This window comes from Pseudomonas ekonensis, from assembly GCF_019145435.1.
GTDB lineage: Bacteria > Pseudomonadota > Gammaproteobacteria > Pseudomonadales > Pseudomonadaceae > Aquipseudomonas > Aquipseudomonas ekonensis.
Genome location: NZ_JAHSTS010000001.1, coordinates 1193816 through 1248275 on the forward strand (window position 1 = coordinate 1193816; position 54460 = coordinate 1248275).

Here is a 54460-nt window from a genome sequence, read left to right on the forward strand (position 1 = left end):
TTGACCACGCTGGACTGGTGCAAGTACCTGGCGCAGATCGAGTACGCCGCCGACGGTTACGGCCATGTGGCGGCCAAGCTGTGGAGCGCCGAAGGGGAATTGATCGCGATGAGCCGTCAGACGGTGACGATCTTCGCCTGACTCAATGCCGGCGGTGGCGCTCACGCCAGGCGCGCCACCAGCCGCCGCTGAGCAAGAACCGCGGGAACGTCAGGAACTGCTCGACCAACAGGCGCGATACGGCATCCTTGCGGTCACTGAACGGCTCGGAGGCCTGGGCCTCCAGGCTGTGCCCGTGGCGCTGCAGGGCCAGCGCCGCCACGATGCCGATCACGCCGATGGCGACGCTCGCCAGGCTCAGGCTGAACACCCCCGACACGATCAGCAGAAACGCGACGATGAACAGCGGCACGGCGATCAGGTGCAGCACCAGGTTGGTCGGGTGCTGATGATTGTGCGGGTAGGCGCGCCATTGCCAGGCGGGAAGGTTGGGGTGACGTTTGCCCATGTCTGCGGCTCCTTGTGCCATGTTCGGTGCATGGCTGAAGGATAGGCCCGGGCAGGGAGGGCGGCGAATCAAGGTTGGCTATTGAAGCGATAGGCGTCATGGCCGGACTCGATGTCGTCCGGACCGACGCCTTCGCGATGTGTGCGTTACAGCTTCAGTTGCCCGATGGCCTTGCTCAGTTCGCCGGCCAGGGTCGCGAGTTCGTTGCTGGTGGTCGCCGAATCCACGGTCTGCTGCACGGTGTCTTCGGTCACGTCGCGGATGCTCACCACCGCACGGTTCATCTCTTCGGCCACCTGGCTCTGCTGTTCCGCCGCCACCGCGATCTGCGTGTTGCTCTCGCGCATCTGCGCCACGGCGCCGGTGATTTCCGCCAGCGCTTCGCCGGCTTCCTGGGCCTGCTGCACGCAGTCGTCGGCCTTGTACGAACTCTCCTGCATGAAGTCCACCGCATCGCGGGTGCCGGCCTGCAGCGCCGAGACCATGGTGGTGATTTCGTCGGTGGAGGTCTGCACGCGCTTGGCCAGGTTGCGCACCTCGTCGGCGACCACCGCGAACCCGCGCCCCATCTCGCCGGCCCGGGCCGCTTCGATGGCGGCGTTGAGGGCGAGCAGGTTGGTCTGTTCGGCGATGCTGTGGATGACGCTGACCACGCCGTTGATCTTCTGGCTGTCCTCGGCCAGGCGCTGGATCATTTCCGCCGTCTGCTGCACGCCGCTGGACAGCCCGGCGATGGACTGCTGCACCCGGCTCACCACCTGCTGGCCGCTGCCGGCCAGGCCGTCGGCGGTCTGCGACAGGTCGCGGGTGGCGCCGGCGTGCTGGGCGATGTGGTGGACGGTGGCGGTCATTTCGTTGATGGCCGTGGCGGCCTGATCGGTTTCGCTCTGCTGGCCGAGCATGCCGTGGCGCACCTCGTTCATGCTCGACGCCAGGCGCGCCGCACCGACGTCCAGTTGCCGCGCGGTGTTGGCGACCGTGGTCACCACCCGCTGGTAGCCGGCCTGCATGGCGTTGAAGGCGTTGGCCATCTGGCCGACCTCATCCTTGCACGCCAGCGGCACCCGGGCGCTCAGGTCGCCGGTCTTTTCGACGTGCAGCATCACGTCCTTCAAAGTGTTGAGCTGGCTCAGCAGAAAGCGGATCAGCAGTTGCGACGCCCCGAGCATCGCCAGCATCAGGATGAACACCGCCACCGCATAGTTGGCGAAGCGCTCACTGAACACCTGGCTCATGCTCGGGCCGTAGGCGATGACCGCGACTTGCTGGCCGTCGGCGCGGCCGAACACTTCGGCGCCCATCAGCGGGTTTTCGCCGAACAGCGGCAGATGGTTGATCTCGACCCAGCCGTTGCCGTCGGTGATTTCCAGCAAGGGCTGGTCGTTGAGGCGAGGGGCTTCGCCGCGCTTGAACGTCAGCACCTGGTCGGTCTTGGGCAGCGCTTGCCCGGCCGGCCAGGTCTTGAGCAATTGCGCCTGCGCCTGTGCGGACGCCTGGGCGGCATGGCTGCGGGACTGCTGCTCCAACTGCACGGCGTACAGCACCAGCAGCAGGGTGGTGACGAAGGCGACCGCGTTGACCGCCCAGAATTTGTATTTCAGCGAGATATTGCTAAGCCAGGCACCCATGGAGGTCTTCTCTGATAGCGGAAACAGTTTTGGCAAGGTGCCAGCATTGTGCCGGTATCGTGGGCGCGGAATCTTGATGTGCATCAAGGCCTGGTGCTGTGGGAGTCAGCAGGCTGCTCCCGCAGGGTTATCACGGCAGGGCGGGCAGGCCGTAGAACGCCCGGGCGCAGGCGGTGGTGTGGGCCGCCAGGTCAGCCTCGGTTTCGCCGCGGTGGAGGGCGACTTCGCGCAGCACTTCGGTGAGGTAGGCCGGCTCGTTGCGCCCGTTCTTGGGCTTGGGCCGCAGGCTGCGCGGCAGCAGGTACGGCGCATCGCTTTCGAGCATCAGGCGACCGCGCTTGATCTCCTTCACCAGCGGGTGCAGGTGGGTACCGCGGCGCTCGTCGCAGATCCAGCCGGTGATGCCGATGTGCAGATCCAGGTCGAGGTAACTGAACAGCGCCTTCTGTTCACCGGTGAAGCAGTGCACCACGGCGGCGGGCAAGCGGTCGCGGAAGTCGCGCAGGATGTCCAACAGGCGCTGGCTGGCGTCCCGTTCGTGGAGGAACACCGGCAGTTGCAGCTCGGCGGCCAGGGCCAGATGTTCTTCAAGCACCTTTTCCTGCTGCGGACGCGGGGAAAAGTCGCGGTTGAAGTCCAGTCCGCATTCGCCCACGGCCACCACGCCCGGCTCCTTCAGCAGGGCTTGCAGGCGCCGTGCGCTGTCGGCGTTCCAGTCGCTCGCCGAGTGCGGGTGGATGCCGGCGGTGGCGAACAGCCGTTGCCCGCTCTCGTCCAGTTGCCGGCACAGTTCCAGCGCCTGTTCGCTGCCCTCGACGCTGGTGCCGGTCAGCACCAGTTGGCAGACGCCGGCGGCGTAGGCGCGGTCGAGCACGGCCTGGTGTTTGTCGGCGAAACTGGGGTTGGTCAGGTTGACGCCGATGTCGATGAGTTGCATGGTGCTTCCTCGGGCCGAAGGCCGGAAAGCATATCAGAGCCGTAGATTTATAAGAAAAGCCAAGAACTACAACACCTTATGGCTGTCTGTTGAGGCCGCGGGACAGGTTGGGCTGGCAGCAATGCCATCACTGTGCCAGTCTTTCGCACTTTGCCAGCGCGTCAGGCGCTCTGTTTTCGTCGGTGTTCTTTGCCCGTTCCCGGGTGAAGGCGCCCCCTGTTCTTTCCGGAGAGTGGATGGTTCGTCCCTCGGTGTTGCTCCTGCTGTGCGGATCGTTGCTGCTGCCGATGACGGCCGCCGCGCGCCTGCCCGGCCCGCTGCAGGCCGTGCCGGCCGCCAAGGTGCGCGACCTGGCCGAGATCCGCAGCAGCCGCGTGCTGCGGGTGCTGGTCAACCAGAGCCGCAACAGCTCCGGCGAAGTGCAGGGCCAGGCCATCGGCGTCGAGTATCACCGCCTGCGCGCCTTCGAGCAGTACCTCAACGGCCATGCCCGTGACGGTCAGGAAATCAGCCTCAAGATCATTCCCAAGGCCAAGGACCAACTGCTCGGTGCCTTGCAGCGGGGCGAGGGCGATCTGGTGGCGCCGGGGGAACTGCTGGACCTGCAGCCCGGCCATGCGGTCGCCAGCAGCGAGCCGATCGCCAGCAACGTGCCGCTGGTGCTGGTGGGCATCAAGGGCGAGCGGCGCTACACCAAGGTCGAGCAACTGGCCGGCAAGACCCTGGCCCTGCCCACCGGCAGCGCGGCGGGGGAGGCGGTCGACCGGCTCAACCAGAAACTGGCGCTGCACAAGCTGGCGCCGATCAAGATCGAATGGGTCGACCCGACCCTGGCGGTCGAGGATGTGCTGGAAATGGTGCAGGGCGGCATCTTCCACCTGACCATCGTCGAGCAACCCATCGCCGAGCGCTGGGGCAAGATCTTGCCCAAGCTGCGTTTCGACAAGCAGTTGATGATCAGCGAACCGGGCGAGGAATACTGGTTCGTGCGCCGGGACGCGTCGATGCTGCGGGCGAGCATTGACCGGTTCCTGACCGGCTACAAGAAGCCGGCCAACGAAGACGCAGCGTTCCTGCGCATCTACCGCCGTCTCTATCAAGTGCACTATCCGTTGGCCAAAGCCGATCGCCAGCGCCTGGAGAGCCTGCGCCCGACCCTGCAGAAACACGCCGAAGCGCAGAACATGGACTGGCTGAACCTGGCGGCGCTGGCGTTCAAGGAGTCGGCGCTGCAACCCGGCGCGCGGGGCGGCGGCGGGCCCACCGGCCTGATGCAGATCACACCGTCGGCCGCGCAACGGGTCGGCGTGGGCAACATCCAGAATCTCGATGGGAATGTGCAGGCCGGGGCCAAGTACCTGGCGATGATCCGCCGCAAGTTCTTCAACAGCCCCAAGCTCAACGAGCGCGAGCGCATGGCGTTCACCCTGGCCGCCTACAACATCGGCCCCGAGCGCGTGCAGGGCATGCGGGCCGAGGCGCGGCGGCGGGGCCTGAACCCCAACCAGTGGTTCTTCCAGGTCGAGCGCATCGCCATGGAGCAGGTGGGAATGGGGGCCGTCAGCTATGTTAATAGCGTGAACAAGTACTACTTGGCGTTCGACCGGGAGCGAGAGTCGCTGGAGCCCCGGGGACAGAAAGTCGTCTCACGCAAATAATCTAATAAATTGATTGTTATGGCGGAATTTTTGCGCTTTTAACATAAATTTTTCTGATTAATATAGCGGCCAACCACACACACTTTCCCCAAGAAGTTAAGGAACGCAAACATGACCTCTCTGATCAACAAAGTACTGTTCACCCGCGCCGGCTACGGCCTGACCGTTCTGCGCATCGCCGTCGGCGTGATCTTCGCCGCCCACGGCGCGCAGAAACTCTTCGGCCTGTTCGGCGGCTACGGCCTGGCCGGCACCGCGCAGTACATGGAAAGCATCGGCCTGACGCCGGGCTACCTGATGGCGACGCTGGCCGGCGGCACCGAGTTCTTCGCCGGCCTGGCCCTGATCATCGGCCTGCTGGTGCGTCCGGCGGCGCTGGGCCTGACCTTCCTGTCGCTGGTGGCGATCTTCACCGTGCACATCGGCAACGGCCTGTTCATGGCCAACAACGGCTACGAGTTCGCCCTGGCCCTGCTCGGCGGCAGCATCGCGGTCCTGATCGAAGGGGCCGGCAAACTGTCGGTGGATCGCGCCATCGCCGGCTGACCGCTCTGGAACACGGCAAAAGGCCCGCATTGCGCGGGCCTTTTTTGTTGCGGCCGATTCTTGACACTCCACAGCCGCGTTCTCTAGGATGCCGCTCATGCGCCGATTTAAACAGCTACTTGCGGGGCGCCAGGTGACTCATCCAGTCGCCGTCAGAAGCCGGTTCGGGCTTCGAAATACCGCTAAAGCGCTGGTTCGGTGTTGCCTCTCACCTGCCATGCAGACTTTTGAGGCAGAGACACGACACATGAATGCACTTCGCCCTCCAGCACGTCCCGCGCCGATCACGGCACACATCACCCAGCGCAATCCAAAGATCCTGCTTGGCGGCAAGCATCAGCCGACGTTGCTGCGTTACCTCGACGGCTGGCCACGCCGCAGCGGCGGCCCTGCCGCGTTCCTCATCCAGTTTGTCGACGACGGCGAGTCGCTGGCGCGTTTCGCCGACGACAGTTTCGATCTGGCGGTGATTCAGGCTCCGGGCCGCGACGAGGCGCCGCAGATGATCAGGCAACTGACCCGCGTGGCGCGCCAAGGGCTGATCGCCCGGCGCTGAGCCCCTAGGGATACTCGATGGCGACGATGTACACGAACTGCTCGCCGGTCGGCGTCTGCACCCGCACTTCCGCATCCAGCGCCTTGCCGACGAGGGCCCGGGCCAGGGGCGAGTCGATGCTGATCAGGCCCAGCTTCAGATCCAGTTCATCGGGCCCGACGATGCGGTAGCGCGACTGCTTGCCGTCTTCGTCCTCGATGGTGACCCAGGCGCCGAAGTAGACCTTGTTCGGGTCGCTGGGCTTTTCGCTGACGACCCTCAGCGCCTCCAGGCGTTTTGTCAGGAACCGCACCCGGCTGTCGATCTCGCGCAGCATCTTTTTGCCGTAGGTGTACTCGGCGTTTTCCGAGCGGTCGCCCTGGGCCGCCGCCTCGCTCACCGCCTGCGTCACTTGCGGGCGGCGCACGTGCCACAGCTCATGGAATTCGGCGCGCATCCGCGCTTCGCCTTCGGGGGTGATCAGGGCGGTGCCGGCGGTGCGGGGAGGGCGGTAACGGCTCATGTCGAAGTCTTGTGGGGAAGAGGGCTGGAGTCTATCAACCCTCGCGCAGCACTGTCAGCGGGCTTGAGTTGAGGGCCCTGCGCGTGCCGAACACGCCGGCGGCGCCGATCAACGCTGCGCCGATCAGCGGCAGCACCAGCAACCACGGGTGCGGATGCCACGGCAAATCGAACGCGTAGCGGTACAGCACCAGGCTCACCACCTCCGAACCGATGGCCGCCAACAGTCCGCTGACCGCGCCGAGCAGGCCGAACTCGATCCGCCGCGCCTTGACCAGCACCTGCCGCTGCGCGCCGAGCGCACGCAGCAGCGCACCTTGGCGGATGCGCTCATCCAGGGTGGCCTGCAACCCGGAAAACAGCACCGCCATCCCGGCGGCCAGCACAAACAACAGCACATACTCCACCGCCAGGGTGACCTGGGCGAGGATGCTGCGCAGCTGTTCGAGCAGGGCTTCGACCTGCAGGATGGTCACCGCCGGGAAGGCCCGCGACAGTTCGACGATCTGCAGGTCGTGGCCGGGCGCCAGATAGAAACTGGTCAGGTAGGTCGCCGGCAGGTCCTTCAGGGTGCCGGGCTGGAAGATCATGAAGAAGTTCGGCTGGAAGTTGTCCCAGTTGATCTCCCGCAGGCTGGTGACCCTGGCCTCGCGGTTGACCCCGCCGACGCTGAACGCCATGAGGTCGCCGAGCTTGAGCTTCAGGCTTTCGGCGACCTTGCCTTCCACCGAAACGCCCGGGACACCGTCCGCCGGCTGCCCGCTCCACCACGCGCCGGCGGTGATCCGGTTGCCCGCCGGCAGGTCGGCGGCCCAGGTCAGGCTCAGGTCGCGCTGGACCGCCCGGTCGCCGGCCGAATCCTTGCTGACGATCTGCTGCACCGGTTCGCCGTTGATGCTGATCAGCCGCCCCGGCACCACCGGATACAGCGGCGCCGCTTGGGCCGATACGTTGATCAGGTGATCGGCGAAGGCTTGCTTGTCCGCCGGCAGGATGTTCAGGGCGAAGTAGTTCGGTGCGTTCTTCGGCAACTGGTTCTGCCAGGTGTCGAGCAGTTCGCCGCGCAGCAAGGCGATCAGCGCCATGGACAGCAGGATCAGGCCGAAGGCCAGCGCCTGGCCGGCGGCCGCCAGCGGATGGCGCAGCAACTGGCCCAAGCCCAGGCGCCACGGCAGCGGTGCGCGGGCCAGCAGGCGACGCAGGCTCTGCAGCAGCGACAGCAGCAGGCCGCCCAGCACCAGGGCGGCGACCACGCCCCCGCCCAGCAGGGCGAAGGTCAGGAGCAGGTCCAGGCTCAGGCGCCACATGATCAGGCCGAGCGCGCCCAGCGCCGCACCGTAGACCATCCAGGCGCTCGACGGGATCGGCAGCATGTCCCGGCGCAGCACCCGCAGCGGCGGCACGCGGCCCAGCGCGGCGAGCGGCGGCAAGGCGAAGCCGGCCAGCGCCACCAGCCCGGTGCCGATCCCGGCCAGGGCCGGCAGCAAGGTGCCCGCCGGCACATCGGCCGGCAGCAGGTCGTGCAGCAACGCGAACAGCCCCAGTTGCGCCAGCCAGCCGAGCAACGCGCCGCCGAGGCTGGCGAACAGGCCAAGCACCAGCAGTTGCAGGCTGAACAGCACCAGGGTTTCCCGGCGCGACAGACCGAGGCAGCGCAGCAGGGCGCTGGCGTCGAAGCGGCGGCTGGCGAAACGGTTCGCCGACAGCGCCACCGCGACGCCCGCCAGCAGCACCGCCACCAGGCTGGCCATGTTCAGGTAGCGCTCGGCCTTGCCCAGCGCGCCGCCGATCTGCCGGTTGCCGTCGCGGGCGTCCTGAATGCGCTGGTTGGCGGCCAGTCCGGGTTTGATCAATTGCCGGTAGGTCTCCAGCGCCTGGGGCTGGCCGCGCCACAGCTCGCGGTAGCTCACCCGGCTGCCGGGCTGCACCACGCCGGTGGCGGCCAGGTCCTCAAGGTTGATCAGCACCCGTGGCGTCAGGCTGTAGAAGTTGCCGGCGCGGTCGGGCTCGTAGGTCAGCACCCGGGTCAGCTTCAGGGCCTTTTGGCCGACGTCGATGCTGTCGCCGATCTTCAGGTCCAACGCCGTCAGCACGCGTGCCTCGACCCAGGCCTCGCCGGGTTGCGGCTCGCCGCCCGCTTCTTCGGCAGCGAAAGGGGCGGCTGCGCTTTTCAGTTCGCCGCGCAGGGGATAGGCGCGATCAACGGCCTTGATGCTCGACAGTTGAATGCCGTTGTCGGTGGCGATGACGCTGGAGAACTCCACCGCTTGCGCGTGGTCCAGGTGCAGTTCGGCGCCGCTGCGGATCTGTTCCGGGCGTGCCGGCGAGCTGCCTTCGAGCACGAGGTCCGCGCCGAGGAACTCGGTGGCGCGCAGCATCATCGCGCCGTTGAGGCGCGCACCGAAATAGCCGATGGCGGTGCTGGCCGCCACCGCCACCAGCAAGGCGAAGAACAGCACCCGCAACTCGCCGGCGCGGGCATCGCGCAGCAATTGACGAAGGGCAAGGCTGAACAGGCGCAGCAGCGGCAAATGTGCCATCAAGGCTCCAGGGGGGCGACCAGTTCGCCGGCTTCAAGGCGGATCAGGCGCCGGCAGCGATGGGCCAGGCGTTCGTCGTGGGTCACCAGCACCAGGGTGGTGCCGCGCTCCTGGTTCAGTTCGAACAGCAGGTCGCTGATGCGTTGGCCGGTGTGGCTGTCGAGGTTGCCGGTGGGTTCGTCGGCGAACAGCACATCCGGCTCGGCGGCGAAGGCGCGGGCGATGGCTACGCGCTGCTGTTCGCCGCCGGAGAGCTGGCGCGGCGAGTGGGTCAGGCGCTGGCCGAGGCCGACCCGTTGCAGCAGTTCGGTGGCCCGGCTGCGGGCGTCCTTGCGGCCGTCGAGCTCCAGCGGCAGCATGACGTTCTCCAGGGCGTTGAGGCTGTCGAGCAACTGGAACGATTGAAAGACGAACCCCACGTGCTCGGCGCGGATGCGCGCGCGCTGGTCTTCGTCCAGGTTGCTCAGGCCCTGGCCGGCGAGGGTGACTTCGCCGCTGCTGGGCAGGTCGAGCCCGGCGAGCAGGCCGAGCAGGGTGGACTTGCCCGAGCCGGACGCGCCGACGATGGCCAGGCTGTCGCCCTTGGCCAGCTCCAGGCTGAGCGGGTGCAGGATGGTCAGTTCGCCTTCCGCCCCGGAAACCACTTTGCTAAGGTTCTTCGCGGTGAGAATGCTTGCGCCCATGGAGAATCCGATGCGTGTTTGGTTTTTGAGTGCCGGCCTGGCCGTGATGTGCATGGCCCAGAACGCCGTGGCGGGCACCGTCCTGATCGTCGGCGATAGTATCAGCGCCGCTTTCGGGCTGGATACCCGGTCGGGGTGGGTGGCGTTGCTCGAGCAGCGCCTCAGGCACGAGGGTTTTGACGATAAAGTGATCAACGCCTCCATCAGCGGCGACACCAGTGCAGGCGGCCAGGCGCGCCTGCCGGCGCTGCTTTCGGAGCACAAGCCGGACCTGGTGATCCTTGAGCTCGGCGGCAACGACGGCCTGCGCGGAATGCCTCCGGCGCAATTGCAACAAAATCTTGCTTCGATGATCGACAGCGCCCGCCAGAGCGGTGCGAAGGTGCTGTTGCTCGGCATGCAGCTGCCGCCCAATTACGGCAAGCGCTACACCGATGCCTTTGCAAAGGTGTACGGCAACCTGGCCGAGGAAAAAAGCATCCCGCTGGTGCCGTTCTTCCTCGACGGGGTGGGCGGGCATCCTGACCTGATGCAGGCCGACGGCCTGCACCCGGCCGCCGGGGCCCAGGGACGGTTGCTGGAAAATGTGTGGCCGGCGCTGAAACCGCTGCTGTGAGGCTTTTCTAGCGGCAGGCTTTCGGCTAATGTGGCGCCCCCCTAATTGGAGCCCCCGATGCCGCGCCCTGCCTGGTCCCTGTTTGCCTACCAACTGATCGAGCCTGACGAACAGCTGGATCTGTTCGCCTGCCAGGAAGTGCGGGTGCATCTGGTGGCCCGTCAGCTGGAACTCGGCGGCTCGGTGGACCGGACGCTCTGCGGCGGCCTGTTGCCGGCGCAGCCGCGCTGGTCGAGCGTGGATCGCCGGGTGTTTCAGGACCAGCGCCTGTGTTCCCTGTGCCGGGCGATCCTGGAGTCGCAGAAGCGCGGCACCTCGCCGATCTGGCCCGAACTGCGCTTCGAACTTTAGGCCGCCTGTGGCGAGGGCGCTGGCTCCCGCTCGGCGGCCAGGCCTGTGCAAGCCCACGTGAACGCGATTTCATGGTTGCCCCGGCCGCCGCCGGTCAAGGCTTGCCGCGTCGTCCGGCGCGAGCAGGGCCTGTCGCCGCAGGTCTAGCATCTCCCCGAATTCCGCGGGCGCGGTGTACAATCGCGCTCTTGTACCCTTGTCGATCATGCGAAGGATTCTCCGGATGTTGCCGCGTCTTCCTGCCGTCACCCGCTGCCTGTCTCTTGCCGCCCTGTGCGCGGCTGGCCCCGTTGCCGCACTGGAATTTCCCCTGCCACCGCCCGGTGAGGACATCATCGGCCAGGTGCAGGTGATCAAGGCCAAGTACGAGGACACCTTCGCCGACCTGGGCACCACCTACGACCTGGGCTACTCGGAAATGGTCGCGGCCAACCCGGGCATCGATGCCTGGCTGCCGGGCGCCGGCACCGAGGTGATCCTGCCGACCCGCTTCATCCTGCCGCCGGGCCCGCGCGAAGGCATCGTCATCAACCTGGCCGAGTACCGCCTCTACTACTACCCGAAAGGCCGCAACGTGGTGTACACGTTCCCGCTGGGTATCGGCCGTGAGGGCTGGGGTTCGCCGATCGCCCACACCACCATCACCGCCAAGACGCCGAACCCGACCTGGACGCCGCCGGCCTCGATCAAGGCCGAACACGCCGCCGACGGCGACCCGCTGCCGAATGTGGTGCCGGCCGGTCCCGACAACCCGTTGGGCCCGTTCAAGTTCACCCTCGGCACGCCGGGCTACCTGATCCACGGCTCGAACAAGAAGTTCGGTATCGGCATGCGCACCAGCCACGGCTGCTTCCGCATGTTCAACAACAACGTGCTGGAAATGGCCGGCATGGTGCCGGTCGGTACGTCGGTGCGGATCATCAACGACCCGTACAAGTTCGGCCGCAGCGGCGGCAAGGTCTACCTCGAGGCGCACACGCCGCTGGACGACAAGGGCAACCCGTCGGTGGTCGACAAGCACACGGCGGTGATCAACGCGATGCTCAAGCGCGAGGACATCACCAACAACCTGCGCATGAACTGGGATGTGGTGCGTGACGTGGTGGCGGCCGAAGACGGCCTGCCTGTCGAGATCGCCGTGCCGAACACCTCGGCGCCGATGGTCTCCAGCGCCCCGATCGACCTGCAGCAGTAGGCCTGATGACGAAACCCGCCGGCACGTGAAGCGCCGGCGGGTTTTTTGTTGCCGGCAGAAAGCTGCGCGCACAAAAAAGCCGACCCAAAAATGGGTCGGCTTGATAACAATCCCGAAGGACTATTACTTGCGGCTAGCTTTTTCCAGCATGCGCAGAGCACGCTCGTTAGCTTCGTCAGCAGTCTGTTGTGCTTTTTGAGCAGCAGCCAGAGCTTCATCAGCTTTGCGGTAAGCTTCGTCTGCACGAGCTTGGGCGCGAGCAGCTGCGTCTTCAGTAGCGGTCAGACGTGCTTCGGTTTCTTTCGATGCGCTGCTGCAACCGGTAGCCAGAACTGCGGCCAGAGCCAGAGCAGAGAATTTCAGAACGTTGTTCATCGTGTTCCCCTTCAAGGACTTTCAATTAAGTGGCTGTCTCCTCCGATTGAGGAAATAGCCGGCGTACATACTACCCGTTACTTGTAGTAAGTAAACTGACGTAGTGCAAGAAGCAAAAAAAATTGTAGGCGCTGATTCTTTTTCGAGCAACTTTTAACTGGCCTGTATAAAAAATGTCCAGCTGTAAGCCCCGTGATGAGCGAGTCAATGAGAAAAAGTTCCCGTTGGGCAATGCTGTTTTGCCGTCGTTGGCCAATGTCCGTCTATATGGATTCGTCCACACTTTCATTGCGATTTTGTGCGGTGCTTCGCCTATCTTTGGCCGTGTAGAGGTGACTTAAAAAGACGGGGCTCGTCTTACGTCTCAACATCCGGCAATGTTCAGGCGTGCGGGACGGGGGCGAGCGTCTCCCGGACCGCACCCGGCGTCCACCGGAGCCGCCGTCGCCGGCGTGCATGTTGACGAGTGTGCCTTGAGCATTTGGGCCATTGGTGCCTACTATTTGTCACGTGCCAGGTTGCGCGAGATCGGTGCGGCTCTTCTCGGTGTCCATCAGGCACGGGGTGGCGTAGATGTTCCTTCGCCGGGAAAACATCGGTAAGGTAGGGGTCATATTCAAAGACCCGCGAGGAGTAGTGATGAGCGAGGCGTTGTCCATCCACCATGACCAGGCTGGTCATCAGTTCGAGACCAATGTGGACGGTCATCGTGCCTACCTGACCTATATGGATCTGGGGAAACAGACCCTGGACATCTACCGCACCTTCGTGCCAAACGCCTTGCGCGGCCGAGGCATCGCGGCGGCCCTGACCGAACGGGCGCTGCAGTACGCCGACGAAATGGGCTACACGGTCATTCCTTCGTGCTCCTACGTCGAGCGCTACATGGAACGCCATCAGAAGCGCGCCGCCAAGATCTGAACGTCATCCATAAAAAACGCCGGGCTCAGCCCGGCGTTTTTTTATGCCTGCGATAACGCTGTCAGGTGCGCTGACGCTTGGGCAGCACGTCCTTGAGTTTGGCGTGCATGCTGCGCAGGGTGTTTTCGGTGGCGCTCCAGTCGATGCACGCGTCGGTGATCGACACGCCGTACTGCAGGTCGGCGAGGTCTTTCGGAATCGCCTGGCAACCCCAGTTCAGGTGGCTTTCGACCATCAGGCCGATGATCGACTGGTTGCCTTCCAGGATCTGGTTGGCGACGTTCTCCATCACCAGCGGTTGCAGCGCCGGATCCTTGTTGGAGTTGGCGTGGCTGCAGTCGACCATGATGTTCGGCTTGATCTTCGCCTTGGTCAGCGCCTGTTCGCACAGGGCGACGCTGACCGAATCGTAGTTCGGCTTGCCGTTGCCGCCGCGCAGCACCACGTGACCGTAGGCGTTGCCCTTGGTGGTGACGATCGATACGCCGCCTTCCTGGTTGATGCCCAGGAAACGGTGCGGGCTGGAGACCGACTGCAAGGCGTTGATCGCCACGGTCAGGCCGCCGTCGGTGCCGTTCTTGAAGCCGACGGCCGAGGACAGGCCGGAAGCCATTTCGCGGTGGGTCTGGGATTCGGTGGTGCGCGCGCCGATGGCCGACCAGCTGATCAGGTCCTGCAGGTACTGCGGGGAGATCGGGTCCAGCGCTTCGGTCGCGGTCGGCAGGCCTTTCTCGGCCAGGTCCAGCAGCAATTGGCGTCCGATGTGCAGGCCGTCCTGGATCTTGAACGAGTCGTCCAGGTAAGGGTCGTTGATCAGGCCTTTCCAGCCGACGGTGGTGCGTGGCTTCTCGAAGTACACGCGCATGACCAGGTACAGCGTGTCGGAGACTTCCGCCGCCAGCACCTTCAGGCGCTCGGCGTATTCGTGGGCGGCCTTGACGTCATGGATCGAGCACGGGCCGATCACGACGAACAGGCGGTGGTCGGTGCCGTCCAGGATGTTGCGGATGACTTCGCGACCCTTGGTGACGGTGCGCAGGGCAGCGTCGCTCAGGGGGATATCGCGCTTGAGCTGATCGGGAGTGATCAGGGTCTCGTTGGAGGCGACGTTAAGGTCGTTGATCGGTAAATCAGCCATCGTTTACTCGTCAGGTCACGGGTGCCGTCCGCCAGCGATCCCCGCGCGGCGGAGCACAGCGGAATTGAGCGCGTCGGGGAGCGGAACCTTAGCGCGTTAGGCGCCTGCTCGACAATGGGAAAGTAACTGTTCAGGGGGCTTTCGCGCCGGGGCGGCGGGGCCCCGGACGCCTTTCAATCCAGAACGGGGTGGGCAAAGGCCTTGCGGACGGTGTCGTGGGAGAACTCGTCGGCGTGCTGTTCGACCCATTGCAGCGCCAGCGCCTGGATGTCCTGCAGGTCGTCGTGGGCCTCGTTGAGGCGGCAGTAGCGTTCGATCTGGCACACTTGCTCGCCCATCCGCGCGCTGAACAGCGTCTGTTCGTCCGTGAAGGCGATGCCCACCAGATAGCCTTTCTTGCGCCGCAGGCACCAGGCGACGTAGCCCGGATAGCAGATGTCGGCGTTGAGGGTCGGCATGCGCACCTGCAGCGCCGTACCGTGGCGCCATGCGCGATGGTAATTGCAAGCGATGCCGCCGAGGCTGATAGTGTTCAGCCGTTGCCGCGAAATGCATTCAGGTGTGAGCAACGTCAGTTCAACGGGCACATCGTCCGGATGAGGAATGAAACGTCCCATGAGCACAGACTCCCTGTGTCGGCCATTTGACATTGTTTCCCCCAGTATAGTGGTCGAATCGCAACTGACCGATTTCGACGCCGACCAACGGCTGCTGGCGATGAGCGGCGTTTCCCTGGTGATCTTCACCAGCGTGGGCTGTGCCTCGTGCCGCTATGCCCGCCAGATGCTGCCGACGCTGAAGCTTGCGGTCGACCGCCTGTGCTGGATCGACGCCGGCGACAACGGCGGGCTGGTCGAGCGTTATCAGGTCTTTCATTTGCCGGCGCTGTTTGTGGTGCGCGACGGCGAGTTCTTTGGTGCTGTGCACACGCGCCTGAGCGCCGGCGAGCTGAATGCCGCGGTGGCCAAGGCGCTGGAGCGAATTGCAGAGGAGTTGCCATGACGGGGACAGTGAATGACAGGCCGGCGGTGGGGATCATCGGCACCGGCGCGATCGGCGGGTTCTACGGATTGATGCTGGCGAGGGCCGGGTTCGATGTGCACTTTCTGTTGCGCAGCGAGTTCAGCGCCGTGGCCGAGCGCGGCCTGCGGGTGGACAGCGCGGTGCACGGCGCGCTGACGCTCGACCCGGTGCAGGCCTACGCAAAGGCCGACGACATGCCGCCGTGCGACTGGCTGCTGGTCGGGGCCAAGACTACCGGCACCGCCGACCTGGCACCGGCGATCGTGCGGGCGGCGAAGCCCGGCGCCAAGGTGCTGTTGCTGCAGAACGGCCTGGATGTCGAGGACAGCCTGCGGGCGTTGCTGCCCGATTCGCTGCACCTGCTCGGCGGTCTGTGCCAGATCTGCGTCCACCGCGAGGGGCCGGGGCAGATCACCCACCAGGCGCTGGGGGCGGTGAACGTCGGCTACCACAGCGGCCCGGCGGCGGACGGCGCGGCGCGGATGGCGATCGTCGAGGAGGGCGCCGGGCTGTTCCGCGCCGCCGGCATCGATTCCCAGGCGATGCCCGACCTGCGCCAGGCGCGCTGGCAGAAGCTGGTCTGGAACATCCCCTACAACGGCCTGTCCGTGCTGCTGGGGGCGAGCACCACCCCATTGATGGCCGACGCGGACAGCCGCGCGCTGATCCGGGCGCTGATGGCCGAAGTGGTGCAGGGCGCCAAGGCCTGCGGCCATGACCTGCCGCCGGGCTACGCCGACTATCTGTTCATGATGACCGAAAAAATGCCGGACTATTGGCCGAGCATGCATCATGATTTCCTGCACAAGCGGCCGCTGGAGCTCGAGGCGATCTACGCCCGTCCGTTGGCGGCGGCCAAGGCGGCGGGGTGCGAGCTGCCGCGGATCGAGGCGTTGCACCGAACCTTGGGGTTCATCGACCGACGCAACAGGTGAGACCGTTTCCGATGCAAGGCGAGGGAAGGCATGGCAAAGAACATCGATGACAAACTGGTGCTGGCGATTTCGTCCCGCGCCCTGTTCGACCTGAGCGAGAGCCACAAGGTCTATGAGTCGAGCGGCGTCGAAGCCTACCGGCAATACCAGATCGAGCATGAGGACGAAATCCTCGCCCCGGGCGACGCCTTCCCGCTGGTGGAAAAGCTGCTGAGCCTCAATGCCCGTCTTGGGCGGGCGCGGGTCGAGGTGATCCTGGTGTCGCGCAACAGCGCCGACACCGGCCTTCGGGTGTTCAACTCGATCGGCCATTACGGCCTGGCGATCTCACGGGCCGCGTTCGTCGGCGGGCGCAGTCCGTATCCGTACCTCAAGGCGTTCGGCTGCGACCTGTTTCTCTCCACCCACGCCGAGGATGTGCGTGCTGCGCTGGACGCCGGGTTCGCGGCGGCGACCATTCTGTCCGGCGGCGCCGGCCGTGCGGCCAGCGATGAATTGCGCATCGCCTTCGACGGTGATGCGGTGCTGTTTTCCGACGAGTCGGAACGCGTCTATCAGTCCGGCGGGCTGGAGGCGTTCCAGGCCAAGGAGCGCGAGTCGGCGCGCGAGCCGCTGCGGGGCGGGCCGTTCAAGGGTTTTCTGGCGGCGCTCAACGTGCTGCAGCGGGAGTTCCCGGAGGACGATTGCCCGATCCGCACCGCGCTGGTGACGGCCCGTTCGGCGCCGGCCCACGAGCGGGTGATCCGTACCTTGCGCGAGTGGGACATCCGCCTGGACGAGTCGCTGTTCCTCGGCGGCCTGACCAAGGCGGCGTTCCTTGAAGCGTTCGCCGCCGACGTGTTCTTCGACGACCAGGCCGGGCACTGCGAACTGGCGCGGGAAGTGGTCGCCACCGGCCACGTGCCCCATGGCGTGAGCAACGAACCGTCGCTCTGAAGCCCGCGTGGCACAAGACGTTGCACCGCCCGCCGCTGTCGCCAAGGCACTGCTAAGCTGAATCAAATCTCCGCCATGTCGGCACGCTGGGAGGTCACATGATTCGTGCGATGCTGTATGCCACTGACCTCGGTCTGTACGCACCGTTAGTGATGCAGCACGCCTTGGCGCTGGCCCGGACGTTCGACGCCGACCTGTATGTGGTGCACGCGGTGGAACCCATGGGGCTGTTCGCCGAATCGGTGCTGCAAAGCTACCTCGACGAACAGGCGCTGAACGAATTCCACAGCCAGGGACTGAAGACGGTCATCGCCAACATCGAGCAGCGGGTGCTCGACAGTTTCCGTGAAGAGCTGGGGGACGAGGGGGAGCAGGACCTGCAGCGGATCCGGGCCGTGCGGGTGCTGCAAGGGGATCCGTCCCAGGTGATTCTCGAGCAGGTGCAGAAACTCTCGGTCGATTTGCTGATCGTAGGAAGTCACAGCCACGGGGTGGGGGCGGAAACGCCGTTGGGGCGCACGGCGGCCCGGGTGCTGCAATTGTCCAAGGTGCCGGTTTATCTGGTGCCGCTGGTGGAGCGCCGGCGTCGGGAGGATCGCTGAAGCGGAATAATGGCGTTTTGATGAAATAGTTCTAGATTTATTCTTCAAACCATTCATATAGTTATATATCGTCGCTGATGCCCGTGGCGTCTACCTGCTTTGAGGGATTCATATGAAGCTTCAACAATTGCGCTACATCTGGGAAGTGGCGCACCACGACCTCAACGTTTCCGCTACAGCCCAAAGCCTCTACACCTCGCAACCGGGCATCAGTAAACAGATCCGACTGCTGGAAGACGAACTCGGCGTCGAAGTGTTCGCCCGCAGCGGCAAGCACCTGACCCGCGTCACCCCGGCCGGCGAACGCATCATCACCACCGCCGGCGAGATCCTGCGCAAGGTCGAGAGCATCAAGCAGATCGCCCAGGAATTCTCCAACGAGAAGAAAGGCACCCTGTCGATCGCCACCACCCACACCCAGGCCCGCTATGCGCTGCCGCCGGTGATCAGCAATTTCATCAAGCAATACCCGGACGTGGCGCTGCACATGCACCAGGGCTCGCCGATGCAGATCGCCGAAATGGCCGCCGACGGCACCGTGGACTTCGCCATCGCCACCGAAGCGCTGGAGCTGTTCGGCGATCTGGTGATGATGCCGTGCTACCGCTGGAACCGTTGCGTGGTCGTGCCTCAGGGCCACCCGCTGACCAAGCTGCCGAAGCTGACCCTCGAGGCGCTGGCCGAATATCCGATCGTGACCTACGTGTTCGGTTTCACCGGCCGCTCGAAGCTCGACGAGGCCTTCAGCCACCGCGGCCTGACGCCGAAAGTGGTGTTCACCGCCGCCGACGCCGACGTGATCAAGACCTACGTGCGCCTGGGCCTGGGCGTGGGCATCGTGGCGAAAATGGCCGTCGACACCACGCTCGACAAAGACCTGGTGGTGCTCGACGCCAGCGAACTGTTCGAGTCCAGCGTGACCAAGATCGGTTTCCGCCGCGGCACCTTCCTGCGCGGCTTCATGTGCGACTTCATCGAGAAGTTCGCGCCGCACCTGACCCGCGAAGTGATGGCCAAGGCCATCCAGTGCCACAACAAGCAGGAACTGGAAGAGCTGTTCGACGGCGTCGAACTGCCCGTCCACTAAACCCGCTATCCCTGTGGCGAGGGAGCTTGCTCCCGCTGGCCTGCGCAGCAGGCCCATCGCTCAAGGGGCCGCTGCACGCGCCCTCGCCACAATCCCCTAAAGCACCTCGGTGACCGCGAACTGTTGCCGGGTGCCCGCCACCAGAATCTCCACCTCGTCGCCTTCGAACTTGCCCAGCAGGCCTTTGCCCAGCGGCGAGCGAGGGCTGATGACGGTGACCGGTTGCCCCACCACATCGACTTTAAGGCCTGCCGCATCCGGCGCCAGGAACAGCCATTGCTCGCGCCCGCGTTCATCCTCGAGGCCGAGCAGCGCGCCCACCTCGATGCCCCGGGTGTCGTCGTAGGCGCGCAGGATCAGGTTCTGGCACAGCGCCAGCGACTGGCGGATTTCCTCGACGCGCCGGGCCTGCCCGGCGGCCAGGTACGACGCCTCCAGCCCAAGGGTGTCGTACTTGTTTTCGGCGATGTTCTCTTCGTGGGTCGCGGCCTCGTAAGCGGTTTGCGCCGCACGCTCGGCGATGTCGAGGTCGCTGCGCAGTTTGTCGAGGATCAGTTGGTGGACGGTCTGTTTGTTCATGGTCAATCGCAGAACTGCAGTACGTTGGCGCGGCTCTTTTCGCTGGGGGCCGTCTGATCCTGCTGCAGCCAGAACTGGCACTTGGGATTGGACAAGTTGCGGGTGCTGCTGCGGGCCTGGTCCAGGCGCACTTGCTGCTCGTTCTTGCGCAGGTTCTCTTCGTACTGTTCGAACATCCGGTTCTGCGGCTCCGGTTGCGGCTGTGGCTGGGCGACGGCCGGCGGCCTGCCTATTTGCTGGACCGCCTCGGTCACCGGGGCCAACTGATGGCTGAAGAGCCGGGAGGCGAGCCACCAGGTCAAGGCGATGGCAAGAAAACCCAGCCACAGGCCAAGGGCGATGCTGCCGGTCAATTGCAGCGCACTAAGCTGAACAGGCAAAGGGCGACGCGGGGCGGGACGGTAGGGCATGACAGCCTCCTGGCGGACGAGAGCGGGCGAGCACCGATTGTCGCACGAAGATTCGTCGGCGTCGGCTCTTCTCCGAGGGCGCGTTTGCGCGGACAATCGGCGCTTTTGCCAACGGGAGCTTCTGATGGCGGCAACGAACACCCGCTGGGACATCTTTTGCACCGTGGTCGACAACTACGGCGACATCGGCGTGACCTGGCGCCTGGCCCGGCAACTGGTGGCCGAGCACGGCGTGGCGGTGCGCCTGTGGGTCGATGACCTGCGGGCGTTCGAGCGCCTCTGCCCGGAAATCGAACCAGGCCTCGCGCAGCAGCGGCAACAGGGCGTCGAGGTGCGGCATTGGCCCCAGGAGTGGGTCGGGGCGGATGCGGCCGATGTGGTGATCGCCGCGTTTGCCTGTCAGTTGCCGGGCCCGTACATGGACGCCATGGCCGAACGGGAACAGCCGCCGCTGTGGATGAACCTCGACTACCTCAGCGCCGAAGACTGGGTGGTCGGATGCCACGGGTTGCCGTCGGTGAAGTACAGGTCGGTGCAGAAGTTCTTCTTCTTTCCGGGGTTCCAGCCAGGCACCGGCGGGTTGTTGCGCGAGCAGGGGCTGATCGAGCGGCGTCAGGCGTTTCAGCAGGATCCCGCAGCCCAGCGAACATTCCTGCAGGAACTGGGGATTGATCCGGCGCCCGGCTCACAGCTCATTTCACTGTTCGCCTACGAAAACGCCGGCCTGGCCAGTTGGCTCGATGTGCTGGCCGCCGATGCCCGGCCGACCCACTTGCTGGTGCCGGAAGGCCGGATCCTGGGCGACGTCGCCCGGTGGCTCGGGGCGGACGCGCTGACGGCGGGCGCCTTGCAGGTGCGCGGGTCGCTGACCGTGCAGGTCATCCCGTTCGTGCGTCAGGACCAATACGACCGCTTGCTCTGGTGCTGCGACTTCAATGCGGTGCGCGGGGAGGACTCGTTCGTCCGGGCGCAGTGGGCGGGACGGCCGATGCTGTGGCACATTTACCAGCAGGAAGAAGACATTCACCTGGACAAGCTCGACGCGTTCCTGGCGCTCTACACGAAGGGCCTTTCGTCGGGCGCGGCCGAGGCGACAGGCGGTCTTTGGCGGGCGTGGAGCGCCGGACTCCCCATCGGACAGCACTGGCTCGCGGCCCGCAAACACTGGGCGGAACTGCAGCGGCACGCCCAATCCTGGTCTCTGGAACAGGCCTTGCAGGCCGATCTTGCCACGGCGCTGGTACAGTTTTACCGAAATTGGCTATGATACGCGGCCTAGATTTTTGTACATCCCATCCAAATTCGGATATTCGCAATGAAAACTGGTAAAGAACTCAAACCCGGTACCGTGCTCCGTATCGACAACGATCCTTGGCTGGTTCAGAAAACTGAATTCACCAAGTCGGGCCGTAACAGCGCGATCATGAAGACCAAGCTGAAGAACCTGCTGACCGGTTACAAGACCGAAACCGTTTACGGTGCGGACGACAAACTGGACGACGTGATCCTGGACCGCAAAGAAGCCACCCTGTCCTTCATCAGCGGTGACTCCTACACGTTCATGGACACCACCGACTACACCATGTACGAGCTGAACGCCGAAGACATCGAAAGCGTGCTGCCGTACATCGAAGAAGGCATGGAAGACGTCTGCGAAGCCGTGTTCTTCGAAGGCCGCCTGGTATCGGTAGAACTGCCGACCACCATCAGCCGTCAGGTCGTCTACACCGAGAACGCCGCTCGTGGCGACACCTCGGGCAAGGTGATGAAGCCTGCCAAACTGAAGAACGGCACCGAGATCCAGGTTGCTGACTTCATCGAAATCGACGAGTGGATCGATATCGACACCCGCGACAACTCCTTCAAGGGTCGCAGCAAGAAGTAATTCTGCTGTCGTGTCGCACAAAAAAACCCGACCATCGAGTCGGGTTTTTTTGTGCCTGCCCATTGTGGAAGCGGGCTTGTTCCTACAGCTTCACTTCAGGTGTTGCTTGAGTTCCTCCGAAGCCTGAAGCATCGCCGAGCGAACCGCCGGCACCTGGCTGACCACGTTGAGCAAACCGTAGTCGTGGATCAGGCCGTTGTAGCGCACGGCCGTCACCGGCACGCCGGCCTCGTCCAGCTTGCGGGCGTAGGCTTCGCCTTCGTCGCGCAGCACGTCGGCGCTGGCGGTCTGCACTAACGCCGGCGGCAGGCCTTTGAGTTGCGCAGTGGTGGCCCGCAGCGGAGAGGCGTAGATCTCGTTGCGCTGCTTGGCGTCGGTGGTGTAGTTGTCCCAGAACCACTTCATCATGTTGCGGGTGAGGAAGTGCCCCTCGGCGTACTGGTTGTAGGAACCGGTGTCGAAGCCGGCGTCGGTCACCGGCCACAGCAGCGCCTGGAAGCGGATGGCCGGGGTGCCCTTGTCCTTGGCCATCAGCGCGACCACGGCCGCCATGTTGCCGCCGACGCTGTTGCCGGCCACGGCCAGGCGCTTGCCGTCGACGTTGATCTCTTTCCCGTGCTCGGCCACCCATTTGGTGGCGGCGTAGGCCTGGTTGATCGCCACCGGGTAATGCGCTTCCGGCGAAGGGGTGTAGTTGACGAACACCGCCACCGCCCCCGACCCGGCCACCAGGTCGCGCACCAGGCGTTCGTGGGTCGGGAAGTCCCCCAGCACCCAGCCGCCGCCGTGGAAGAACATGAACACCGGCAGCTCACCCTTGACTCCGGCTGGCCGGACGATGGTCAGGCTCAGCGGCTGGCCGTCGACCTGGATGGTCTTCTGGCTCACATCGGCCGCCGGCAGCGTCAGCTTGACGCCGGCCTGGGCACCCACCAGCACGGCGCGGGCCTCTTTCGGCGTCATCTGTTCCATCGGCTTGCCGTTGCCGGCGTTCAGCGCATCGAGGAACGCCTGGGTGTTGTGTTCGACATCACCGGCGAACGCGCTGTGGACGGACAGGGCGAGAAGGGTGCCGGTCAAGACTTTGCTGAAAGCGTTCATGTTCGTTTCCTGTGTTCGGGCCTTGGGTGTCTGGGGTTAGACGGTGACGTGCAGGCGTACGTCGACGTTGCCGCGGGTGGCGTTGGAGTACGGGCAGACCTGGTGTGCGGCGTCGACCAGGCTCTGCGCGTCGGCCTGTTCCAGGCCCGGCAGGCTGATGTGCAGGTCGATGTCCAGACCGAAGCCGCCGGGGATCTGGCCGATGCCGACATGGGCGGTGATCGAGGCGTTGTCCGGGATCTTGCGTTTGGTCTGGCCGGCGACGAATTTCAGGGCGCCGATGAAGCAGGCCGAGTAGCCGGCGGCGAACAGTTGCTCAGGGTTGGTGGCCGCGCCGCCGGCACCGCCGAGTTCTTTCGGGGTGGCCAGCTTGACGTCGAGGATGTTGTCGCTGGAGATCGCACGACCGTCACGGCCGCCGGTGGAGGTTGCGATTGCGGTGTAGAGAGTTTGCATGGTGTGAGCCTCTTCGAGTGTGGTTTGTTGCGCTAATTGTTTGCGCGTTAACTAAGTGCGAGGTGAATGTATCGCTCAAATATTTAGTGCGCAAGATAATTTTTTCGAAAAGGCCCGCGCGAATCATGGAAACACCCCGTTGATGGAGCGGAAGCTTTTGATGTGAAAGGATTTTTATGGTGAGGCAGGAGGCAAAAATATTTTTCGCAGCCGGGCGAAACGCAGCCCCTGTAGGAGCGAGCCTGCTCGCAATGGCGGTGGTTCAGTCACGGAAAGGCTGAATGTCTGACCGCAATCGCGAGCAGGCTCGCTCCGACAGGAGGGAAGGGGGGATTCAGCTCAGGCTGCCTTGCAGGTGGCTGCGCAGCGCCTGCAGTTCGGCCTGCAGGTGTTGCAGGCGCTCCAGCGAAAAGCCGCTGGCGCCGAGGATGCACTGCGGAATGGTGCGGGCCTGTTCGCGCAGGGCGCGGCCCTGCGCGGTCAGTTCGACGATCACCACCCGCTCGTCTTCCCGGCTGCGGGTGCGGCTGAGCAGGCCTTCGCCTTCCAGGCGCTTGAGCAGCGGGGTCAGCGAGCCCGGATCGGTCAGCAGGCGTGCGCTGATTTCCCCGACGGTCAGACCGTCCTTTTCCCACAGCACCATCATCGCCAGGTATTGCGGGTAGGTCAGGCCGAGCGCTTGCAGCAAGGGCTTGTAGACCTTGGTCATCATCAGCGAGGTGGAATGCAGGGCGAAGCAGGCCTGGTTGTCCAGCAGCAGGTCTTCGCAGAGGTCGGTGGTGCGGTCGGTGTTCATGTCAAAGCCTTGATCGGTGATCGGATGAATCTAGCGCCCGAACCTTTAATGCGCCACACAAATCTGGCCGGGCGCGGCATCGTTCAGTGCCGGCCCAGCTCCCGTTGCAGCGCCAGGTCCCAGGGCGGCACGGGGCTGAAGCGGGTCTTGAGGTACTCCAGCAGCAGGCGGCTGCGTGAACTGGCCTGCTGCGCCAGGCGCAAGGCATAGATCACGGCGGGTTCCGGTTTGGGCAAACCGTGTTCGCAGAACAGCGGCAGCAACTCGCCGCGCAGCAGGTATTCGCTGGCCAGCCAGGTCGGCAGGTGAGCGATGCCGAGGCCGGCCAGGGCGCCGCACACCAGCGCCTCGGCGTTGTTGGCGCTCATGCGGATCCGGCCGGGCCGGTGCAGCTGCATTTTCCCCTCATGCTCGAAGCGCCAGGCGAAGGGCGGGGCGAGGCCGTCCCAGTCCAGACCGTCGTGTTCGCTCAGTTGCGCGGGCTCGCTCGGCATGCCCCGGCGTTTCAGGTAGGCGGGGCTGGCGCAGGCGATGCGCATCATGCTCGCCAGGGGCGTGGCGACCAGCCGGGTGTCGGCCAGTTGCCCGGCGCGCAGCACCAGATCGACCTTGCCCAGGTTCGAGCCGTGCATGTCGACGAAGCTGTCGATCAGGTGCAGTTGAACGTCCAGGCCCGGGTACAGCACCAGGAAATCGGCGATCACCGGCGCCAGGTGCCGGCGGCCGAACGCCGCCGGGGCATCGACCCGGATCAGGCCTTCCGGCGCGCTGCTCAGGGACACTGCCTCGGCCCGGGCCAGGCGCAGTTCGGCGACGATCCGCCGCGCCCGTTCGGCAAACGCCAGCCCGGCCGGCGTGGCGCGCACGGCGTGGGTGCTGCGGATGAACAATTGGCTGCCCACCGCTGCTTCGAGGCTGTCGATGCGTCGCGCCACGGCAGAGGGGGTCAGCGGATGGCGCCGGGACGCCGCCGAAAAACTGCCGCTTTCCAGCACATCGAGAAACAGGCCGAGTTGTTCGGTCAATTGATTGGGGTTCATGGGGGGCGTTGCCTTTGCGAATTTGGCACAGCCATTGTGCGTTGCTGTGCGTTTCCGAGCCAGCACCGACTGCGTAGGATGAGCCCCATGACGTAAGAGGAGTACTGCTGTGATCGAGTTTCTGCTGTACCTGCTGTTTGGCGCCGCCCTGGGCACATTGGGCGGAGTGTTCGGGATCGGCGGTGGCCTGATCGCCATTCCTTTGCTCGGCGCCTGGTTCGGGCTCGATCAGCAACTGGCCCAAGGCACGGCGCTGGTGATGGTGGTGCCCAACGTGATGCTGGCGCTGTGGCGCTACCATCAGCGCAACCGCATCGAACTGCATCACGCGTTGCCGCTGGCGGTGATGGGATTTTGCTTTGCCTGGATCGGATCGGTCTGGGCGGTGCGGATCGACGCGCAGACCATGCGCATCGGCTTTGTGGCGTTCCTGGTGGCGCTGTCGGCCTACAATGTGCTGCGGATGTTCGGCGGCAAAGCGGCGACGACGTCCGGGATGCGCTATTCATGGCCGTGGTTGGGTGTGCTCGGCGCGGCCTCCGGCACCATGGGCGGCCTGTTCGGCGTCGGCGGGGCGGTGGTGGCGACCCCCGTGCTGACCAGCCTGTTCGGCACCACCCAGGTGGTCGCCCAGGGCCTGTCGCTGGCGTTGGCGCTGCCGAGCACCGGGGTCACGCTAGTGACCTACGCGGCGCACCGGGAAGTGGACTGGATGATCGGCCTGCCGCTGGCGGCGGGCGGGCTGTTGAGCATCAGCTGGGGCGTGCGCATCGCCCACGCGATGCCGGAAAAGCTGCTGCGCGGGCTGTTCTGCGGTTTCCTGGTGCTGAGCGCGGTGATGCTCGCCCTTAAAGTTTGAAGCCTTCGACGATGTGCTCGGCCAGGCACTCGGTGATCGGCGACGGGTGGTTGAGGTTGCGGATCAGCATGATGCTGGCCTCCGGCAGCAGCGGCAGGTCTTCGTCGGCGCCGAGGATGCGCATGTCCGGGGTGATCAGGCTTTCCAGCTGTGCGGTGATGGCCAGCCCGGCGCTCACCACCGCCATCAGCGCCGACAGGCTGGTGCTGTTGTAGGCGATGCGGTATTCGCGGCCCATGGCGTCCAGCGCGTTGCAGGCCCACAGGCGGCAGAAGCAGTCGCTGTTGAACATCGCCAGCGGCAGGGGCGTCTGTTCGTGGGCGCTGAAGTTCTGCGCCTCGGCCCAGACGAAGCGCTCCTTGCGCAGCAACTGGCCGATCTCGCTGCCCGGCTCGCGGGTGACGATCGACAGGTCCAGGTCGGTGCGCTGCAGCAGTTGCCTGGTCGATTCGCAATGCACCTCGATCTGGATCAGCGGATAGAACTGGGCGAAGCGCGACAGGATCCCCGGCAGGAAGCGCATCACGTAGTCATCCGGGGTGCCGATGCGCACGGTGCCGACCATGTGCGGTTCGCGCAGGGTGTTGAACACTTCGCTGTGCAGCTTGAGGATGCGCCGGGCGTAGCCCAGCAGCACCTGGCCCTCGGCGGTCAGGCGCACCTGCCGGCCGTCGCGCTCGAACAGCTGGCGCTGCAGCACGTCTTCCTCCAGGCGCTTCATCTGCATGCTCACCGCCGACTGGGTGCGGTTGACCATTTCGCCGGCGCGGGTGAAGCCGCCCTGATCGGCAATCGCGACGAAGGTGCGCAGGACATCGGTATCGATACTGGGGTAGGCGGACATTCATCAATCTCCGAGATGCATGCCATCAGAAACATTCGTTGGATTGATCGTAGACCCGGGGCGAGACTGAAGCCATCCCTAAAGGAGGGCAACACGATGAAAGGTCAAAGCGAATATGTAAGCGACGAAAAAGTGTCCGGCCATCTCGTTTCCGATCTGCTGCACAAGTTCAGCCGCTGGTACGAGCTGCACCGCGAGCGCGAGCTGCTCGCCGGCCTGAGCGACGAAGCGCTGAAGGACATCGGCGTCAGCCGTGCCGATGTCGAACACGAAGCGGTGCGGCCGTTCTGGGACGATCCGATGCACAAATGATGACGGGGATTCGGGGGACGCTACACAAACCACTTTCAGGTGAGGTAGGTTGCGAGCAGACAAGGAGACGTTCATGCCCGCGACACTGTCCTTTTCCCTCAAACAGGCCCGACGCCTGGCGCTGGCCGCCCAAGGATTCCACGGGCGCCAGCCGCCGGCCGTCAAGGCGCAGCACCTCAACCGGCTGATCGAACGGCTGGGCCTGCTGCAGATCGATTCCGTCAACGCGGTGGTGCGCTCGCACTACTTGCCGCTGTTTTCCCGCCTGGGTTCCTATTCCGCCGATTTGCTCGACCAGGCCGCCTGGAGTTCGGGGCGTCGCCGCACGCTGTTCGAGTACTGGGGGCATGAGGCCTCGTTGCTGCCGCTGTCGATGTACCCGTTGATGGGCTGGCGCATGCAGCGGGCGCGGCGCGGCGAGGATATCTATCAGCAGCTGGCGCGCTTCGGGCGTGAGCAGCAGGACACTATCCGTCGGGTGCTGGCCTCGGTGCAAGAGCAGGGCGCCCTGGGGGCGGGCAGCCTGTCGACCCGCCAGGAAAAGGCCGGCCCGTGGTGGGACTGGAGCGCCGAAAAGCAAGCGCTGGAGTGGCTGTTCGCGGCGGGTGAAGTCACCGTCGCCGGCCGGCGTGGCTTCGAGCGCTTGTACGACTTGCCGGAGCGGGTGATTCCGGGCTCGGTGCTGCAGCAGCCGCTGCCCGATGAGGCCGAGGCGCAACGGGGCTTGCTGCTGCACGCCGCCCAGGCACTGGGGGTCGCGACGGAAAAGGATCTGCGCGACTACTTCCGCCTGAACCCGGCGGACGCCCGGCCGCGTCTGGCGGAACTGGTCGAGGCCGGCCAGTTGCTCTCCTGCGCAGTCGAGGGCTGGCGGCAAACCGCCTATTGCCTGCCCGAGCCCCGTATTCCGCGCAAGGTCGGCGCCGCTGCACTGCTGTCGCCGTTCGATTCGCTGATCTGGGAACGCAGCCGCACCGAGCGCCTGTTCGGTTTCCGCTATCGGCTGGAGATCTACACGCCGCAGCACAAGCGGGTCTATGGCTACTACGTGCTGCCGTTCCTGCATGACGAGCGGATCGCGGCGCGGGTGGACCTGCGGGCGGAGCGGGCGCTGGGGCAGTTGGCGGTGCATGCGGTGCACGAAGAGGAAAGCGGTCTGGATGAGGCGGGGATGCAGGCCTTGGCGCTGAACCTGAAGGCGCTGGCGGGTTGGCTGGGGCTTGAGCGGGTGCAGCTCAATTGCCGGCGGGAGAGTGCCGGCAGGTTGCGGCAGGCACTGTCCGTATTGGATGGCGGTTGATCCGACGAAGGGGGCGGCCCGGTCAAAGACGGCCCGAGGCCTCAGCGACGCACCTGCTTCAGCGTCTCGGCGATCAGGAACGCCAGCTCCAGCGATTGATCGGCATTCATCCGCGGATCGCAATGGGTGTGGTAGCGGTCCGACAGTCCGTCCTCGGTGATCGGCCGCGCGCCGCCGATGCATTCGGTCACGTTCTGCCCGGTCATCTCGATGTGGATGCCGCCGGCATAGCTGCCTTCGGCCTGGTGCACCTGGAAGAACTGCTTCACCTCGCCGAGGATCTGCGCGAAGTCGCGGGTCTTGTAGCCGCTGCTGGCCTTGATCGTGTTGCCGTGCATCGGATCGGAGCTCCACAGCACCTGCTTGCCTTCACGCTGCACGGCGCGGATCAGCGCCGGCAGGTGGTCGCCGACCTTGTTGGCGCCCATGCGGGCGATCAGGTTCAGGCGGCCCGGATCGTTGTCCGGGTTGAGCACGTCGATCAGGCGGATCAGGTCGTCCGGATCCATGCTCGGGCCGACCTTGACCCCGATCGGGTTGTTCACCCCGCGCAGGAACTCGACGTGGGCACCGTCGAGCTGACGGGTGCGGTCGCCGATCCACAGCATGTGCGCCGAGCAGTCGTAGTAGTCGTTGGTCAGGCTGTCGCGGCGCACGAAGGCTTCTTCGTAGTTCAGCAGCAGCGCCTCGTGGGCGGTGAAGAAACTGGTTTCGCGCAGTTGCGGCGAACTGTCCATGCCGCAGGCGCGCATGAAGGCCAGGGTTTCGTCGATGCGGTCGGCCAGGTGGCTGTACTTTTCGGTCAGCGCCGAGTTGGCGATGAAGTCCAGGTTCCACTTGTGCACCTGGTGCAGGTCGGCGAAACCGCCCTGGGCGAAGGCGCGCAGCAGGTTGAGGGTCGCGGTGGACTGGTGATAGGACTGCAGCAGGCGCTCGGGGTCCGGCACGCGGCTGGCGGCGTCGAAGCCGATGCCGTTGACGATGTCGCCGCGGTAGGCCGGCAGGGTCACGCCGTCGAGGGTTTCGTCGTTGGACGAGCGGGGCTTGGCGAACTGGCCGGCCATGCGCCCGACCTTCACCACCGGGCAGCCGGCGGCGAAGGTCATCACCACCGCCATCTGCAGCAGCACCTTGAAGGTGTCGCGGATCTTCGCAGCCGAGAACTCGGCGAAGCTTTCGGCGCAGTCGCCGCCCTGGAGCAGGAACGCCCGGCCCTGGGTGACCTCGGCGAACTGGCGGCGCAATTCGCGGGCCTCGCCGGCGAACACCAGCGGCGGATAGCTGGCCAGGGTCTGCTCGACCTGGCGCAGGTGCGCGGCGTCGGGGTAGCGGGGTTGTTGCTGGATCGGCAGGGCGCGCCAGCTGTCAGGGCTCCAGGGTTGGCTCATCACGGTCTCTAGGGGTCTACGCACGGACGCCCATGGTAGCAGCAATTAGTGCGTGACCTGCTCCTGCCGATTGGCCGACAATCGCCGCTTTGCCACGGCGCCGCACGGGTGCCATCGCGTCACCGCGCCCGGTGACCGCCAGGAGATGAAATGACTGAGGAGCGCGTCGAGCGGTTGCTCGCCGAAGTGCAGGACGAATTTGGCGTGATCCGCGTGCTGGAAGTGGCCGACTACCGCTTTCTGGAGTTCGGCGATGCCATCGAGCAGAGCTGCGTGTTCACCGCCGACCCGAGCTGGCTGGAGTACGACTACACCCGGGCGATGCTGATCGGCGCGTTGTGCCACGAACAGCCGGAGAGTGCGCTGTTCCTGGGGCTGGGCGCGGGCACGCTGACCCAGGCCTGCCTGAAGTTCTTGCCGCTTGAAGACGTCGAGGCCATCGAGCTGCGCCCGGACGTGCCGCGCCTGGCCATCGAATACCTGGGGCTGGATGACGATCCGCGCCTGTACATCCGCGTGGGCGATGCCCTGGAACTGTTGCCCACCGCCGAACCGGCGGATCTGATCTTCGTCGACCTGTACACCGACGTCGGCCCGGGCGCCGGGCACCTGGCCTGGAATTTCCTCGGCGACTGCCAGAAACGCCTCAACCCCGGCGGCTGGCTGGTGATCAACCAGTGGGCCACCGATGACGGCAAGCCGTTGGGCGCGGCGTTGCTGCGCGGCCTCTACCACCGGCATTACTGGGAGCTGCCGGTGAAGGAGGGCAACGTGATCCTGATCGTCCCGGCGGACCTTGAGCAGGAACTGAACCTGCCGGCGCTGACCGCACGGGCCGAAGCGCTGTTGCCGAAGCTGGGTTATTCGTTGCAGTCGTTGATCAACGCGATTCGTCCGGCGACTTAGCCCTGCGGGATGCCGCGGCCCCCTGCGGGAGCCTGCTGGCGATGACGGATCTACAGGCGCCGCACCATCAGACCCCTTTGAAGACCCCGGCCCGCCGCTCCACCAAAGACCGCACGCCCTCCCGGGCATCCTCGCTGGCCAGCAGCTTCTTCACCAGCGGCGGCAACCCTTGGGCCGCCGCCGTCTCGCCATCATAACGGGCCTGGCGCGCCGACATCAGCGTTGCCTGTACCCCCAAAGGCGCCTGTCGGGCAATCCGCTCGGCCAGTTCGATGGCCCGGGGCAACAGGTCTTCGCTGGCCATGACCTCCTGCACCAGGCCCAGGCGCAGCGCCTCATGGGCATCGAACTCGTCGCCGGTCAGCAGCCAGCGCATCGCGTTGCCCCAGCCGGCCACCTGATGAAAGCGCAACGTCGCACCGTCGAACGGAAAGATCCCGCGCTGGACTTCCATCTGCGCGAACCGGGTGTTGCTGGCGCACAGGTTGATGTCGGCGGCGAGCATCAGCTCGATGCCGATGGTCAGGCAGTAGCCCTGGGCCGCGACGATCACCGGTTTGCTGACCCTGGGGCCGGCGAACACGCCCCACGGGTCGCAACCGCCGCCGGGCACCTGCCAGCCCTGGGCGAGGGCGGCGCTGGCATTGGCCAGGTCGAGCCCGGCAGTGAAGTGCTCGCCATGGCCGAACACCACCGCCACCCTGGCGTCTGCGTCGGCCTCGAATTCGCCGTAGGCCAGGCTCAGGTCATTGAGCAGATCCAGGTCGAAGGCATTGCGCTTGGCGGCGCGGTCCAGGCCGATCAGGTACACGTGTCCGAGTCGTTCACGGCTGACGCGACCGGCGGCGGGCTGATTCATGGGAATTTCCTCGGACGGGAAAGAGAGGGGGGCAGCGACCACGTGCCGCAGGTAGGTGAATCGTTTAAGCGTCATCGCCCGCAGGGCCGGGCCTTTGGAAAAATAGACCTTCGCCGGATTATCCGCAAAACCCCGTTACATCGCGGTGACAAACCTGTCGGGCCGACAAAAAAAGCTCCACTTTTGGGCAAATTCCGGTATAGTGCGCGCCGGCCTTTAACAGGGCCTCGTCCAGGTAGCGCATTCCCGAAGTCAGATTCGGGTGCTCGTCCGCATTGCGGGCTCTTCCTGACGACTCTTTTTTCCATCCATTCGTTTTCGCAAATCCCCGCCGACAAAGCTGCCAGGGCGACTCTTGAGTCTCAACACGGCATGTGCAGCTTTGGAGCATGGGTCTTTGCGGATGCACTTTGAGGCAGACCCATGACCCAGGAAATCGGCGGCTTCGCCGCTCTTGAACTTCATCCCAATATTGTCGCTGCAGTAGTCGCCACCGGCTATGAAGAGCCTTCGGCCATTCAGCAGCAGTCGATCCCGATCATCCTCGCCGGTCACGATATGATTGGCCAGGCGCAAACCGGTACCGGTAAGACCGCTGCCTTTGCCCTGCCTATCCTGCACCGCATCGATCCGTCCAAGCGCGAGCCGCAAGCTCTGATCCTGGCCCCAACCCGCGAGTTGGCGCTGCAAGTTGCAACCGCTTTCGAAACCTACGCCAAGCAAATGCCGGGCGTGACTGTTGTGGCCGTCTACGGCGGTGCGCCGATGGGCCCGCAACTGAAAGCCATCCGGAACGGCGCACAGATCGTTGTCGCCACCCCGGGCCGTCTGTGCGACCACCTGCGTCGCGACGAAAAAGTCCTCGCCACCGTGAACCACCTGGTTCTCGACGAAGCGGACGAAATGCTCAAACTGGGCTTCATGGACGACCTCGAAGTCATCTTCAAGGCCATGCCTGAATCCCGCCAGACCGTACTGTTCTCGGCCACCTTGCCGCAGTCGATCCGTGCGATCGCCGAGCGTCACCTCAAGGATCCGAAGCACGTCAAGATCCAGAGCAAGACCCAGACCGTCACCGCGATCGAGCAGGCTCACCTGCTGGTTCACGCCGACCAGAAGACTTCCGCCGTTCTCAGCCTGCTGGAAGTGGAAGACTTCGATGCCCTGATCATGTTCGTGCGCACCAAGCAAGCGACCCTGGACCTGGCCAGCGCCCTCGACGCCAAAGGCTACAAGGCCGCGGCGCTGAACGGCGACATCGCCCAGAACCAGCGTGAGCGCGTGATCGACTCGCTCAAGGACGGCCGCCTGGACATCGTCGTCGCCACCGACGTCGCCGCCCGTGGCCTGGACGTGCCGCGCATCACCCACGTGTTCAACGTGGACATGCCGTACGATCCGGAATCCTACGTGCACCGTATCGGCCGTACCGGCCGTGCCGGTCGCGAAGGTCGTGCGCTGCTGCTGGTGACGCCGCGCGAGCGCCGCATGCTGCAGGTGATCGAGCGTGTGACCGGCCAGAAAGTGGCCGAAGTGCGCCTGCCGGACGCCCCGGCGATTCTCGATGCCCGCATCAAGAAGCTGACCAACAGCCTGGCGCCGCTGGTGGCCGATGCCGAAGCGACTCATGGCGATCTGCTGGATCGTCTGACCGCCGACATCGGTTGCAGCCCGCGTGCCCTCGCTGCCGCCCTGCTGCGCAAGGCCACCAACGGTCAGGCGCTGAACCTGGCGGCCATCGAGAAGGAGCGTCCGCTGGTGCCGAACAGCGCACCGCGCGGCGAGCGCCCTGACCGTGGCGAGCGTCCGGACCGCGGCGACCGCGAGCGTCGTGCGCCGATGCCGCTGGGCGAAGGCCGTGCCCGTTGCCGTACCGCGCTGGGCGCGCGTGACGGTATCGCGGCCAAGAACCTGCTGGGCGCCATCCTCAACGAAGGTGGCCTGGCGCGTGACGCCATCGGTCGCATCCAGGTGCGTGACAGCTTCAGCCTCGTCGAGCTGCCGGAAGAAGGCCTGGATCGTCTCCTGGCCAAGCTGAAGGACACTCGCGTTGCAGGCAAGCAGCTGAAACTGCGTCGCTACCGCGAAGATTGATCGGCCTGCGGGCTGATTGATCGCACAAAAAAATCCCCGACCGGTTCGGGGATTTTTTTGCCTGCGGTTCGGGTCTGCGTGCATGCCGAACCGCTGTGGGAGCAAGCCGGTTCGCGAACGCCGCGACGCGGTCCTGCGGTCAGCCGAAGCGATAGATGTCCATGCCCAGCGCACCCATGGTGAAGCCCTGATGGGCAACGCTGAACTTGCCTCCGGCGCCACGGGCGAAATACAGCGGCAGCAAGTGTTCGTCGCTGGGGTGGCTGCGCACCGCATTCGGCGCCTGCCGGCGGTAATCGTGCAGCGCGGCCTCGTCGTCCGCCGCCAGCTGGTCGATCATCCAGTCGCGGAAGTCCCGGGCCCAGGGTTCGACGCTGTCCGGGCCGGCATGCCAGTCCAGTTCGCGCAGGTTGTGGGTGATGCTGCCGGAGCCGATCAGCAGGATGCCTTCTGCGCGCAGGCCGGCCAGCGCCTGGCCGACCCGGGTCTGCAGCGCCGGGCCGCCGCGGGTGGGCAAAGACACCTGCACGATCGGTATGTCTGCCTGCGGATACATCAGCGACAACGGCACCCACACGCCATGGTCGAACGGACGTTGCGGGTCGAGGCGGGCGGGCAGGCCGTTGGCGATCAGCCGTTCGGCGACTTCGCCGGCCAGTTGCGGATGGCCCGGTGCCGGGTACTGCACCTCGAACAGGGCGCGGGGGAAGCCGCCGAAGTCATGCCAGGTTTCCGGCTGCGGATGGCTGGCGACCAGCAAATCATGGCTTTCCCAATGGGCGGAAACGATGACGATGGCCTTGGGCCGGGGCATGTCGGCGGCCAGTCGCGCGAGGGCGGGGCCGCTGGCGCCGGGCTCGAGCGCGAGCATCGGCGAGCCGTGCGAAATGAACAGGCTTGGAAGCATGAAGGGGTTCCTGAGCGTTAAGATGGGCTCATCTTCATTCAGATCATTGATCTAAATCTAATATAAGTTTTAACGCGTTCTTATCGATTTTTTGGGAGTGATCCATGCAGCCCGAGTTTTGGCACAAGAAGTGGGAGTCCAATCAGATCGGTTTTCATCTGTCGCAGGTGAACCCGTATCTGCAGCGGCACTGGCCGGATTTGCCCGTGCCGCCGCAGGGGCGTGTGCTGGTGCCCTTGTGCGGCAAGAGCCTCGATTTGCTGTGGCTGGCCGGGCGTGGTCATCGGGTCTTGGGTGTGGAGTTGTCGCAGAAGGCCGTCGAGGACTTTTTCAGCGAGCAACGGTTGCAGCCCCAGGTCAGCGAGGAGGGCGCCTTCAAGGTCTACCGGGCCGGTGCGATCGAGTTGATGTGCGGGGATTTCTTTGCCTTGACGGCGCAGGACGTGGCGGACTGCGCCGCACTGTATGACCGGGCGGCGCTGATCGCCTTGCCTGCGCCGATGCGTGAGCGCTATGCGGCGCATCTGCAGGCCATTCTGCCGGCGGGGCTGCAAGGGCTGCTGATCACGCTGGATTACGACCAGGCGCAGATGCCCGGGCCGCCGTTTGCGGTGGCGGACGCGCAAGTGCAGCGCCTTTTGGGTGACGCATGGCAGGTGCGGATGCTGGAGGAGCAGGACGTGCTGGGGGACAGCTGGAAGTTTGTGCAGGCCGGGGTGACGCGGCTTGAGGAAAGGGTGTATCGGGTTTCCGGCCGGTAGGGGGGCGTTGCCTGACCCGACGAACAGCTCGCCTCAGCCGAAGGGGAAACCGGATCAAAAAAAGGCCCGCATCGCTGCGGGCCTTTCTGTTGTCGCGTGGGAATCAACCGCGACGACGCAGGGCGTCGATGCGTTCTTCCAGCGGCGGGTGGCTCATGAACATGCGGGCCAGGCCCTGCTTGATGCCGCCGTTGATGCCGAACGCGTTCAGGGTGTCGGGCATGTGCACCGGCAGGCCTTGTTCGGCGCGCAGGCGTTGCAGGGCGCCGATCATCGCGCTGGTGCCGGCCAGGCGTGCGCCGGCTTCGTCGGCGCGGTATTCGCGCTTGCGCGAGAACCACATCACGATCGCGCTGGCCAGGATGCCCAGCACCAGTTCGGCGAAGATGGTCGCCACGTAGTAGGCGATGCCCTGGCCTTCTTCGTTCTTGAAGATGACCTTGTCGACGAAGTTGCCGATGATCCGGGCGAAGAACATCACGAAGGTGTTCACCACGCCCTGGATCAGCGCCAGGGTGACCATGTCGCCGTTGGCGACGTGGCCGATCTCGTGGGCCAGCACGGCCTTCACTTCATCGGGCGAAAAACGCTCCAGCAGGCCCTGGCTGACGGCCACCAACGCGTCGTTCTTGTTCCAGCCTGTGGCGAAGGCGTTGGCCTCGTAGGCCGGGAAGATCCCGACTTCGGGCATCTTGATCCCGGCTTCCCGGGACAGTTGCTCGACGGTTTGCAGCAGCCACTGCTCGTGCCGGGTGCGCGGCTGGCTGATGATCTGGGTGCCGGTGCTCATCTTCGCCATCCACTTGGAGATGAACAGCGAGAACAGGGAGCCGGCGAAACCAAAGACGGCACAGAAGACCAGCAGCTGATTGAGGTTGAGGTCAACCCCGTTGGCCGCCATGAACCCGTTGAAGCCGAACAGGCTCAGGGTGATGCTGGCTATCAGCACGACCGCCAGGTTAGTGGCCAAGAACAGCAGGATGCGCATCATGGTTGTAGAAATCTCCTCAAGCTAAAGATGTAGCGTACTGCGGGGTATATAAGGTGCGGCACCTGGCGATTCAACCGGGTGACTATTTCAAACTGTGTCCTACAGCGGATTCCGCGACGTTCGCCGCGTTTTCCGTCATCCGTCATCGCTTGGGCGTCGGACGACGGCCACCCGCCGACGCGGCACCGGCCGTGCATGGCCGGTGCGCATCGCAAGTCTAGAAGCTGTTTGGGGGCGGGTGACGCAGAAGTGTTGCTGAATCCGTCAATGCGCAACGTTCGGGGCGTTGCGCAGCGGAGCGCCGGTCATTGCCGGTAGGATTTGAGGAAGTTGCCGATCCGGCCGATGGCCATGTCCAGGTCATCGACCCGCGGCAGGGTGACGACGCGGAAATGGTCAGGCCACGGCCAGTTGAACGCCGTGCCTTGCACCACCAGCAGCTTTTCGGACAGCAGCAGGTCGAGGACGAACTTTTCGTCGTTGTGGATCGGGCAGACCTTCGGGTCGATCTTGGGGAACGCGTACAGCGCGCCCATCGGCTTGACGCAGCTGACGCCCGGAATGTCGTTGAGCAGTTCCCAGGTGCGGTTGCGCTGCTCCAGCAGGCGGCCTTGCGGCAGCACCAGGTCGTTGATGCTCTGGTAGCCGCCCAGGGCGGTCTGGATGGCGTGCTGGCTCGGCACGTTGGCGCACAGGCGCATGTTGGCCAGCATGTCGATGCCTTCGATGTAGCTCTGGGCGTGGTGCTTGGGCCCGGAGATGGCGATCCAGCCGGAGCGGAAACCGGCCACGCGGTACGACTTGGACAGGCCGTTGAAGGTCAGGCACAAAAGGTCCGGCGCCAGCGATGCGGTGCAGATGTGCACGGCGTCGTCGTAGAGGATCTTGTCGTAGATCTCGTCGGAGAACACCACCAGGTTGTGCTGGCGCGCCAGTTCCAGCATGCCCAGCAGCACTTCCCTGGAGTACACCGCGCCGGTGGGGTTGTTCGGGTTGATGATCACCAGGGCCTTGGTGTTCGGGGTGATCTTGGCCTTGATGTCGGCCAGGTCAGGGAACCAGTCGGCGCCTTCGTCGCACAGGTAGTGCACCGGATTGCCGCCGGCCAGGCTCACGGCGGCGGTCCACAGCGGGTAGTCCGGGGCCGGCACCAGCACTTCGTCGCCGTTGTTGAGCAGCGCCTGCATCGACATCACGATCAGTTCGGAAACGCCGTTGCCCAGGTAGATGTCTTCGATGCCGACGCCTTCGACCTGCTTCTGCTGGTAGTACTGCATGACGGCCTTGCGCGCGCTGAACAGGCCTTTGGAGTCGCTGTAGCCCTGGGCGGTCGGCAGGTTGCGGATCACATCCTGGAGAATTTCGTCCGGCGCTTCGAAACCAAAGGGCGCCGGGTTGCCGATGTTCAGCTTGAGGATGCGGTGGCCTTCCTCTTCCAGGCGTTTGGCGTGCTTGAGCACCGGGCCGCGAATGTCGTAGCAGACGTTGGCGAGCTTGTTCGATTTGCTGAACTGCATGGCGATGTGATCCCGAAAATGAACGATCCAGGCGGCGGGTGGACAACCGGACTGGGATTCCTGCGTCTTCGCACAGGAAGGCATTCTGGGCGGCGGTTTCCGGATTTCGTTTGAATGCGCAGGAACCCGCTGCCAGACTGGCGTGTGACGAGGCGCAATCATACGTGCCGCCCGATCCGTGGAAAAGGTACAGATCGGGCTTTTTCAGCCGCTGAGGTGTGATGATGGAAAAGATCGAAAAAAACCTGGAGGAATGGCGTGCGATGCTCGATCCCGAGCAGTTCAATGTGTGCCGCCTGAGCGCCACCGAGCGACCGTTTTCCGGAAAGTACAACGCCACCAAGACCGCTGGCGTCTACCAATGCGTCTGCTGCAAGGAGCCGCTGTTCGATTCGACGACCAAGTTCGACTCCGGCTGCGGCTGGCCCAGCTTCTACACGCCGATCGGCGAAAGCGCCATGGTCGAGATCCGCGACACGAGCCACGGCATGATCCGCACCGAAGTGAAGTGTGCCCGCTGCGACGCGCATCTGGGCCATGTGTTCCCCGACGGTCCGCCGCCTACCGGGCTGCGTTACTGCATCAACTCGGTGTGCCTGGATCTGGTGCCGCGCGGGTAGGTGTCGTCGGCGATCCGCGGGTCGCCGTTCGGCAAATTAAATTGCACGCAATTCAATTGATCGCTACTTTTACCGCTCCTCAACTTTCAAGAGTGCGCACCATGAGCGACAGCCTGCTGAACATCCCGTGCACCACCATCAAGGGCGAGCAGAAGACCCTCGCCGATTTCGCCGGCAAGGCGGTGCTGGTGGTGAACACCGCCAGCAAGTGCGGGTTCACCCCGCAGTACAAAGGGCTGGAGGAACTGTGGCAGAGCTACAGGGACCGCGGCCTGGTGGTGCTGGGGTTCCCGTGCAACCAGTTCGGCAAGCAGGAGCCGGGCAACGAAGGCGCGATCAGTGAGTTCTGCGAGCTGAACTACGGCGTCAGTTTCCCGCTGTTCAAGAAGATCGACGTCAACGGCGCCGCTGCGCACCCGTTGTTCGTGCAGCTCAAGAAGCGTGCGCCGGGGGTGCTGGGCTCCCAGGGCATCAAATGGAACTTCACCAAGTTCCTGATCGGCAAGGACGGCAGCCTGGTCAAGCGCTTCGCCCCGGCCACCAAGCCGCAGGATCTGCGCCGCGAGATCGAAGACCTGCTCAAATGACCGACCTGCCCGCCGACGCGCTGAAGCTCGACACCCAGTTGTGCTTCAAGCTGTACGCCGCCTCCCGGGCGGTGATCCGCGCCTACCGGCCGATGCTCGATGAACTCGGCCTGACCTACCCGCAGTACCTGGTGATGCTGGTGCTGTGGGAGTGGCAGGACCAGGCGCCCGAACAGCCGACCGTCAAGGCGCTGGGCGAGCGCCTGGCGCTGGACTCCGGCACGCTGACCCCGCTGCTCAAGCGTCTGGAGCAATTGCAGTGGGTGCAGCGCCGGCGTTCGGCGCGGGACGAGCGCGAGGTGCACCTGAGCCTGACGCCGTCCGGACAGGCGCTGCGCGAGCAGGTCGGGCCGCTCAAGGCGCGGCTGCTGTGCGACAGCGGGGTCGACCTGGACCGGCTCGGCGAACTGCGCGACGGCCTCGATCAGCTGCTGGGCCTGATCAAATCGGCGTCATAGTCGGTATCCACTGGTCCAGCAGCGCCGCCAGCTCCTCGCGGCGGAACGGTTTGGCCAGATAGTCGCTCATCCCCGCCGCCCGGCAGCGCTCGCGCTCCTCGGACATGGCGTTGGCGGTCAGGGCCACGATCGGCAGATGGGGCCAGCGACCGCTGCGGCGGATCTGCCGGCTCGCCTCGTAGCCGTCCATCACCGGCATGTTGCAGTCCATCAGCACCAGGTCGAACGCATCGTTCTCCAGTTGGTCCAGCGCTTCGGCGCCATGGGCGGCCACCACGACATCGCAGCCGAGCTTGCCGAGCATGCCTTTGGCCACCAATTGGTTGACCGGGTTGTCCTCCACCAGCAGCACGCGGCCGCGTCGCTGGGTCGGCAGGGTCTCCAGGCGGGCCTCGTCGAGGGTGGCGACGTTCGGCTGCAGGATCCGCCGCAGGGTCTGATACAGCGCGTTGCGGGCCAACGGGCGGCCTTGCTGCTGCAGCGGCGCGAGGGCGGCGGCCTCTTCGGAGGGCATGAAGCTGCCGTAGGCGGTCACCAGCAGGATCGGGGCGTTGAGGGTGGGACGCAGGCCGAACAGGCACTCCGGACAGTCCGTGATCAGCACGTCGGGCGACAGGCCCAGCAGCGAATCCTCGATCGAGCGCCGCTCGTACGCCAGGCCCCAGGTCGGCAGCAGGTTGTTCAGCAGTTCCGCCAGACCGCTGCTGGCGGCCGTGATGGCGAGCACCTTGCCGTGCAGCGGCGCCGGCGCCACGGCGCGGGTGTGGCAGGGCAGCGGCAGTTCGGCGCAGAACTGGCTGCCGAAACCGACTTCGGAACTGATCGTCAGGCGGCCTTGCATGGCTTCGCACAGGTTGTGCGTCAGCGCCAGGCCCAGGCCGGTGCCGCCGAACTGCCGGGTGATGCCGGCGCCGGCCTGGGTGAACGGCTGGAAGATCTTCACCTGGGCTTCCCGGGCGATGCCGATGCCGGTGTCGCAGACTTCGATGCGCACGCCGTCCTTGTGGGTGGTCAGGCGCACATCGACCCGGCCGAAGCGGGTGAACTTGAGGGCGTTGGACAGCAGGTTGCTGACGATCTGCCGCACCCGGGTCGGGTCGCCCAGCACCAGCGCGGGGAAGTGCGGGTCGATCAGGCAGGTCAGCTCGACGCTCGGCGCCGCGTTCTGCGACAGCAGGTTGGCGGTGTCCTCGATCAGCGAGCCGAGGTCGAACGGGATGTTCTCCAGCTCCAGTTGGCCGGCGTCGAACTTCGACAGGTCGAGGATATCGTTGAGCAGTTCCACCAGCACCTTGCCCGAGTCGTGGGCGATCGACAGCTGTTGCTGCTGTTCGGCGCTCAGGGGGCCGTCGAGGGACAAGGCGATCATGCCCAGCAAACCGTTGAGCGGCGTGCGGATCTCGTGGCTCATGTTGGCGAGGAACGCCGAGCGCGCTTCGGCCATGTCCAGCGCGGTGCTGCGGGCCACTTCCAGTTCCTGGTTGGACTGGCTGAGCCGGTTGTTGATCGCCTTGAGCTCGGCGGTGCGGGCCGAGACGATGTCTTCCAGCTGGGCGAGGTAGTCGGTCAGGCGGTTTTCCGCGTTGCGCCGCTGCTGGATCTCCGTGGCGATGTTCTCGAACTGTTGGTTGGCGACCCCGACCAGCACGCCGATCTCGTCGTTGCCGTGCCCGTTCGGGCACTCCAGCGGTTTGGGCTGGGCGCTGCGCGGGTCGCGGCCGCTGAGCTCGCGGATCACCCGCACCAGCGGTTTGGTCAGCATCACGTAGAACAGCGCCAGCAGGATGCCGGTCAGGATCAGGCTGCGGGCGAAGCCGTTGAGCAGGGTGACTTCGGCCCGGCGCAGGAAGCGGCTGCCGAACGCGTAGGTGTCCACTTCCAGGCTCAGGGTGCCGAGGGACTCGTTGGGCAAGTGGTCGAGGTAGAGACGGTCTTCGAAGCGGCGCTTGGCGCCGAACAGGAAGTCGCTGACCATCCGGTAGCCGCTCTGGAACTCCGGGCGCTTGACGCTGGCCAGCACGTTGGCGTTGTTGTCGGTCAACTGCGCGGAAATGATGGCCGGCGAGCGCAGCAGGCCGAGGGTGAGCTCCTGGGCCAGTTCGGCGTCGATGTTGTAGGCGATGCGCGACGCCGGGTTGTGGCTGATTTCCAGCAGCGACAGGATTTCGCGGTTGATGGAGGCGTCTTCGCTGGCATAATCGATGCCGATCTGCAGCAGGCTGAGCAGCGTGCCCAGAATGAACCCGACCAGCACGGTGAGCCTGGCTTGCTTGTATGACAGCCGGTGGGTGAATTTGATATCCATGGGGTGTTGAATCACTTCCGTTTCCCTTCGCTGCTCAAGCATAGTCGATCATGTATGGATACCAGGGTTCCCGAGTCGCCTTGTGACAAGGCCAGGAGCGGGGCTCGAACGTTGTAGGACGCGCATCGCTGCATCGCCATCATCTCTGTGAACGAGCCCGAGGAAAAGACGTGGATTCCCGATTGAATGCCTTTCTTGAGCGTGCCGAGTCGGTTCTGGCGCGGATCGAGCCGCTGTTGCCGGCGCCGCGCCCCGTCATCGACTGGAACGCCTGCCTGGCGGCGCGCTGGCAACGCGACGGCCGCAGCGGTTTTCTGCTGCCGCTGGAGGTCAGCCTCGACATGCGCCTGTCCGACCTGATCGGGGTCGAGCGGCAACTGGAGCAACTGGGGCAGAACACCCGTCAGTTCCTCGACGGCATGCCCGCCAACCATGCGTTGCTCTGGGGTTCGCGCGGCACCGGCAAGTCGTCCCTGGTGCGGGCGCTGCTGGCCGAGTATGCCGGGGCCGGGTTGCGGCTGATCGAGATCGAGCGCGATCACCTGGCGGACCTGCCGCGGGTGGTGGAGCAGATCGCAAAACTGCCGCAGCGCTTCGTGCTGTTCTGCGATGACCTGTCGTTCGAGGCCGGCGAAGGCGACTACCGGGTGCTCAAGAGCGTGCTGGACGGCTCCCTGGAGCAGGCACCGGACAACGTGCTGCTGTACGCCACCTCCAACCGTCGCCATCTGGTGCCGGAAAAGGAAAGCGACAACGAAAACTGGAAGCGCGTCGAAGGCGAGCTTCACCCCAGCGAAGCGGTTGAGGACAAGATCGCCCTGTCGGACCGTTTCGGCCTGTGGCTGTCGTTCTATCCGTTCACCCAGGAACACTTTCTCGACGTCGTCGAGCACTGGATCGGCCAACTGGCCGCCAAGGCCGGGCTGGCCTGGCAGCGCGACGAAGCGCTGGACATCCTCGCCGTGCGCTGGGCCACCGGCCGCGGCAACCGCAACGGACGTTGCGCGTACCAATTCGCCCGTTACTGGGTGGGACTGAAATTGTTGGAGCACAAGGCATGATTGATTTGCAGCAGAGCGGCCAGGGTCTTGAAGGCTACGGCCTGTTGGCCGCGCAACTGGAGTCGCTGCTGGCGGACGAGCGCGATTTCATCGCCAACGCCGCGCAGTTCTCGGCGTTCCTGTTCACCCAGCTCGATGACCTGAACTGGGCCGGCTTCTACCTCAACCGCAACGAAGAGCTGGTGCTCGGCCCGTTCCAGGGCCAGATCGCTTGCGTGCGCATCCCGTTCGGCCGGGGCGTGTGCGGCACGGCGGCGGCCAGCCGGCAGACGCAGCGCGTCGAGGACGTCCATGCGTTCCCCGGCCACATCGCCTGCGACAGCGCGTCGAACAGCGAACTGGTGGTGCCGCTGGTCAAGGACGGGCGCCTGATCGGCGTATTGGACCTGGACAGCCCGAAACTTTCGCGTTTCGGCGTCGCGGATCAGGCAGGCATCGAGCGTCTGGCCGATATTTTCCTGCGCCTGACCGACTGCTGATCAGGCCGCCAGGCCTGCCTTGCGCAGCAGGCCGGCAGGATCCACCGCGTCGATCTGCCGGGGATCGAGGAAGCGCCGGGCGTATTGCAGGTAGATGCCTTCGCCGATGAACAGCCCGAACAGGTCGGCGTCGATGTGCGCCTCCCGGCACATGGTGGCCATGATGCCCAGCGCTTCGCTGAGGCTCTTGGCCTTTTTGTAGGGGCGGTCGGCGGCCGTGAGCGCCTCGAAGATGTCGGCGATCGCCATCATCCGGGCCGGCAGGCTCATTTCCTCGCGCTTGAGGCGTTTCGGGTAACCGGTGCCGTCCATCTTCTCGTGGTGGCCGCCGGCGATCTCCGCGATATTGCTCAGGTGCCCGGGGAAGGGCAGGTGGCTGAGCATCAGGATGGTCTGCACCATGTGGTGATTGATCACGTAGCGTTCCTCGCGGGTCAGGGTGCCCCGGGGGATGCTCAGGTTGTAGAGTTCGCCGCGGTTGTACTTGTGGCGCGGCACTTCCATCTTGAACCCCCAGGGATTGTCTTCGGCGATCAGCTCGCTGTCGGCCCGTTCGAGCAAGTGCTCGGGCTTGTCCGCCAGCAGCGGCTCGCTGACTGGCAGCGTCGGCGCGGGCGTGCGCTCCTGGCGCCGGTTCTCTTCCCACGACACGCCCTGGCGGTCATCCAGCGTGCGCGTCCAGGTGCGCCGGGCGATGCTTGCCAGGCGCGCCAGGTCTTCTTCGGCCATGGCCTCGGCGCCGAGGTTGCAGCGGGCGACGAACGCAAACTCGTCATCCAGCCCGGCCAGTGCGGCATCGCGCAGGCCGGCCAGCTGCGCTTCGTCGCCGCCCTGGGCCAAGGCCTGCCAATAGGCGATCCAGGCATCGCGCTTGAGCACCTCGAAGCGGGTGCGGACTTCGTGGATGCGGTCGTTGAGGGTCTCCAGTTTGGTGGCCTTGTCCACCACGTATTCGGGCGTGGTGACCTTGCCGCAATCGTGCAGCCAGGCAGCGATGTGCAGTGCTTCCCACTCGTCTTCGTTCGGCCGGTAGCCGCTGAACGCCGGCGCCTGGCTCGCCGCGGCGGCGTGGGCGAGCATCAGGGTCAGTTCCGGCACCCGCTGGCAGTGCCCGCCGGTGTAGGGGCTCTTGGCGTCGATCGCGCTGGCGAGCAACTGGATGAAGGCGTCGAGCAGTTGTTTCTGCCTGGCTTGCAGGCGCTGGCTTTCGATGCTCACGGCCGCGGCGCCAGACACCGCCTGCAGAAAGGCGATGCGGTCGGGCCGCAGTTTTTCCCGGTCGGCGGCGGTGCCGCTGTCGTTCACCAGCAGGACCAGCAGGCCGACCGTCTCGTTGTGCCGGTTGCGCAGGCGGATGCCGATCAGGTGCACCCGCGGTGCCGACATGGCCAGCAGCACTTTCTGCAGGTCTTCGGCCTGCTCGAAACCGAGGTCGCTCACCACATTGTCGGCTTGGGCCAGTTGCGCAAACCAGGCCGGGTTGTGGGCCGAGTCCAACTGGCGGCCGAGGATGCCGAACCTGGCCAGCGTCTGGGTGACCCCGTCGAGCACCAGCCCGGCAGGCTCTACCCGGTTGCCGTCGTTTTCGCGCAGATAGATCAAGCCGCCCTGGGCCTGGGCGATCTGCACCGTCTCGAACAGCACCCGTTGCAGCAGCGGCGCGAAGCGGGTTTCGGCGGTCAGGCTGTCGGTGATGCGGAAGAAGCTGGCCAGCGTATCTTTCATGCGCGCCATCGACAGGCTCAGTTGGTCGACCTCCAGCACCGGAGAGCGGCGGGTCAGCGGGAAACCGAAATCGAAGCTGCGGATCGCATCGGCCTCCCTGACCAGCGCATGCAGCGGCTTGACCAGAATCCGCGACGTCAGCCAACCCAGCGGCAGGCACAGCAGCAGAGTGGCGAGGGTGATCAGCGCACCTTGCCAGCGCATGCGGTAGGCATCGGCCAACAGTTCGTCCTCCGGCACCAGCAACGCCAGTTGCAGGCCCTTGGGGCCGCCTTCGGCCAGGTTGCTGCGAGCGACGATCCATTGCCGGCCGTCGGCCTCCAGGCGGTTGCCCCGTTGTCCGCCGTTCAGCAGCGCGTGCAGGCCCGGGCTCAGGTCGGCGGCCTTGGCCAGGCGCGCGCTGCGGTCGTCGACGATCAGGCGGGCGCTGTCCGGGTAGGCCACGGCGTTGCCGGCGGCGTCGAACAGGACGACCTGGGTGGCAGGCGTCACGACGTGCTTGCTCAAGGTCGCCGAGAGCGCCGCCAGCGTGAGGTCGGCGGCGATCACGGCGTTCACGCCGCTGCGCCGCGCCAGGGTGGTGCCGACGTGGCGGGTGGAGAAAAACACGTAGGGCTCAGTGGTGATCTGCCCGGTCTGCTGCGTGGCGCTGACGTACCAGGCCCGTTCGCGGGGGTCGTAGGGATCGTCGGGGTTGTCCTGGCGGCCGACCGGTTTCAGGGCGCGATCGAAGAACAGCGATTGCGAGCGGGCCTTGCCGGCGCTGTCGCGCTCGATGCTCCAGACCTGGTAGGCGGCCGCCTCCGGCGCCTTGAGCAAGGCCTTCAGCCCGTCGGTGCGCAGGGGGCGCACCATGAAGAAATCGCCGTTGCCGTAACCCAGGTACAGCGAGGCCAGGTCCGGGTTGTCCGTGAGCGCCTGGCTGAACGGCCTGAGCAGCGCCATGCGCGCTTCGAGGCTGGCGGCGCGGGTTGCGGGGCTGTCCGCCAAAAGGCTCAGGAGATGGCGGATCGGCTCATAGGTGTTCTGCAGGTCCAGGCGCACATCCTGCTCGATGCGATTGAACAGTTTCTCGCTGCTGGCGAGGATGATCTGGGTGGTCTGGCGATAGTTGAAGAGACCGAGCACCACGCCCGTGAGCAACAGCAGAAAGGTGAACATCACGCTGATGTGCACATGCAGGGGGAACCGGCGGCGTTCCGGGCGCAGTGGGCTGGGCATTGCGGTCACTCCGTGATGGGAAACACACTGCTCAGCGCTCAAGCATAGTTAAGGCTCGACCGTTCTGCCGCACGCGAGCCGATCCAGTTGCTGCTGCAGCGCCCGGTCCAGTTCGAGCAGGGCACGGTCGCTGCGCCGGCAGCAAAGGCGGATCTCCGTGGCCGGCAACGCTTGCGCGCAGGCCTGCTCCAACGCCTCGCAGCAGTCGATCACGCAGCCGGCCTGGACGATGCGTGCAGCGCCCTTGATCTTGTGGGCGAGCACGGCCAGCGCTTCGCGGTCGGCGGTTGCGGCCAACGCCTGCATCTGCTCGCGATCCAGACGGTTGCTGTTGAGCAGCTCTGCGAGCAAGCGTTGCGTCTGGGACGGATTGCCGCCCGTCAACGGCTTGAGCCCTTGAAGGCTGAGCGCCGGCGCCGTGACCGCAGCAGGCGCGGCAGGCGTGATGCCGTCCACCCATTGGCTGAGGACGCTCAGGCTCAGGGGCTTGAACAGGCAATCGTCCATGCCTGCCTGCCGGCAGCGTTGCAGCTCTTCGGGCTGGGCGTTGGCGGTGAACCCCAGCACCTTGCAGGGCGGGCGCCGGGTCTGGCGCTCAAGCCGACGGATGGCCTGCGTCAATTCGTAGCCGTTCATGACCGGCATGTTGCAGTCGGCGATCACCAGATCGAAACGGCCGGCCTTCCAGAGCTCCAGGGCGCTTTGGCCTTCCTCGGCAACGCTGTAGGCATGGCCGAGGAATTCCAGTTGCTGGCACATCAGCAGGCGGTTGGCGGGATGGTCATCCACCACCAGCACGTTCAGGGGCGCACCGGCGCGCCGTACCGGTTCATCGCAGCGCTGGGCGACGGGGCTGGCGGGGCGGGCCTCCAGCGGCAGGGAGACGCTGACCTGCGTGCCGACACCGGGCTGGCTGTTGAGCTGCAGCCGGCCTTCCATCATTTCGCACAGGCTGCGGCTGATCACCAGCCCCAGCCCGGCGCCGCCGTGGCTCTGCAGGCCGTGGTCGGCCTGGGCGAACGGCGTGAACAGCCGCTGCTGGTCTGCGGCGCTGATGCCGACGCCGCTGTCCTGAACGGTCAATTGCATGATCGGCCGTTCGGGCCCGTCGGCATCCGGCAGGTCGAGGGTGACGTGGATCTGCCCGGCGTCGGTGAACTTGATGGCGTTGCTGATCAGGTTGGACAGGATCTGCTTGAAACGCAGCGGATCCAGGTACACATCCACCGCCAGTCCGGGCGGATTGACCGTCAGTTGCAGGGCGAGCTTCTTCTGGCGGGCCAGGCCATCGAAGATCCTCGTCACCGAACTGACCGTCTCCACCAGGCCGACCCATTCGGGGCTCAGGCTCAGGCGCCCGGACTCGATCCGGGCGATGTCGAGAATGTCGCCGATCAGGCCCAGCAGATCCCGGGCCGAGCGGTAGGCCGTCTCGATGGACGAGCGGTCCGGGTGATGCGCGTCCAGGCGTTCGAGCGTCAGTTCGAGCATGCCGATCACCGCGTTCATCGGGGTGCGGATCTCGTGGCTCATGGTCGCCAGAAAGGTGCTTTTGGCCCGGTTGGCGTTGTCGGCCTGTTCCTTGGCCGTGCGCAGTTCGTCCAGCAGGCGACGCCGCTCGCTGATGTCGATCCAGCCGCCGATGATGCCCCGGACATCACCGCTGGAATCGCGGTAGGGCAGGATCCAGTGGTAGATGGTCAGGCGCCGCCCGCCGATGTGCAGCGGACGGTCCTGGATCAGCGGCTTGCCTTCCGCCAGCACCCGGCGGTAGTCCGCCTGATAGGCCTGGGCCTCGAAGGCGTTGCCCTGGGCGCTGTGCATGACGCTTTTGCCGATCACGTCTTCGCGCCTGGCGTTGAATGCCTTGAGGTAGCTGTCGTTGCAGCTTTGCAGCAACCCGTTGCGGTCGCGCACGTAGATCGGATGGGGGGTGCCGTCGACCAGCGAGCGCATGAACTCGTATTGGTCGTTCAGGGCCCGTTCGGCGGCCTGGCGCTGTTTGATCTGGCGCCGCATGTAGGCATTCCAGGCCAGCGACAGCAGCAGGAGCAGGCAGGCGCCGGTCGCCACCTGGTAGAACAGGCGCCGGTAGTCGCGCCAGGCGCCCTGGGAGGCTTCCGAATAGCCGCGCCAGCGGCTGTTGATGATGCCGAGCTCCTCGGGCGAGATGCTCAGCAGCGCCTTGTCGAGGATCGCCACCAGTTCCGGGTTGGCGTGGGTGGTGGCCAGGGAGAACGCGGCCTGGCGCGTGCCGAGGGTCGTGGTGATCTGCAGCCGGTGCTCGAAGATCCGCGACGAGATGAAGTAGTTGGCGATCATCAGCGAGGTCACCGCGCCGTCGACCTGCCCGCCGGCCAGCATCGCCACGGCGCTGAAAGTGTCCGGCGTCTCGACGAGATTGATGCGCGGGAACTCGCGGCGCAGGTAGTCGATCATCGGATTGCCCTGGGCGATCGACACCGAGCGGCCCTTCAGTTGCCCCGGGTGGGTGGGGCTGTCGGCGGCCTTGCGGGTCAGCAGGACGTGGGAGTTCTCCAGGTACGGGCGGCTGAAGCTCAGGTGCCGTTCGCGTTTGGCGCTGGGCAGCAGCGCGGCGATCAGGTCGGCCTGATCGTTCTCGAGCTGGCCGATCATGTCGCTGTCGCTGCGGCCGCGGCGGATGTCGAAGCGCAGGCCGGTACGCAGGCGGATGAGTTCGAGCAGGTCGGCGGAGATCCCGCGCAGGTTGCCGTCGCTGTCGAAGAACGTCAGCGGGGCGAAGGCTTCGTTGACCACCACGCGCACCACCGGGTGGCGCTTGAGCCAGTCCTCTTCACGCCGGGTCAGTTGCAGTTTGCGGTCGGTGAGCAGGATGTCGCTGCCGGCGCTCCAGCGCTTGGCGATGTTCGTCCGTTCGCTGCCGGGCACGGCCTTGAGCACCGTATCGACGATGCTCAGCAGCTGTGGGTTGTTGCGGTGGACGGCAAAGCTGAACCCGTGGGCTTCGTGCTTGCCGAAGTTGGCCATGCGGATGTTGTTCAGGTAGCCCTTGTTGATCATGTAATGGGTGGAGACCGTGTCGCCGAGAAACACGTCGGCCTGGTCGAACGCCACGGCGTTGAGGGCATTCTGGTACGACGGGTAGACCGTGAGGATGGCCTTGGGGTAGAGCGCCTTGACCTCGTCGAGCGGCAGGTAGTGATAGACCATGCTCAGCCGCAGCCCGGCAAGTCCGTCGGCCAGCGATCGGGTTTCGCCCTCGCGGGTGACCAGCACCGGCTGGTCGATGGCGTAGGGCGTGGAGAGCACCACGTCGGGGTTGGCGGCTTCGAAACCGTTGGCGGTGCCCAGCAGGTCGACCTCGCCGTCGACCAGTGCCTGCACCGCCTCGTCCCGCGAGGCGTAATGGCGGATCTGCACCGGCAGGCCGGTGGCCTGGCCCAGCAGGCCTGCGTAGTCGGCGGAGAGCCCTTCGTAGTCGCGGCCGCTGGAGGTCATGTCGAACGGCGGGTAGTCCGGGGCGGAAGTGCCCAGGACCAGGGCTTTGCGGGTCTGCAGCCATTGCCGCTGCATGGCGTCCAGGGCGGTCGGCGGCGCCATGTGCGTCGCGCGGCTGAGCAGGACGTAGTGCGGCGGCGAGGCGAACGCGACGAACGCGAGCGCGGCCAGGCACAGGCCGGCGCACCAGGTCGTCAGTGTGTACAGGAGTCGGCTGGGCATGCGGGCTCTCATACTAGTGCGTTGCGTTTGGCCATTTCGATAAGTTCCACCAGAGACCGGGCCTTGAGTTTTTGCATCAGGCGTTTTTTATAGGTGCTGACGGTCTTGTTGCTCAGAAACATGCCCTTGGCGATTTCCTTGTTTGTCCGGCCTTGGGCAAACAACTGCAATACCATCAGTTCGCGGTCGTTGACGGACTTGAACAGTTCCAGTTCGGCATAACGGACATCGTCATTGCGCACCGGATTCAACGCTTGGCTGGGAAAGTAGTTGTAACCCGACAGCACGGCCTTGATCGCACTCACCAGTTCACTCAGGTCTTCCTGTTTGCAGACGTAGCCCGAGGCCCCCGACTGCATGCAGCGGATGCCGAAGAGGGTCGGGCATTGGGCCGTCAGCACCAGTGTCTTCAGGGGCGAACCCATGGCGTTGAAGCGTGCGAGGACCTCCAGCCCGTCCAGCTTGGGAATGCTGATGTCGAGAATGATCAGGTCGGGCATGCATTCACGCACCATCTGCATGGCATCGACCCCGTTATCGGTTTCACCGACGACTTTGTAGCCTTCATGTTCCAGCAACATGCGAACGGCAAGACGGATGACCGGGTGATCGTCGACAATAAAAACGGAGTTCATATTCAAGTCCCATGCAAGCACGAATAAAGCGCGCACATTAGCTCAGATGAATAAGCGCCCGCAGGGACTGACTTGGCTCTAACGGCAATATAGGAATATTCCTACATTTAAAAGGGAATGCGACTACTGTTGGGCTGGGTGTGGAGTAAGGAAGAGTAAATCGCCCTCCACTGTTTACTCTAAGTTTTAACGGCCTGCGCCCATTTGTTTTTCCCCGCTCCAGAGCGCGCGGTTCGGGCCGGGGCGGCGGTGGGGACGGTTGTTTAAATGTCCTTCATCTCTCGGCAACCCCGCCAGGGTGCCGGTTTGCCAGAACGGTCGGCGGGGCGGCCGTTCTGGCGTCCGGGTCAATGGCTGGAGCGACCGGTCATCTCCAGCGCCATGTCGCTGGCGTAGCTGTCGGTCATGCCGGCGATGAAGTCGATCATGCGCAGGAACGAGGTGTGCAGCGGGCCGCGCGGATCCGGCGCGTTGTTGCCCAGCAGGTCGAGGATGCGCCGGCTCTTGAAGGACGGGGTGCGGCCGTTGTGCTGTTCCAGCGCCGCCCCGCAGAACGCGTTGAGCAGAATCTCCAGCGTGGTGTAGGCGCCGATCTCGTGCAGGGTCTTGCGCTTGTCCTGAAAGATCTTCTTGCGGGCGATGTCCTTGGCGTTCAGCACGCAGCGTTTGGCCGGGCCGTGCATGTGCTCCACCAGATCCCCGTGCAGGGTGCCGGCGAGCAGGGCGTCCTGCTGTTCGACGAAGGCCCGGGCCGCGGCGTTGGTCAAGTGTTCGATGGCCTTGCCGCGCAGGATCGCCAGCTTGCGCCGCCGCGAATCCTGGGGGCCGAGCAGGCGATAGGTTTCCGGCAGGTCGTCGCCCACCAGGCCCAGCAGCAGGGACTCGACTTCGGCGTAGTCCAGCAGATCCATCTCCAGGCCGTCTTCCAGATCGATCAGCGCATAGCAGATGTCGTCCGCGGCCTCCATCAGGTACACCAGCGGGTGGCGGGCCCAACGCTGTTCCTCGAGCTGCGGCAGGCCGAGCTTGTGGGCGATCTGCTCCAGCAGGGGCAGTTCGCTCTGATAGCAGCCGAACTTGTGCTTCTTGTAGCCCAGGGAGTCCGCGTGCCGGGCGGTCCACGGGTACTTCAGGTAAGTGCCGAGGGTGGCGTAGGTCAGTCGGGTGCCGCCGTCGAACTGGTGGTACTCCAGTTGCGTCAACACGCGGAAACCCTGGGCGTTGCCCTCGAAGTTGAGGAAGTCGCCCCGTTCGGCCTCGCTCATCGCATCCAGCCAGCCGCGTCCGGCGGCCTGCTGGAACCAGTGGCGGATGGCGTCCTCGCCGGAGTGGCCGAACGGCGGGTTGCCGATGTCGTGGGCCAGGCAAGCCGATTGCACCACCATGCCCAGGTCGCTCGGTTCGCACCATTCGGGCAGGGCGCCGCGCAGGGTTTCGCCCACGCGCATGCCCAGCGAGCGCCCGACGCAGCTGACTTCCAGCGAATGGGTCAGGCGCGTGTGGATGTGGTCGTTGCTCGACACCGGGTGCACCTGCGTCTTGCGCCCCAGGCGGCGGAAGGCGCCGGAGAAGATGATGCGGTCGTGATCCTTGTGGAACGGGCTGCGGCCCAGTTCCTGCGGACTGTGCAGCGGTTTGCCGAGGCGTTCGCGGTTGAGCAGGGTGTGCCAATCCAAGGCGGGGGCTCTCCATCGGATGAGTGATGGCCTAGCTTCCCGGTTCGGGCAGGCCTGCGCAAGCCCGGCTAGAGTCCGGCAGCGTCGATGTCGATCAGCAGCAGGCGTTCGCCGTCGTCGAAGAACTGCCCGGCGGTGAGGCAATACTGGTTGCTTGTGGCGTCGCGGTAGGTGTCGGACAGGATCAGGCGCCGCTCTTCCCGGCCCTCGGCCAGCAAGTGATGGAAGTACGGCCGCCACGACCAGTTGTGGCCCACGTAGCGGTCGTCGGCCGTCCAGGCGCCGTGGCGCCATTCCAGGTTCGGCGTCAGTTGCGTGCCTTGGCGGTCGCATTGGTAGAACCGCAGCAGCCAGGGAAAGGCCTGCGGCTGCGGCAGGGCGCTGACCGGTGCGCCGGCCCCGGCCCAGGCTTGCAGGGTCGCCATCCATTCGGCCAGTTGCCGGCGCATCTCCATCAACCGGCTGCGCTCGTCCAGCTTCTGCCGCACATAACACTGACGCAGCGCCGCGAAGCGCTGGACGAAGGCGTCCGCCTCGAAAAACGCTTCCTGCGCCTTGGCGAACAGGTAGCCCTGCACATAGCGCGAACCGCACTCCAACGCGTAGTTGAGCTGGGCCTCGGTCTCCACCCCTTCGGCGATGATCCGGCAACCGGTCTTCTCGGCCATCTGGGCCAGGGCCTTGACCACATCGCTGCTGGGCCCGCCGAGCGCAGCGGCCTGGAACAGGCGCATGTCGAGCTTGAGGATGTCCGGCTGCAGGGCCAGCACCCGGTCGAGCTGCGAATGGCCGGCGCCGAAATCGTCGATGGCGATGCGTGCCCCGGCGTCGCGATAGCGGGCGACGACTTGCGCCAGACGCTGGCTGTTGCCGCCCAGCTCCGTGATCTCGAAGACGATGCGCTGCGCATCGACGCCGTGCCGGGCCAGTTGCTTGAGGCTGGGCAAGGCTTGCTCGGGGCGCAGGCGGCTGATCCAGCGCGGCGACATGTTCAGGCTCAGGAACCAGTCCGCCGGCGCTTCGTGCAGGCGGCTCAGGGCGTTGTCGCGGATCTGCCGGTCGAGGCGCCGCAGGGCGATGGCGGGAGTGCGCGGGTCGGCGAACAGCGGCCCGACCGAGGTCAGTCGGCCATCGGCCTGGCGCAGACGCCCCAGTGCCTCAACGCCTGCGATGCGTCCGGTGGCGGTATCGATGAAAGGCTGAAAGCAGGCGAGCGGTTGCCCGTCGATCACGGGGCCTCCTTAGTCATTCTTGTTCGGGTTCGGATGCCCGCCGGGGAGGCGGGCAGGGCCGGAGCTCCAGGCTGCGGAGTCCGGTCCCGGCGCCGTTGCAAGAATGCAGCCAGACAGCGGGTCAGCGCTTGTTGGCGCTCTGCATCACCAGCCGGATCAGCGGCCCGAGCGCGGTGCCCAGACGGACCAGGCGGCTCAATCCGCCGACGCCGCCGCCCTTGGCGCCTTTGCCGGTGAGGAAGCCGAGCAGCGTGACGGCGGCGATGCCCCAAAGCGGCGCATGCTTGATGCCGAAACCGTCCTGCAGGTTTTGCGTCATCCCGCGCATGCGCTGCAGCGGCTGCAGCACCTGGCCGGCTTCGTGGCGGATCTCCTGGCGATGCATCTCCATGCGCAGGCGGATGAGGGCCTTGCGCATTTCCTGGCGCGAGCTGTTGCGCGGAAGTTCAGGCAGGCTCATGGCAGCAGGCGCTCCCGGTCGTTGGCCAGTTCTTCCAGGGTGCCGTGGAAGGGCGAGGATTCATCGAAGACGGCCGCCTTCAGACGCAACGCGCAGAAGATCGCCGCCAGGGCATAGAACACGCACAGGCCGATGATCGCGGCCAGGCGATAGGTGTCCCAGAGCACGATCAGCACCAGCGCCGACAGGCCCACCAGCAACAGCAGCGCGAACACCAGGGCCAGGCCGGCGAACAGCAGCAGGCTGACGGTGCGCGCCTTCTGCTCTTGCAGTTCGATGCCGAACAGCTCGACGTGACTGTGCAGCAGGCCAAGGAAGGCGGCGCCCAGACGCCGCGTGGAGGAGCTTGTTCCCGTGGAGGACGGGCCGGATTCACCGATCGACATGATCAGCGCCGCGTGGCCAGCAGGCCAAGCAGGAAGCCGACGCCGGCGGCGATGCCCACCGATTGCCAAGGGTTGGCCGACACGTATTCCTCGGTGGCGGCGACCGCTGCCTGACCGCGTTCGCGCAGGGTGTCTTCGGTGAGTCGGAGGGTCTCCCGGGCACGCAGCAGGC

The 54460-nt window shown here is 65.3% G+C and carries 56 protein-coding genes (2 of these 56 cut by a window edge); 26 read left to right on the plus strand and 30 right to left on the minus strand.

What is annotated here, in order from left to right; genetic code table 11:
- On the plus strand, nt 1-141 hold the 3' portion of the coding sequence (locus tag KVG96_RS05475) for an acyl-CoA thioesterase (protein WP_217891128.1). Its footprint begins 654 nt before the window's first position; 141 of the gene's 795 nt are visible here — the last part of the coding sequence; its start codon lies beyond the left edge, outside the window; its stop codon occupies nt 139-141.
- Between the two features lies 1 nt (nt 142).
- Here KVG96_RS05475 and KVG96_RS05480 read toward each other — a convergent pair whose 3' ends face one another.
- The 3 genes from KVG96_RS05480 to KVG96_RS05490 form a co-directional block, all read right to left on the minus strand.
- Nucleotides 143-508, minus strand: coding sequence for an Mpo1-like protein (locus tag KVG96_RS05480; protein ID WP_217891129.1), 366 nt, complete (start codon nt 506-508; stop codon nt 143-145).
- Between the two features lie 146 nt (nt 509-654).
- Complete coding sequence (locus KVG96_RS05485; protein WP_217891130.1) at nt 655-2136, minus strand: methyl-accepting chemotaxis protein; 1482 nt, start codon at nt 2134-2136, stop codon at nt 655-657.
- A gap of 130 nt (nt 2137-2266) precedes the next feature.
- The gene (locus tag KVG96_RS05490) at nt 2267-3073 is read right to left on the minus strand and encodes a TatD family hydrolase (protein WP_217891131.1); all 807 of its coding nucleotides are present in this window, start codon (nt 3071-3073) and stop codon (nt 2267-2269) included.
- Between the two features lie 236 nt (nt 3074-3309).
- Between KVG96_RS05490 and KVG96_RS05495 the strand changes: the two genes are divergently transcribed.
- From KVG96_RS05495 to KVG96_RS05505, 3 genes are all read left to right on the plus strand, one after another.
- The gene (locus tag KVG96_RS05495) at nt 3310-4731 is read left to right on the plus strand and encodes an MltF family protein (protein ID WP_217891132.1); all 1422 of its coding nucleotides are present in this window, start codon (nt 3310-3312) and stop codon (nt 4729-4731) included.
- A gap of 111 nt (nt 4732-4842) precedes the next feature.
- Nucleotides 4843-5277 carry a DoxX family protein gene (locus KVG96_RS05500; RefSeq protein ID WP_217891133.1) on the plus strand — a complete coding sequence of 145 codons (435 nt, stop codon included), beginning with the start codon at nt 4843-4845 and terminating at the stop codon, nt 5275-5277.
- A 247-nt stretch (nt 5278-5524) separates the two neighbouring features.
- Nucleotides 5525-5833, plus strand: a complete 309-nt coding sequence (locus tag KVG96_RS05505; protein ID WP_217891134.1) for a class I SAM-dependent methyltransferase — start codon at nt 5525-5527, stop codon at nt 5831-5833.
- 4 nt (nt 5834-5837) lie between these two features.
- On the opposite strand, the gene greB is transcribed toward KVG96_RS05505, so the two are convergent.
- From greB to KVG96_RS05520, 3 genes are read right to left on the minus strand one after another with little or no spacing between them, the layout of a single operon-like run.
- Nucleotides 5838-6335 carry a transcription elongation factor GreB gene (gene greB / locus KVG96_RS05510; protein WP_217891135.1) on the minus strand — a complete coding sequence of 166 codons (498 nt, stop codon included), beginning with the start codon at nt 6333-6335 and terminating at the stop codon, nt 5838-5840.
- Nucleotides 6336-6369: 34 nt separating this feature from the next.
- The gene (locus tag KVG96_RS05515; protein WP_217891136.1) at nt 6370-8874 is read right to left on the minus strand and encodes an ABC transporter permease; all 2505 of its coding nucleotides are present in this window, start codon (nt 8872-8874) and stop codon (nt 6370-6372) included.
- Nucleotides 8874-9557: an ABC transporter ATP-binding protein gene (locus tag KVG96_RS05520; RefSeq protein ID WP_217891137.1), complete on the minus strand. Its 684-nt coding sequence runs from the start codon at nt 9555-9557 to the stop codon at nt 8874-8876. The genes KVG96_RS05515 and KVG96_RS05520 overlap by 1 nt, the downstream gene beginning before the upstream one ends.
- A gap of 10 nt (nt 9558-9567) precedes the next feature.
- Between KVG96_RS05520 and KVG96_RS05525 the strand changes: the two genes are divergently transcribed.
- The 3 genes from KVG96_RS05525 to KVG96_RS05535 all read left to right on the plus strand — a co-directional run bounded on the left by KVG96_RS05525 (nt 9568) and on the right by KVG96_RS05535 (nt 11719).
- A complete protein-coding gene (locus KVG96_RS05525; RefSeq protein ID WP_217891138.1) occupies nt 9568-10173 on the plus strand; it encodes an arylesterase in 606 nt (201 codons plus the stop codon).
- A gap of 57 nt (nt 10174-10230) precedes the next feature.
- Nucleotides 10231-10524 carry a hypothetical protein gene (locus KVG96_RS05530; RefSeq protein ID WP_085577994.1) on the plus strand — a complete coding sequence of 98 codons (294 nt, stop codon included), beginning with the start codon at nt 10231-10233 and terminating at the stop codon, nt 10522-10524.
- Nucleotides 10525-10747: 223 nt separating this feature from the next.
- Nucleotides 10748-11719: a L,D-transpeptidase family protein gene (locus KVG96_RS05535; RefSeq protein ID WP_085577993.1), complete on the plus strand. Its 972-nt coding sequence runs from the start codon at nt 10748-10750 to the stop codon at nt 11717-11719.
- Between the two features lie 123 nt (nt 11720-11842).
- Here the strand turns inward: KVG96_RS05535 and oprI are convergent, their stop codons facing one another.
- A complete protein-coding gene (gene oprI / locus KVG96_RS05540) occupies nt 11843-12094 on the minus strand; it encodes an outer membrane lipoprotei OprI (RefSeq protein ID WP_011335311.1) in 252 nt (83 codons plus the stop codon).
- Nucleotides 12095-12733: 639 nt separating this feature from the next.
- On the opposite strand from oprI, the gene KVG96_RS05545 reads away from it, so the two are divergent.
- Nucleotides 12734-13015 (plus strand): GNAT family N-acetyltransferase, encoded by a 282-nt coding sequence (locus KVG96_RS05545; RefSeq protein WP_217891139.1) that lies wholly within the window; start codon nt 12734-12736, stop codon nt 13013-13015.
- Between the two features lie 61 nt (nt 13016-13076).
- Here KVG96_RS05545 and KVG96_RS05550 read toward each other — a convergent pair whose 3' ends face one another.
- Entirely contained in the window at nt 13077-14153 is a 1077-nt protein-coding gene (locus tag KVG96_RS05550) for a 3-deoxy-7-phosphoheptulonate synthase (protein ID WP_217891140.1), read from the minus strand.
- Nucleotides 14154-14326: 173 nt separating this feature from the next.
- Nucleotides 14327-14770, minus strand: coding sequence for a PilZ domain-containing protein (locus KVG96_RS05555; RefSeq protein ID WP_217891141.1), 444 nt, complete (start codon nt 14768-14770; stop codon nt 14327-14329).
- On the opposite strand from KVG96_RS05555, the gene KVG96_RS05560 reads away from it, so the two are divergent.
- The 5 genes from KVG96_RS05560 (at nt 14769) to cysB (ending at nt 18736) form a co-directional block, all read left to right on the plus strand.
- On the plus strand, nt 14769-15155 hold the full coding sequence (locus KVG96_RS05560) for a thioredoxin family protein (protein ID WP_217891142.1): 387 nt from the start codon (nt 14769-14771) through the stop codon (nt 15153-15155). The two genes, KVG96_RS05555 and KVG96_RS05560, sit on opposite strands and share 2 nt — an antisense overlap.
- Nucleotides 15152-16111: a putative 2-dehydropantoate 2-reductase gene (locus KVG96_RS05565; protein WP_217891143.1), complete on the plus strand. Its 960-nt coding sequence runs from the start codon at nt 15152-15154 to the stop codon at nt 16109-16111. The genes KVG96_RS05560 and KVG96_RS05565 overlap by 4 nt, the downstream gene beginning before the upstream one ends.
- Before the next feature lie 30 nt (nt 16112-16141).
- Entirely contained in the window at nt 16142-17047 is a 906-nt protein-coding gene (locus KVG96_RS05570; RefSeq protein ID WP_217891144.1) for a 5'-nucleotidase, read from the plus strand.
- 98 nt (nt 17048-17145) lie between these two features.
- On the plus strand, nt 17146-17649 hold the full coding sequence (locus tag KVG96_RS05575; RefSeq protein WP_085577986.1) for a universal stress protein: 504 nt from the start codon (nt 17146-17148) through the stop codon (nt 17647-17649).
- A 112-nt stretch (nt 17650-17761) separates the two neighbouring features.
- Nucleotides 17762-18736 (plus strand): HTH-type transcriptional regulator CysB, encoded by a 975-nt coding sequence (gene cysB / locus KVG96_RS05580; protein ID WP_085577985.1) that lies wholly within the window; start codon nt 17762-17764, stop codon nt 18734-18736.
- A 96-nt stretch (nt 18737-18832) separates the two neighbouring features.
- On the opposite strand, the gene KVG96_RS05585 is transcribed toward cysB, so the two are convergent.
- Nucleotides 18833-19315 (minus strand): GreA/GreB family elongation factor, encoded by a 483-nt coding sequence (locus KVG96_RS05585; protein WP_217891145.1) that lies wholly within the window; start codon nt 19313-19315, stop codon nt 18833-18835.
- 2 nt (nt 19316-19317) lie between these two features.
- Nucleotides 19318-19725, minus strand: coding sequence for a hypothetical protein (locus KVG96_RS05590; protein ID WP_217891146.1), 408 nt, complete (start codon nt 19723-19725; stop codon nt 19318-19320).
- A 124-nt stretch (nt 19726-19849) separates the two neighbouring features.
- Here KVG96_RS05590 and earP point away from each other — a divergent pair, with 124 nt between their 5' ends.
- Nucleotides 19850-20992 (plus strand): elongation factor P maturation arginine rhamnosyltransferase EarP, encoded by a 1143-nt coding sequence (gene earP, locus KVG96_RS05595; protein ID WP_217891147.1) that lies wholly within the window; start codon nt 19850-19852, stop codon nt 20990-20992.
- A gap of 48 nt (nt 20993-21040) precedes the next feature.
- A complete protein-coding gene (gene efp, locus KVG96_RS05600; RefSeq protein ID WP_085577981.1) occupies nt 21041-21610 on the plus strand; it encodes an elongation factor P in 570 nt (189 codons plus the stop codon).
- A 90-nt stretch (nt 21611-21700) separates the two neighbouring features.
- Here the strand turns inward: efp and KVG96_RS05605 are convergent, their stop codons facing one another.
- The 4 genes from KVG96_RS05605 to KVG96_RS05620 all read right to left on the minus strand — a co-directional run bounded on the left by KVG96_RS05605 (nt 21701) and on the right by KVG96_RS05620 (nt 25003).
- Nucleotides 21701-22711, minus strand: a complete 1011-nt coding sequence (locus KVG96_RS05605) for an alpha/beta hydrolase (RefSeq protein ID WP_217891148.1) — start codon at nt 22709-22711, stop codon at nt 21701-21703.
- Between the two features lie 36 nt (nt 22712-22747).
- Nucleotides 22748-23167, minus strand: a complete 420-nt coding sequence (locus tag KVG96_RS05610; protein WP_085577979.1) for an organic hydroperoxide resistance protein — start codon at nt 23165-23167, stop codon at nt 22748-22750.
- A 334-nt stretch (nt 23168-23501) separates the two neighbouring features.
- On the minus strand, nt 23502-23963 hold the full coding sequence (locus KVG96_RS05615) for a MarR family winged helix-turn-helix transcriptional regulator (RefSeq protein WP_217891149.1): 462 nt from the start codon (nt 23961-23963) through the stop codon (nt 23502-23504).
- A gap of 83 nt (nt 23964-24046) precedes the next feature.
- The gene (locus tag KVG96_RS05620) at nt 24047-25003 is read right to left on the minus strand and encodes a LysR family transcriptional regulator (RefSeq protein ID WP_217891150.1); all 957 of its coding nucleotides are present in this window, start codon (nt 25001-25003) and stop codon (nt 24047-24049) included.
- A gap of 109 nt (nt 25004-25112) precedes the next feature.
- Here KVG96_RS05620 and KVG96_RS05625 point away from each other — a divergent pair, with 109 nt between their 5' ends.
- Complete coding sequence (locus KVG96_RS05625) at nt 25113-25862, plus strand: sulfite exporter TauE/SafE family protein (RefSeq protein ID WP_217891151.1); 750 nt, start codon at nt 25113-25115, stop codon at nt 25860-25862.
- Here the strand turns inward: KVG96_RS05625 and KVG96_RS05630 are convergent.
- Entirely contained in the window at nt 25852-26706 is an 855-nt protein-coding gene (locus KVG96_RS05630; RefSeq protein ID WP_217891152.1) for a LysR substrate-binding domain-containing protein, read from the minus strand. The two genes, KVG96_RS05625 and KVG96_RS05630, sit on opposite strands and share 11 nt — an antisense overlap.
- A gap of 96 nt (nt 26707-26802) precedes the next feature.
- Here KVG96_RS05630 and KVG96_RS05635 point away from each other — a divergent pair, with 96 nt between their 5' ends.
- Nucleotides 26803-27018 (plus strand): DUF1127 domain-containing protein, encoded by a 216-nt coding sequence (locus KVG96_RS05635; protein WP_217891153.1) that lies wholly within the window; start codon nt 26803-26805, stop codon nt 27016-27018.
- A gap of 73 nt (nt 27019-27091) precedes the next feature.
- A complete protein-coding gene (locus tag KVG96_RS05640; RefSeq protein ID WP_217891154.1) occupies nt 27092-28318 on the plus strand; it encodes a winged helix-turn-helix domain-containing protein in 1227 nt (408 codons plus the stop codon).
- Nucleotides 28319-28359: 41 nt separating this feature from the next.
- Here KVG96_RS05640 and KVG96_RS05645 read toward each other — a convergent pair whose 3' ends face one another.
- Entirely contained in the window at nt 28360-29706 is a 1347-nt protein-coding gene (locus tag KVG96_RS05645; RefSeq protein ID WP_217891155.1) for a class II 3-deoxy-7-phosphoheptulonate synthase, read from the minus strand.
- A gap of 150 nt (nt 29707-29856) precedes the next feature.
- Here KVG96_RS05645 and KVG96_RS05650 point away from each other — a divergent pair, with 150 nt between their 5' ends.
- Nucleotides 29857-30612: a spermidine synthase gene (locus KVG96_RS05650; RefSeq protein ID WP_217891156.1), complete on the plus strand. Its 756-nt coding sequence runs from the start codon at nt 29857-29859 to the stop codon at nt 30610-30612.
- A gap of 67 nt (nt 30613-30679) precedes the next feature.
- Here KVG96_RS05650 and KVG96_RS05655 read toward each other — a convergent pair whose 3' ends face one another.
- Nucleotides 30680-31471 carry a crotonase/enoyl-CoA hydratase family protein gene (locus tag KVG96_RS05655; protein ID WP_217891157.1) on the minus strand — a complete coding sequence of 264 codons (792 nt, stop codon included), beginning with the start codon at nt 31469-31471 and terminating at the stop codon, nt 30680-30682.
- Between the two features lie 423 nt (nt 31472-31894).
- Between KVG96_RS05655 and KVG96_RS05660 the strand changes: the two genes are divergently transcribed.
- Complete coding sequence (locus KVG96_RS05660; protein ID WP_085577969.1) at nt 31895-33565, plus strand: DEAD/DEAH box helicase; 1671 nt, start codon at nt 31895-31897, stop codon at nt 33563-33565.
- Between the two features lie 139 nt (nt 33566-33704).
- On the opposite strand, the gene KVG96_RS05665 is transcribed toward KVG96_RS05660, so the two are convergent.
- Nucleotides 33705-34472 carry a DODA-type extradiol aromatic ring-opening family dioxygenase gene (locus KVG96_RS05665; RefSeq protein WP_217891158.1) on the minus strand — a complete coding sequence of 256 codons (768 nt, stop codon included), beginning with the start codon at nt 34470-34472 and terminating at the stop codon, nt 33705-33707.
- 104 nt (nt 34473-34576) lie between these two features.
- On the opposite strand from KVG96_RS05665, the gene KVG96_RS05670 reads away from it, so the two are divergent.
- Complete coding sequence (locus tag KVG96_RS05670; RefSeq protein WP_217891159.1) at nt 34577-35233, plus strand: thiopurine S-methyltransferase; 657 nt, start codon at nt 34577-34579, stop codon at nt 35231-35233.
- 103 nt (nt 35234-35336) lie between these two features.
- Here KVG96_RS05670 and htpX read toward each other — a convergent pair whose 3' ends face one another.
- Together htpX and KVG96_RS05680 are read right to left on the minus strand one after the other, a co-directional pair.
- The gene (htpX, locus tag KVG96_RS05675; RefSeq protein WP_085577966.1) at nt 35337-36224 is read right to left on the minus strand and encodes a protease HtpX; all 888 of its coding nucleotides are present in this window, start codon (nt 36222-36224) and stop codon (nt 35337-35339) included.
- A gap of 305 nt (nt 36225-36529) precedes the next feature.
- Nucleotides 36530-37741, minus strand: coding sequence for a pyridoxal phosphate-dependent aminotransferase (locus KVG96_RS05680; protein WP_217891160.1), 1212 nt, complete (start codon nt 37739-37741; stop codon nt 36530-36532).
- 224 nt (nt 37742-37965) lie between these two features.
- Here KVG96_RS05680 and msrB point away from each other — a divergent pair, with 224 nt between their 5' ends.
- From msrB to KVG96_RS05695, 3 genes are all read left to right on the plus strand, one after another.
- Nucleotides 37966-38361, plus strand: coding sequence for a peptide-methionine (R)-S-oxide reductase MsrB (gene msrB, locus KVG96_RS05685; protein WP_217891161.1), 396 nt, complete (start codon nt 37966-37968; stop codon nt 38359-38361).
- Nucleotides 38362-38462: 101 nt separating this feature from the next.
- Entirely contained in the window at nt 38463-38948 is a 486-nt protein-coding gene (locus tag KVG96_RS05690; protein ID WP_085577965.1) for a glutathione peroxidase, read from the plus strand.
- Entirely contained in the window at nt 38945-39406 is a 462-nt protein-coding gene (locus KVG96_RS05695) for a MarR family winged helix-turn-helix transcriptional regulator (RefSeq protein WP_217891162.1), read from the plus strand. Before KVG96_RS05690 ends, KVG96_RS05695 begins: the two co-directional genes overlap by 4 nt.
- Here KVG96_RS05695 and KVG96_RS05700 read toward each other — a convergent pair.
- Nucleotides 39390-41711 carry a hybrid sensor histidine kinase/response regulator gene (locus KVG96_RS05700; protein WP_217891163.1) on the minus strand — a complete coding sequence of 774 codons (2322 nt, stop codon included), beginning with the start codon at nt 41709-41711 and terminating at the stop codon, nt 39390-39392. The genes KVG96_RS05695 and KVG96_RS05700 overlap by 17 nt on opposite strands.
- A 170-nt stretch (nt 41712-41881) precedes the next feature.
- Here KVG96_RS05700 and KVG96_RS05705 point away from each other — a divergent pair, with 170 nt between their 5' ends.
- Both KVG96_RS05705 and KVG96_RS05710 read left to right on the plus strand, forming a co-directional pair.
- The gene (locus KVG96_RS05705; protein ID WP_217891164.1) at nt 41882-42772 is read left to right on the plus strand and encodes an ATP-binding protein; all 891 of its coding nucleotides are present in this window, start codon (nt 41882-41884) and stop codon (nt 42770-42772) included.
- Nucleotides 42769-43251: a GAF domain-containing protein gene (locus KVG96_RS05710; protein WP_217891165.1), complete on the plus strand. Its 483-nt coding sequence runs from the start codon at nt 42769-42771 to the stop codon at nt 43249-43251. The genes KVG96_RS05705 and KVG96_RS05710 overlap by 4 nt, the downstream gene beginning before the upstream one ends.
- On the opposite strand, the gene KVG96_RS05715 is transcribed toward KVG96_RS05710, so the two are convergent.
- The 8 genes from KVG96_RS05715 to KVG96_RS05750 all read right to left on the minus strand — a co-directional run.
- On the minus strand, nt 43252-46197 hold the full coding sequence (locus tag KVG96_RS05715) for an HD domain-containing phosphohydrolase (RefSeq protein WP_217891166.1): 2946 nt from the start codon (nt 46195-46197) through the stop codon (nt 43252-43254).
- A 48-nt stretch (nt 46198-46245) separates the two neighbouring features.
- Nucleotides 46246-49899: a transporter substrate-binding domain-containing protein gene (locus KVG96_RS05720; protein ID WP_217891167.1), complete on the minus strand. Its 3654-nt coding sequence runs from the start codon at nt 49897-49899 to the stop codon at nt 46246-46248.
- 8 nt (nt 49900-49907) lie between these two features.
- Nucleotides 49908-50534, minus strand: a complete 627-nt coding sequence (locus tag KVG96_RS05725) for a response regulator transcription factor (protein ID WP_085577958.1) — start codon at nt 50532-50534, stop codon at nt 49908-49910.
- 347 nt (nt 50535-50881) lie between these two features.
- Nucleotides 50882-52210, minus strand: coding sequence for a deoxyguanosinetriphosphate triphosphohydrolase (locus tag KVG96_RS05730; protein ID WP_217891168.1), 1329 nt, complete (start codon nt 52208-52210; stop codon nt 50882-50884).
- A 68-nt stretch (nt 52211-52278) separates the two neighbouring features.
- The gene (locus tag KVG96_RS05735; protein WP_217891169.1) at nt 52279-53442 is read right to left on the minus strand and encodes an EAL domain-containing protein; all 1164 of its coding nucleotides are present in this window, start codon (nt 53440-53442) and stop codon (nt 52279-52281) included.
- A 121-nt stretch (nt 53443-53563) separates the two neighbouring features.
- On the minus strand, nt 53564-53902 hold the full coding sequence (locus tag KVG96_RS05740; RefSeq protein WP_217891170.1) for a hypothetical protein: 339 nt from the start codon (nt 53900-53902) through the stop codon (nt 53564-53566).
- Nucleotides 53899-54288 (minus strand): phage holin family protein, encoded by a 390-nt coding sequence (locus KVG96_RS05745; RefSeq protein ID WP_085577954.1) that lies wholly within the window; start codon nt 54286-54288, stop codon nt 53899-53901. Before KVG96_RS05745 ends, KVG96_RS05740 begins: the two co-directional genes overlap by 4 nt.
- 2 nt (nt 54289-54290) lie before the next feature.
- Nucleotides 54291-54460, minus strand: partial view of an ElaB/YgaM/YqjD family protein gene (locus tag KVG96_RS05750; RefSeq protein WP_217891171.1) — the 3' portion only. It continues 145 nt past the right edge of the window; the window shows 170 of its 315 coding nt (coding positions 146-315); the start codon falls outside the window, past its right edge; its stop codon occupies nt 54291-54293.

Coding starts and splice junctions, on each gene's coding strand:
- KVG96_RS05660 (WP_085577969.1), top strand. CDS start 31,895: ATGACCCAGGAAATCGGCGGCTTCGCCGCTCTTGAACTTCATCCCAAT.
- KVG96_RS05500 (WP_217891133.1), top strand. CDS start 4,843: ATGACCTCTCTGATCAACAAAGTACTGTTCACCCGCGCCGGCTACGGC.
- KVG96_RS05640 (WP_217891154.1), top strand. CDS start 27,092: ATGCCCGCGACACTGTCCTTTTCCCTCAAACAGGCCCGACGCCTGGCG.
- KVG96_RS05650 (WP_217891156.1), top strand. CDS start 29,857: ATGACTGAGGAGCGCGTCGAGCGGTTGCTCGCCGAAGTGCAGGACGAA.
- KVG96_RS05560 (WP_217891142.1), top strand. CDS start 14,769: ATGAGCACAGACTCCCTGTGTCGGCCATTTGACATTGTTTCCCCCAGT.
- KVG96_RS05725 (WP_085577958.1), bottom strand. CDS start 50,534: ATGAACTCCGTTTTTATTGTCGACGATCACCCGGTCATCCGTCTTGCC.
- htpX (WP_085577966.1), bottom strand. CDS start 36,224: ATGATGCGCATCCTGCTGTTCTTGGCCACTAACCTGGCGGTCGTGCTG.
- KVG96_RS05740 (WP_217891170.1), bottom strand. CDS start 53,902: ATGAGCCTGCCTGAACTTCCGCGCAACAGCTCGCGCCAGGAAATGCGC.
- KVG96_RS05700 (WP_217891163.1), bottom strand. CDS start 41,711: ATGGATATCAAATTCACCCACCGGCTGTCATACAAGCAAGCCAGGCTC.
- greB (WP_217891135.1), bottom strand. CDS start 6,335: ATGAGCCGTTACCGCCCTCCCCGCACCGCCGGCACCGCCCTGATCACC.
- cysB (WP_085577985.1), top strand. CDS start 17,762: ATGAAGCTTCAACAATTGCGCTACATCTGGGAAGTGGCGCACCACGAC.
- KVG96_RS05505 (WP_217891134.1), top strand. CDS start 5,525: ATGAATGCACTTCGCCCTCCAGCACGTCCCGCGCCGATCACGGCACAC.
- KVG96_RS05645 (WP_217891155.1), bottom strand. CDS start 29,706: ATGAGCCAACCCTGGAGCCCTGACAGCTGGCGCGCCCTGCCGATCCAG.
- efp (WP_085577981.1), top strand. CDS start 21,041: ATGAAAACTGGTAAAGAACTCAAACCCGGTACCGTGCTCCGTATCGAC.
- KVG96_RS05480 (WP_217891129.1), bottom strand. CDS start 508: ATGGGCAAACGTCACCCCAACCTTCCCGCCTGGCAATGGCGCGCCTAC.
- KVG96_RS05590 (WP_217891146.1), bottom strand. CDS start 19,725: ATGCCCTACCGTCCCGCCCCGCGTCGCCCTTTGCCTGTTCAGCTTAGT.
- KVG96_RS05605 (WP_217891148.1), bottom strand. CDS start 22,711: ATGAACGCTTTCAGCAAAGTCTTGACCGGCACCCTTCTCGCCCTGTCC.
- KVG96_RS05525 (WP_217891138.1), top strand. CDS start 9,568: ATGCGTGTTTGGTTTTTGAGTGCCGGCCTGGCCGTGATGTGCATGGCC.
- KVG96_RS05495 (WP_217891132.1), top strand. CDS start 3,310: ATGGTTCGTCCCTCGGTGTTGCTCCTGCTGTGCGGATCGTTGCTGCTG.
- KVG96_RS05745 (WP_085577954.1), bottom strand. CDS start 54,288: ATGTCGATCGGTGAATCCGGCCCGTCCTCCACGGGAACAAGCTCCTCC.
- KVG96_RS05655 (WP_217891157.1), bottom strand. CDS start 31,471: ATGAATCAGCCCGCCGCCGGTCGCGTCAGCCGTGAACGACTCGGACAC.
- KVG96_RS05680 (WP_217891160.1), bottom strand. CDS start 37,741: ATGCAGTTCAGCAAATCGAACAAGCTCGCCAACGTCTGCTACGACATT.
- msrB (WP_217891161.1), top strand. CDS start 37,966: ATGGAAAAGATCGAAAAAAACCTGGAGGAATGGCGTGCGATGCTCGAT.
- earP (WP_217891147.1), top strand. CDS start 19,850: ATGGCGGCAACGAACACCCGCTGGGACATCTTTTGCACCGTGGTCGAC.
- KVG96_RS05545 (WP_217891139.1), top strand. CDS start 12,734: ATGAGCGAGGCGTTGTCCATCCACCATGACCAGGCTGGTCATCAGTTC.
- KVG96_RS05630 (WP_217891152.1), bottom strand. CDS start 26,706: ATGTCCGCCTACCCCAGTATCGATACCGATGTCCTGCGCACCTTCGTC.
- KVG96_RS05670 (WP_217891159.1), top strand. CDS start 34,577: ATGCAGCCCGAGTTTTGGCACAAGAAGTGGGAGTCCAATCAGATCGGT.
- KVG96_RS05550 (WP_217891140.1), bottom strand. CDS start 14,153: ATGGCTGATTTACCGATCAACGACCTTAACGTCGCCTCCAACGAGACC.
- KVG96_RS05535 (WP_085577993.1), top strand. CDS start 10,748: ATGTTGCCGCGTCTTCCTGCCGTCACCCGCTGCCTGTCTCTTGCCGCC.
- KVG96_RS05585 (WP_217891145.1), bottom strand. CDS start 19,315: ATGAACAAACAGACCGTCCACCAACTGATCCTCGACAAACTGCGCAGC.
- KVG96_RS05715 (WP_217891166.1), bottom strand. CDS start 46,197: ATGCCCAGCCCACTGCGCCCGGAACGCCGCCGGTTCCCCCTGCATGTG.
- KVG96_RS05665 (WP_217891158.1), bottom strand. CDS start 34,472: ATGCTTCCAAGCCTGTTCATTTCGCACGGCTCGCCGATGCTCGCGCTC.
- KVG96_RS05565 (WP_217891143.1), top strand. CDS start 15,152: ATGACGGGGACAGTGAATGACAGGCCGGCGGTGGGGATCATCGGCACC.
- KVG96_RS05710 (WP_217891165.1), top strand. CDS start 42,769: ATGATTGATTTGCAGCAGAGCGGCCAGGGTCTTGAAGGCTACGGCCTG.
- KVG96_RS05555 (WP_217891141.1), bottom strand. CDS start 14,770: ATGGGACGTTTCATTCCTCATCCGGACGATGTGCCCGTTGAACTGACG.
- KVG96_RS05520 (WP_217891137.1), bottom strand. CDS start 9,557: ATGGGCGCAAGCATTCTCACCGCGAAGAACCTTAGCAAAGTGGTTTCC.
- KVG96_RS05615 (WP_217891149.1), bottom strand. CDS start 23,963: ATGAACACCGACCGCACCACCGACCTCTGCGAAGACCTGCTGCTGGAC.
- KVG96_RS05530 (WP_085577994.1), top strand. CDS start 10,231: ATGCCGCGCCCTGCCTGGTCCCTGTTTGCCTACCAACTGATCGAGCCT.
- KVG96_RS05485 (WP_217891130.1), bottom strand. CDS start 2,136: ATGGGTGCCTGGCTTAGCAATATCTCGCTGAAATACAAATTCTGGGCG.
- KVG96_RS05490 (WP_217891131.1), bottom strand. CDS start 3,073: ATGCAACTCATCGACATCGGCGTCAACCTGACCAACCCCAGTTTCGCC.
- KVG96_RS05575 (WP_085577986.1), top strand. CDS start 17,146: ATGATTCGTGCGATGCTGTATGCCACTGACCTCGGTCTGTACGCACCG.
- KVG96_RS05620 (WP_217891150.1), bottom strand. CDS start 25,003: ATGAACCCCAATCAATTGACCGAACAACTCGGCCTGTTTCTCGATGTG.
- KVG96_RS05610 (WP_085577979.1), bottom strand. CDS start 23,167: ATGCAAACTCTCTACACCGCAATCGCAACCTCCACCGGCGGCCGTGAC.
- KVG96_RS05635 (WP_217891153.1), top strand. CDS start 26,803: ATGAAAGGTCAAAGCGAATATGTAAGCGACGAAAAAGTGTCCGGCCAT.
- KVG96_RS05720 (WP_217891167.1), bottom strand. CDS start 49,899: ATGCCCAGCCGACTCCTGTACACACTGACGACCTGGTGCGCCGGCCTG.
- KVG96_RS05690 (WP_085577965.1), top strand. CDS start 38,463: ATGAGCGACAGCCTGCTGAACATCCCGTGCACCACCATCAAGGGCGAG.
- KVG96_RS05515 (WP_217891136.1), bottom strand. CDS start 8,874: ATGGCACATTTGCCGCTGCTGCGCCTGTTCAGCCTTGCCCTTCGTCAA.
- KVG96_RS05570 (WP_217891144.1), top strand. CDS start 16,142: ATGGCAAAGAACATCGATGACAAACTGGTGCTGGCGATTTCGTCCCGC.
- oprI (WP_011335311.1), bottom strand. CDS start 12,094: ATGAACAACGTTCTGAAATTCTCTGCTCTGGCTCTGGCCGCAGTTCTG.
- KVG96_RS05695 (WP_217891162.1), top strand. CDS start 38,945: ATGACCGACCTGCCCGCCGACGCGCTGAAGCTCGACACCCAGTTGTGC.